Origin of the sequence: Lysobacter sp. (assembly GCF_035655815.1) — a bacterium.
Taxonomy (GTDB): domain Bacteria; phylum Pseudomonadota; class Gammaproteobacteria; order Xanthomonadales; family Xanthomonadaceae; genus Lysobacter_J.
The window spans coordinates 1-53339 of sequence record NZ_DASRTS010000026.1; the positions used below are offsets into that span (position 1 = coordinate 1).

Below are 53339 nucleotides of genomic sequence, written 5' to 3' on the forward strand. Positions count from 1 at the left end.
CTCGCATCCGCTGGAGTTCTCCGACTCGCTGATCGAGGCCTACCGCGATGTGCCCAAGCTCGCCAACTACCTGCACCTTCCGGTGCAGGCCGGCAGCGACCGCATCCTGAGCGCGATGAAGCGCGGCTACACCGCCATCGAGTTCAAGCAGAAGATCCGCAAGCTGCGTGCCGTGCGTCCCGACATTTCGGTCAGCTCCGACTTCATCGTGGGTTTCCCCGGCGAGACCGACGCGGACTTCGAGAAGACCATGAAGCTGATCGAGGACGTCGGCTTCGACCAGTCGTTCTCCTTCATCTACTCGCGCCGCCCCGGCACGCCGGCCGCGGACCTGGAGGACAACGTCTCCAGCGACGAGAAGCACGCGCGCCTGTCGCGCCTGCAGGCGTACATCAACGCGCATGCGCGCTCTATCTCCGACGCGATGGTCGGAAGCCGGCAGACCGTGCTGGTGGAAGGACCGTCGAAGAAGAACCCGAACGAACTCACCGGCAAGACCGAGAACATGCGCTCGGTGAACTTCCCCGGCCATCCGCGCCTGATCGGCCAGTTCGTTGATGTCGTGATCACCGAGGCGATGAGCAATTCGCTGCGCGGGCGGGTGGCGATGGAAGACGAACACAGCGCGGCGTGAGCTTCACGCTTGCAGTCAGTTACAACACGCCTCGGCTTTTCGCCGAGGCTACCGCCACGCAAGAACCGTGGGGACAAGAGGCAGCGCCTGCTTGATGCGGGCCAGACACCGGGGTGTCGGGTTGATCAGGTAACACTGGTGGCCCAGCTGGAGGACCGGCAAGTCCGCATGGTGGTCCGTGTAGACGACAGCCCAAGGTGGTGCGAAGCCGCGAGCGGCAAGCATCGGAACCTTGCCGGCCCCGAAACAATGCTGGTCTCGCACCAGGCCACCAAGGAACGGGCGCAGCGTCGATGCGACCAGTGGAATATCGCCCAGGCCCGCGCGATCGAGGAACGCTTGCGCTAGGGGCTCCAGTGAGCCGGTTGCGATGACGACCCGGTGCCCTTGAGCGAGGTGGCTCCTGACCTGGTCCAGCGCGGCCGGCAGGAATACCGGTTCGTGTCCTGGCGAAAGCGACTGGATGTGCTCCTCGACGAGCGCAGGCAAAGATTCGACGCCGCGCCCCAACGTGGCCACCCATACCGCGAAGCGAATCGGCCACTTGCGCGTACGTCTGGCCAGCAGGAGCGGAGCGACGGCTGGCAGCGCGGCTACCACCAGTCCGCAGCGCCACGGATCGCGTTTGAGCATCCACCTGAAAAAGCGATCAGCCGTATCCCAACGCGTCAACGTGAGATCGAAGTCAAAAACAACGACAGGCGCGGGTTCCGCCATTCGGGACATACCTGGAAGCCAATCGGTGATTCGGCTCGACCTGCTTCAGGTCGAGAGGCCTGCTACGGCAGTCAGCGTGTCTTTGACTGGTAGACCGCCTCGCCGTCCACGAACGTCGCTTGCACCGTGAGGTTGCGCAACCTGGCCGGATCGACGGCCAGCGGGTCTTCGGTCAGCACGACGAAGTCCGCACGCTTGCCGACCTCCAGGCTGCCCACCTCGGCTTCTGCGAAACCGGCATAGGCCGCGTCGAGCGTGAAGCCGCGCAGCGCCTCGAACGAGGTGAGCTTCTCCTGCGGGAACCATCCGCCCGCCGGCAGGCCCTGCGCGTCCGTGCGCGTCACCGCGGCGTACAGGCCGAAGCGCGGATCGACCGATTCGACAGGAAAGTCCGAACCCAACGCGAGACGCGCGCCGCTGTCGCGCAACTGGCGCCACGCGTAGGCACCGACGATGCGCTGCGGGCCGACGCGGTCCTCCGCCCATGGCATGTCGCTGGTGGCGTGCGTGGGCTGCATCGAGGCGATGACGTGCATCTGCGCCAGGCGCGGCAGATCCTTCGGCGCGAGCACCTGGGCATGCTCGATGCGCCAACGATGATCCTTGGCGGTGGCATCGCCGCCCAGCGCCTTCGCATAGGCCTCGAGCACTTCGTGGTTGCCGCGGTCGCCGATGGCATGCGTGGCGACCTGTACGTTGCAGCCCGTTGCCTTGGCGACGGCGGTGGCGATCTGCTCCGGCGACATCACCATCAGGCCGAGGTTGCCGTGGTCGTCGCTGTAGTCCTTCAGCATCGCCGCGCCGCGACTGCCCAGCGCACCGTCGGCGTACAGCTTCACGGTCCGCATCTGCAGGCGGCCCGAGGCGTGACGGTACAGGCCGTTGCGGCAGAGCGATTCGAGTGCGTCGCTGTTGCCGTCGGCCATGGCGGTGATGCGCAGCGGCATCTGGCCGCGATCGGCCAGGCGCTGGTAGCGCTTGAGTTCGGCAAGGCTCACGCCCGCGTCGTGCACACCGGTGAGCCCGTGCTCCACCGCCGACTGCATGCCTAGGACGAGCGCGCGCTCGGCCGTCGCTTCGTCGAGCGACGGACGCGACTCGTCGACCAGCCCCATTGCGGCGTCGACAAAGATGCCGGTGGGCTGCCTGCGCGCGTCGCGTTCGATGCGGCCGCCATCGGGTTGCCAGTCGCCGGACAGATCGCGCTTCACCGCGCGTAGCGCCGCCGTGTTCGCCCAGCCGGCGTGGCCATCGATGCGCTCCAGCCAGACCGGGCGATCCGGGAAAGCCGCGTCCAGATCGGCCGCACTCGGGAACACCTTCTCCGGCCAGTCGTTCTGGTCCCAGCCGCGCCCGATCAGCCACGCGCCGGCCGGCAGCTGTTTGGCGAATTCCTGCAGGCGCCGGACCACCTCGTCCTTGCTCTGCGCACCAACCAGGTCCGCGCTCAGCATGGTCATGCCCAGCCCTGCGACATGCGCATGCGCGTCGATGAGGCCGGGGATGATGGTGGCGTTGCCGGCATCAAGTCGCTGTGCCTGCGGGTAGCGCTTGCGCAGCGTCGCGGCGTCGCCCAGCGCGAGAATGCGGCCGTCCTCGTCGAAGGCCATCGCCTGCGCAGCAGGTTGCGCGGTGTCCATCGTGTGGATCTTCGCGGCCGTGAGCAGCGTGACCTTCGCCGCCAGTGCCGGCCCCGACATCGCCATCAGCGCCGTCGAAACGGCCAAGACGAGCTTGCGCATTCCCCATCCCCGCATGTCCGAAAGTGTCCGGACTGTGCGCAATCGCGCGGACCGTGGCAAGTGTTCGGTGCCCGGATCAATCCAGGCGCTTGCGGAAGCGCGAAATGGCCAGCGCCATCATCACCACGGTGAACGCCAGCAGTGCCAGTACGTCGGGCCACAGCTCGAACAGTCCCGCGCCGCGCAGCACGATGCCGCGGATCAGGCGCAGGAAATGCGTCAGCGGCATCACCTCGGCCAGCCACTGCACCACCCGCGGCATGCCCGCGAACGGGAACATGAAGCCTGACAGCAGGATCGACGGCAGGAACACGAAGAACGTCATCTGCATGGCCTGGAACTGCGACTGTGCCTTGGTGGAGATCAGCAACCCCAGCGTGAGGTTGGCGAAGATCAGCAGTACCGCGGCCAGATAGACGTCCAGCAGGCTGCCGCGGACCGGCACGTCGAACAGCCACACGCCCAGCACCAGGATCACGGTGGTCTGCACCAGCCCAATAGCGGCATATGGCAGCACCTTGCCGATCATCAGCTCCGAACTCGACAGCGGCGTGGCGATCAGCAGTTCCATGTTGCCGCGCTCGCGCTCGCGCACGATGGCCACGCCGGTGAACAGCACCATCGTCATGGTGAGGATCACGCCGATCAACCCGGGCACGATGTTCACGGCCGAGCGTCGCTCGGGGTTGTAGAAGCTGACCACGCTGATCTGGCCGCGCCCCACCTGTCCGGTGCCCTCGCGCACCGGCCGCAGGTTGTCCACGGGCGTGGTGTCGAGCGGAAGTTGCGCCAGCTGGATCGCGGCGCTCTGCACCACGGTGTCGCTGCCGTCCACCAGCACCTGCGCCGCTTCGCGGCCTTCGAAACGCCTGCGCTCGAAATCGTGCGGGATCACCACACCCACGCTGATCTCGCCACGCCGCAGGCGCTGCATGAGCTCCTGCGGTGTCGTCGCGCTCACGGTCGGCTCGATCACGCCGGTCGCCACCATGTCCATCACCAGCGCGCGCGAAGCCGCAGTGTTGGCCTGGTCGGCGATGCCCGTGGACAGCCCGCGCAGGTTGAGGTTGATCGCATAGCCGAACAGCACCAGCTGCATCACCGGGATGCCCACGATCATCGCCAGCGTGATGCGGTCGCGGCGCATCTGCCGCAGTTCCTTCTGCACGATCGCGAGCAGTCGCCGCAGGTTCATGCGGCACGCTCCGGTGCCGCCTCTGCACGCCCCCGGGTAGAGGAGACGAACACGTCCTCCAGGTTGGGATGGGTGGCGGTTACCTCCGCCTGCAGCCCGGCATCGGCCAGCGCCTTGCGCAGGTGTTCCGCGGCATCGCCATCACGCTCGTTGAGCACGCGCAGCGTGTTGCCAATCTGCGCAACGCTCAGCACGCCGGGCACGCCCACCAGCACCTGCTGCGCGCGGCGTGGCTGCGTGGCCATCACTTCGACGGTGCGCCCCTGCAGCGCGCTCGTCAGTTCGGCCGGCGTGCCGTCGGCCACCAGTGCGCCGCGATCGAGGATGGCGATGCGATGGCAACGCTCGGCCTCGTCCATGTAGTGCGTGGACACCAGCAGCGTCGTGCCGCCGTCCGCCAGATCAAAGAGCTTTTCCCAGAAATCGCGCCGCGATTCGGGATCCACCGCGCTGGTGGGCTCGTCGAGGAACAGCAGCTCCGGCTCGTGGATCACCGCGCCAGCCAACGCCAGGCGCTGCTTTTGGCCGCCGCTCATCGTGCCGGCCAGCTGCTTCTGGCGATCGGCGAAGTGGTACTGCTCGACCAACTGGTCGATGCGACGCGCCGCCTGCGCGCGCGGAATGTCCTGCACCGACGCGAGGAACTCCAGGTTCTCGCGCACGGTGAGGTCCTCGAACAACGAGAACTTCTGCGTCATGTAGCCGATGCGGCGGCGCAGTTCCTCCGCCTGTTCGGGGATGCGCAGGCCGAGCACCTCGACATCGCCCTCTGTTGGCGTGAGCAGGCCGCACAGCATGCGGATGGTGGTGGTCTTGCCCGAGCCGTTGGGCCCCAGGAAGCCGTACACGTGCGCGGACGGGACGCTCAGGTCGACGTGATCCACCGCCACCAGCGGACCGAAGCGCTTGGTCAGTCCGCGTGCGCGGATCGCCAGGCTGCTGTCGCCCTCGCCTGCCATGCGCTCAGCGCTCCACCGCATCGAATTCCACCCGCACCGGAAGCCCGGCCGGCAGCTGCGCGGCGTCGCGGCCCGTCAGAGTCACCTCGGCCAGATAGCTCAACCGCGCGGCGTCCTCGCCGATGAGTGCGTAGTACGGGGTGAAGCTGGGTTCGTTGCGGATCATCCGCACGCGCCCTGGCAACGGGTCGTCGCGACCGCTGACGAAGATGCGCGCCGTCTGGCCGACGCGCACGTTCGCGCGGATCGGCTCGGGTACGTAGATGCGCGCATGGGGCGCATCGCCAACCAGCAGCACCGCCAGCGGCGCGCCGACGGGCGCCTGGTCGCCAAGCCGGTACGGCAGACTGTCGACCACGCCTGCGCGCGGCGCCACGACGTCCAGTTTTTCCAGCGTGACTGCCTGCGACGCGGCCTGCGCCTGCGCGGCCGCCGCGGCTGCACGTCCCTGCGCAACCTGTTCGACGCGCGTGCCGCGCTCGAGTTCGAGCAGCGCCGCCTGCGCCGCGCGCACCTGCCCCTCCGCATTACCTGCCGCCGCCCGCGCACGGTCCACGTCCGAGGCGGCAACCAGCTGCTGTCGACCTAGCGGCTGCAGGCGCTGGTAATACGCACGCGCATCGCGTGCTTCTGCCTGGACGGCGGCCAGGTTCGCGCGGGCCTGCGCTATCTGCTCGGCGCGTGGTCCCGCCTCCAGCTCCGCCAGCGCTTCGCCGGCCTGTTGCGCCTGCGCCTGCAGTGCCGCCAGCTGCGACTGCGTGCGGGTGAGTTCGAGTTGCACGAGTCGCGTGCCCGCCGTCACGCGCTCGCCCTCGCGCACATCGATGCGGACGATCTTTTCCGCCGCCGGTGCCGGCAGCGAGATGCGGTCCCATTCCAGCGTGCCCAGCGCCTGCGCTTCGTCGCGACGGCAACCCGCCAGAGCGAACAGCGCGGCAATCGCCGCCAGTGTCAGGAATCGATGCAGCGTGTCGTTCTTCTTCATGGCTCAACCCATGCCCAGGCCGCGATCCAGCAGCGCCAGCGTGTGACGGCGCAGCGCGTCGAAATCCAGATCCTCCGCCTGCAGCAGGCGGCGCCAGATCGGCGCACCGGCGGCCGGGAACAGCGTCAGTCCGACCAGCGAGACCATCAGCAGGCGCGGATCCAGATCCTCGTTGAGTTGCCCGCGGGCCTGCGCCTGCGCGAAGCGCGCCGTCATCATCTGCGGCAGTTGTGGACCGATCCTTTCGAACAGTACCTCTCGCAAGGCGCCGCCCTCGCACAGCACCTCGCGCACCCACAGCGGCGGCAGCCACGGATGGGCCGCGACCAGCGCGCCGATGCCCTGCACGAAGCCGGCGACCAGTTCGCACACGTCGTCGCCGCTGCGCAGCAAGGGCTCACGTAGCTGGGCGAAAGCCGGCAGCACGCGCTCGGATATCACCGCTTCCTGCAGCTGCGCCTTGTCGCCGAAGTAGTAGTGCAGCAGCGCAGGCGTGACGCCGGCCTCCGTGGCAATGGCGCGCAGCGGGGTCGCAGCGATGCCTTGCCGGACGAAACAGGCGATCGCGGCGTCGAGCAGGCGTTCGCGCAGGTCCGGGCCATCTGCACCCGGACGGCCAGGCAAACGCTGGCGGCTCGGGGCAGAGGCAGATCGGGTGGATCTGGAGGGCTTCGGAGCAGGCATGCCGCATATTTAATTCATCATTTAATTAATGATCAACTCCGATCCGACGAACGGCGGCTTTCGCGCCTTGGAAGCCGGGACGCCGAGCTTCATGCGGGTGCCTTATCGTTGAGCGCCCACTCGCGCAGCCGGAGCACGCATGGCCCAAGGTCCCGCCACCCTGCTTCAGCGCAGTGCACTCGGACTCTGGTTTCTAGGCCTGGGCGCACTGGGCCTGGTGCGCTGGTGGATGCGCCATGCGCGCGACGCACAGGCAGATGCCGACGTGGTGATGCAACTGTGGCTGGGCGGCTCGATCGCGCTGCTGCTGCTCGGCGGATGGCTGCTGGTTCGCGCGCTCTACACACCGCGGCGCTAGCGTTGGCTTTGCGAAACAGCGTGGGCAGGCGCAAGCTGTCCGCTCCCCCGACACCACGAGCGGCGATCCGCCGCCACGGAATCCCGTTCCCGCCGATGTCCCGAACCACGTCCGAATTCGTCCTGGAGCCGGCCGAAACCGAGCGCCTGGCCAACCTCAACGGCCCGTTCGACGGCCATCTGCGAATGATCGAACTGCGCCTGGGCGTGGAGATCGCCAACCGCGGCAACATCTTCCGCATCGTCGGGCCGCAGGTCGCGGTCGGGAAGGCCGAGAAACTGCTGCGCGACCTCTGGCGCGATGCCGCCGAGGAAACGCTGACCGAGCCGGCCATCCACCTGCGCCTGACCGAGATCGATGCCGACAACGTCGCCAACGACGACGTCGAGCCGCAGGAAGTCCACATCCGCGTCAAGCGCGGCACCGTCCGCGGACGCGGCGCGAACCAGGCGAAGTACCTGCATGCGATCGCCACGCACGACATCAACTTCGGCATCGGCCCGGCGGGCACCGGCAAGACGTTCCTGGCCGTCGCCAGCGCGGTCGAGGCATTGAACGAGGCACGCGTGCAGCGACTGGTGCTAGTGCGCCCCGCGGTGGAAGCCGGCGAGAAGCTGGGCTTCCTGCCCGGCGACCTCACCCAGAAGGTCGACCCTTACCTGCGCCCGCTGTACGACGCGCTGTATGAAATGCTGGGCGTGGAGAAGGTGGTCAAGCTGCTGGAGAAGAACGTCATCGAGATCGCGCCGCTCGCATACATGCGCGGACGCACGCTTAACGATGCGTTTGTCATCCTCGACGAGGCGCAGAACACCACGATCGAGCAGATGAAGATGTTCCTGACCCGCATCGGCTATGGCAGCACGGCCGTGGTGACGGGCGACATGACCCAGATCGATCTGCCGCGCCACCAGAAGTCGGGCCTCAAGGACGCGCTGGAAGTACTGCGCAACGTCAACGGCATCAGCTTCACCTTCTTCGAATCGCGCGACGTGGTGCGCCATCCGCTGGTGGCACGCATCGTCAACGCCTACGATGCGCGCGATGCGCAGGACGCGGCCACCGGCCCGTCCGCCTGATCGCTGCGCCTCCTTCCGCCGACCACGAGCGACGATTCCATGACCCGCGGCCCCGTCCGACTCGACGTCGCCATCAACTACGCCGTTCCGCGCACCGGGATTCCCTCCGCGGTGAGCTTCCGCAAATGGGTCGCCGCCGCGCTCGAAGGCCGCATCCGCGAAGCCGACCTGGCGATCCGCGTGGTCGGAACGAAGGAAGGCCGCGCACTGAACCATCACTACCGGGGCAAGGATTACGCCACCAACGTCCTCAGCTTTCCGGCCGAGCTCCCGGACGGACTGCCCAAGGGCGTGAAGATGCCGCTGCTCGGCGACCTGGTGATCTGCGCGCCCGTGGTGGCGCGCGAAGCCAAGGAGCAGAAGAAGCCGCTCGCAGCGCACTACGCGCACCTGACGGTGCACGGAGTGCTTCATCTGCTGGGCTGGGACCACGAGGATGAGACCGAGGCGGTCTGCATGGAGCAGCTGGAGCGCGAGATCCTCGCCTCGCTGGGCATCGAAGACCCCTACCGCGACTGAACCGGCCCCGTCAGAGCGCCCATCGGGCATCCTCCGGGCATCCGCGCTAGACTTGGCCGACGCTCCCATCCCCCCGGGGCGCCTTCCAGAACGCAATGTCCGAGGACGACAGTAGTAGCTTCCATTCTGCCGAGCTCCAGGAAAAGCGCGGTAATGACCGGCGCCATTCCGAGAAGCCACGCTCCTGGCTGGAACGCATCAGTTCCGCACTCTCCGGCGAACCTTCCACCCGCGAGGATCTGGTCGAGCTGCTGCGCGACGCGCAGGCCGACGGCCTGATCGCCGCCGATACGCTGCGCATGATGGAAGGCGCCATCGCGGTCTCCGACCTGACCGTGGGCGACGTGATGATCCCGCGCTCGCAGATGGTCTCGCTGCCCGCGGAGGCCAAGTTCCTGGACCTGATGCGCCAGGTGGTCGAGTCCGGCCACTCGCGCTTCCCGGTGCACGGCGAACACAAGGACGAGGTGCTCGGCATCCTGCTGGCGAAGGACCTGCTGCGCGGCGTGGTCGCCGACAACGGCCCGGCCAGCATCCACGAGCTGCTGCGCCCGGCGGTGCTGATTCCCGAATCCAAGCGCCTGAACGTCCTGCTGCGCGAGTTCCGCCAGTCGCGCAACCACATGGCCATCGTCATCGATGAGCACGGCGGCGTCGCCGGCCTGGTCACCATCGAGGACGTGCTGGAGCAGATCGTCGGCGAGATCGACGACGAGCACGACGAAGCCGAAGATCCGACCGCGCTGATCGCGGCGCAGGCCGACGGACAGTTCGTGGTGGATGCGCTCACGCCGATCCACGATTTCAACGAACGATTCGGCGCCGATTTCGACGACGACGAATACGACACCATCGGCGGCCTGGTAACCGCGGCCATCGGCCATCTGCCGGAAGCGGGCGAAGAGCTCACCCTGGGCCGATTCGTGTTCCGGGTATCCGGTGCGGATGCGCGCCGCGTGCATGCCTTCCACGTCGGGGTGCTGGGTGACGCCTGAGGCGGGCGTGGCTGCGTCGCGCGACGGCAGCCAACAACGGGGACGACACATGGGGAACAGGGCGTCCGGCGCGTCGGCGTGGCATTCGCGCACCATCGTGCGCTGCCTGCTTGCCTTGCTGCTGGCCTTGCTCGCCCTGCCCGTCTTCGCCGCCACGCCACGCATCGGCGTGGTGACGATGCAGCCCGGCGAGATCTTCTGGGAGCGCTTCGGCCACAACGCCATCGTGGTGGTCGAGCCCGACACCGGCGAGGCCATCTCGTACAACTTCGGCTTCTTCGACCCGACCGAGCCCGACTTCGTATCGCGCTTCATCGCCGGCGAGATGCGCTATCGCCTGGCCGCCCTGCCCTTCGAGCAGGACCTGTCGGTGTACCGCGCTGAAGGCCGCGGCGTGAGCGTGCAGTGGCTGGACCTCACCGACGCGCAGGCGCGCGGGTTGGCCGATGCGCTGGCGGAGAACGCCAGGCCGGAAAACGCGTTCTACGGCTACCAGTATTTCGACGACAACTGCTCCACGCGTGTGCGCGACGCGCTGGACAGGGCGCTCGATGGCGGCCTGCGCCGCCAGATCGAAGGCCGCTCGCACGGCAGCACCGCGCGCAGCGAAGCGGTCAGGCTGGCATCCCCGGCATGGTGGATGTGGCTGGGCTTCGACCTGGGCCTGGGTCCCGCCTCCGACCGGCCGCTGCCGGTGTGGGGCGAGTCCTACGTGCCCATGCGCCTGGCTGCGGCGCTGCGCGAGGCGACCAACACCGAAGGCCGGCCGCTGGTGCGCGAAGAGCAGCAACTGCTGCCACATCGTCTGGCGCCGGAGCCGCAGGAAGCGCCGGTGCGCTGGTGGGTGTGGACGCTGGCCGGCGTGGCGATCGGCCTTGCGGCCGCCTGGGCGGGCCGGCGCCATCCGCGCGTGCTTGCACCGCTGGCGATGGCGTTCTGGACGCTCGCGGGCGTTCTCGGTGCGCTGATGCTGTTCCTGTGGTTCGGCACCGGGCACCGCTACGGCTGGGCCAACGCGAACCTGCTGCTGCTCAGCCCGCTGTGCTGGGTCCTGCTGCCCGGCGGGTGGCGCATCCTGCGCGGCCGGGACGCGGGTCGCGTGTTCCGCATCACGCTGAGCGTCGTCACCGCGGCCGCGGTACTGGCGCTGTTCGTCCATTGGCTGCCGGTCAATCCGCAGCGCAATGCGCACTGGATCGGACTGCTGCTGCCGATCCACCTGGGCCTGTGGGCGGCTTGGCGAGGGCGCCCCAGGTAACGGCCTCCGGACCACGCGACGACTGCGGGCAAAGCGCACTCATGCTTGCCCGCTCACGGCACGCGCGTCACGATGCGCGCCATGAAGGATCCCAGCCTGCCCCAGTGCGTCGTCAACTGCGTGGTGTACACGCGCGATGGCCAGCGCCGCGACGTCAGCCTCGACGAGATCAGCGACGTGCTTGCGGTCGACGACGGCAGCTTCGTCTGGGTGGGACTGTACGAGCCCGAACCTGCCATCCTCGACAAGCTGCAGGAAGAGTTCTCGCTGCATGACCTGGCGATCGAGGACGCGCGTAACGCGCACCAGCGTCCCAAGCTGGAGAGCTACGGCAATTCCATGTTCATCGTGGTGCACACCGCGCAGAGCGTGGACAGCCACATCCGCTTCGGCGAAACGCACATCTTCGTCGGTCCGCGCTATCTGGTGACGGTGCGCCACGGCGCCTCCACCAGCTACGCACCCGCACGCGCGCGGCTGGAGCGCGAGCCGGAAGACATGGCGCACGGCCCAGGTGCGGCGCTGTACATGGTCCTGGACCTGATCGTCGACAACTTCGCGCCGATCCTGCAGGAGTTCAACCAGGACCTCAACGAACTGGAGCAGGACATCTTCGCCGAGGAGTTCCGCAAGGAAACGGTGAAGCAGCTGTACGACCTCAAGCGTGAACTGACGCGGCTGCGCATGGCGGTGGCGCCGCTGCAGGACATCCTGGGCCAGCTGGCGCGTTCGCGCAGCGCGCTGGTCGACGAGGAAACGCAGCTGTACTTCCGCGACGTGCACGACCACGTCGTGCGCCTCAACGAAGGCACCGACACGCTGCGCGAGATGCTCACCGCGGCGATGAGCGTGAACCTGTCGCTGGTGACCATCCAGCAGGGCGAAGTGGTCAAGCGCCTGGCTGGCTGGGCGGCACTGCTGGCGGCACCGACGCTGATCGCCAGCTGGTACGGCATGAACTTCGAACACATGCCCGAGCTCGCCGGCCGCTACAGCTACGTCGCGGTCATCTCGATCACCGCGGTGGCCTGCTCGATCCTCTACGTGTTCCTGAAGCGGTCGAAGTGGCTATGACGTGCCGCGCCGCGGCGCCTGCGTGACGCGATCTTCACGCCCGTTTCCTTGACCTGATCGGCCGGTTGGGACGGCCGTCGCACCGGCTTAGACCAAAGTCGCAGCCCCCATGGCGCACCGCGCATTGACCCCGGGGGACCTCCGGCGCGACCCTTCGGCAGTCCACTCGGAGGGGCGTCATGAAATCCTTTTCCTGGCTTGGCTGGGCCGCGCTCGCGGTACTGGCCGCATTCTGCATCGGCACGATCGCGCTGCACCGCGGCGAAACCATCAGCGCGATGTGGCTGGTGGTGGCGGCCGTGTCCGTGTTCACCATCGCCTATCGCTTCTATGGCCTGTACATCGCCAGGAACGCGTTGATGATCGATCCGACCCGCGCGACCCCCGCGTGGCGACGCAACGACGGGCTGGACTACGTCCCGACCGCCAAGAGCATCGTGTTCGGCCACCACTTCGCCGCGATCGCCGGCGCCGGTCCGCTGGTCGGTCCCGTGCTGGCGGCCCAGATGGGTTACCTGCCGGGCACGCTGTGGATCCTGTTCGGCGTGGTCCTGGCCGGCGCGGTGCAGGACATGTTGGTGCTGTTCTTCTCCACGCGTCGCGACGGCCGCTCGCTGGGCGAGATGATCCGCGCCGAGATGGGCCCGTCGGCGGGCGTGATCTCGATGATCGGCATCCTGATGATCATGGTGATCCTGCTGGCGGTGCTTGCGCTGGTGGTGGTGAAGGCGCTCGCGGAAAGCCCGTGGGGCACCTTCACCGTCGCGATGACCATCCCGATCGCGATCCTGATGGGCCTGTACCTGCGCTACTTCCGGCCGGGCCGCATCCTCGAGGTCTCGATCATCGGCTTCGTCCTGCTGCTGCTCGCCATCTGGGGCGGCGGCGTGGTCGCCGCGCATCCGACCTGGGGCCCGGTGTTCCACCTGGAAGGCACCACGCTGGCCTGGCTGATGATCGCTTACGGCTTCGTCGCGTCGGTGCTGCCGGTGTGGTTCCTGCTCGCGCCGCGCGACTACCTGTCGACGTTCCTGAAGATCGGCACGGTGCTGATCCTGGCCATCGCCATCGTGTTCGCGATGCCTGACCTGCAGATGCCGGCGATGACGAAGTTCGTCGACGGCACCGGCCCGGTGTTCTCCGGCAAGCTGTTCCCGTTCCTGTTCATCACCATCGCCTGCGGCGCCGTGTCCGGCTTCCATGCGCTGATCAGCTCGGGCACCACGCCGAAGATGATCTCCAACGAGCGCGACGTGCCGATGGTCGGCTACGGCGGCATGCTGATGGAGGCCTTCGTCGCGATCATGGCGCTGATCGCCGCCTGCGTGCTGCAGCCGGGCGTGTACTTCGCGATGAACGCACCGGCGGCGCTGATCGGCACCACCGCCGAGTCCGCCGCGGCGGCCATCTCCAGCTGGGGCTTCGTGCTCACGCCTGACGTGCTGACCGCCACCGCGAAGGAAATCGGCGAAAGCACGATCCTCTCGCGCACCGGCGGCGCGCCGACGCTCGCGGTGGGCATGGCGCAGATCCTGCACGGCCTGATCCCGGGCGAAGGCATGATGGCGTTCTGGTACCACTACGCCATCCTGTTCGAAGCGCTGTTCATCCTGACGACGGTCGACGCCGGCACGCGCGTGGCGCGCTTCATGATCCAGGAACTGCTGGGTCTGGCGTACGAGCCGCTCAAGCACACCGAGAGCTGGGTCGGCAACGTCGCCTGCACGGCGATTGCGGTCGCACTGTGGGGCTACTTCCTCTATCAGGGCGTGGTCGACCCGCTGGGCGGCATCAACACGCTGTGGCCGCTGTTCGGCATCGCCAACCAGATGCTGGCCGGCATCGCGCTGGTGTTCTGCAGCGTGGTGATGGTGAAGATGAAGCGCGAGAGGTTCCTGTGGATTCCGCTGATCCCGACCGCGTGGCTGCTGATCTGCACGCTGACCGCGGGCTGGCAGAAGCTGTTCCATCCGGACCCGAAGATCGGCTTCATCGCCAACGCACGCAAGTTCGCCGACGCCGCCGCGCGTGGCGAGGTACTGGCACCGGCGAAGTCGATGGACGACATGTCGCGCGTGGTGTTCAACAACTACCTCGACGCCGGCCTGTGCGCGTTGTTCGTACTGGTGGTGCTGGCGACGGTGTTCTTCGGCATCCGTGCCGCGCTGGCCGCGCGCCGCACCAACATGCCCACTGCGAAGGAGTCCGACTATGTCGCGCTCGATGCCGTCGCCCGCTGACGCCGTCCGGCTGGCCCTGGACCTGCTCGCACGCTGGTGGCGTGCGAGTTGCCAGACCGCACGCCTCGCCATCGGCATTCCCGACTACGACGTGTACGCGGCGCACGTGCGCCGCGTCCATCCCGACCGCGAACCGATGACCCGCGACGAGTTCTTCCGCGAGCGGATGGATGCGCGATACGGGAAGGGGCGCAGCCGCTGCTGTTGATCGCAGGCGGGTAGCTGTGGACGGAGAGGCGCCCTCGTGGCGCCTTTCCTGTTTTGAAGCGGCGCCGTGTTGGACACCGGCTGCGGCTGGTTACTCCACGGAGATGTCATCCCCGCGAAGGCGGGGATCCAAGTTTCAGAGTTACTCGGCTTTCAGAAGTGAATCGCGCCGGAGACATGGATTCCCGCCTTCGCGGGAATGACAGCACGAGACGTGGCAAGCACTCGTTGCACCCGCAACAACCGGGCAGCCGATCACTGTCGGCAATCCATGCCTCAGGGTTCCGGCGACTTCGCGTGTCCAATCTGCCAGATCACGCCCGATACGAGCCCTGCAAGGCCGATGAACACCGCCATCGCTGCCGCGTCCGGAGTCTGTCCCGCCAGGTAATACACGCCCAGCGCCAAGGCGATACACACGGCCAACGGAACGTAGAAGCGCCAAAACCTCAGCACGTCGATCAGGTCGTACGGATCGAGCGAACTGAACATGGGCGGTCCAGGTTCTACGGGGAACAGTGCATCCTCGTCAGGTTCGAGGCTCCTCACGTTCATTGGGCGAGCGACCGCAACACCAACCCCAGCAAATACGCCAGACCCGTGCCTGTCGCATAACCCAGCGTTCCCAGCAGCGCGCCCACCGGCGCCAATGCGGGATGGAAGGCCGAAGCCACCACGGGGGCCGAAGCCGGGCCGCCGATGTTGCTCTGCGAGCCTATGGCGAAATAGAAGAACGGCACCTTCAGCAATCGGCCGACGATCCACAGCAGCAGAATGTGGATCGCCAGCCACACCAGTCCCAGCAGGTACAGCCAGGGCCGGTCGAACAGCGCCACGATGTCCATCTGCATGCCGATGCTGGCGATCAGGAAGTACAGCAGCAGCGTGCCGATGTTCGAGGCGCCCGCACCTTCCAGCGTCCGTGCGCGGGTGAAGCTGAGCCCCAGGCCGACGAAGGTGGAAATCAGCACCACCCACACGAACGGCTCGTGCAGGCTCACCGTGCGCGCCCAGCTCACGTTGGCGCCGAACCACGCCGACAACGGCGCCGCGAGAAAATGCGCAAGCCCCACCGTGCCGAACGCGAGGCCGATAATGACCATCAGGTCGGTCAGGCTGGCCACGCGGCTGTGCTGCGCCTTGAACGCCGCCAGGCGTTCCTGGAGCTCGTCGATGGCGCGCGTGTCGGCGCCGCTGCGGGCGTCGATCGCGGCCGAGCGTCCGGCCAGGAAGATCAGCACCGCCATCCACACGTAGCCCACGCCCACGTCGACCACGGCGAACTGGCCGAACGTCGTCGCGTCGACCTGGAAGATCTCCTTCATCGCTAGCATGTTGGCGCCGCCGCCGGTCCAGCTGCCCGCCAGCGCGGTCATGCCGGCCCAGGTGTCGCCGGCGACGGTTTCCGGATGCACCGCCTGGAACAGCAGGAACGCGAGGATGCCGCCCACCACCACGCTGATCGAGGCGGTGGCGTACATCGCCACCAGCTTCGGTCCCAGGCGCAGTACGGCCTTCAGGTCGATCGACAGCGTCAGCAGCACCAGCGCGGCCGGCAGCAGCACGCGGCTGGCGACCGGGTTGTAGAGCTTGCTGTTTTCGCCGTCGATGACCCCGAAGGTGTTGAACAGCCCCGGGATCAGGTAGCACAGCAGCAGCGCCGGCACGACCGCGTAGAACTTGCGGAAGGCCTGCAGCGAGGACGTCCAGAAGACGGCCCCCAGCGTGGCGGCGATGAGCCCCAGCACCACGATGTCGTTGGTGATCAGCGCGGTACCGGGTGCTTCAGGCATCGTCGGGTTCCGTAGTGCGGGTGCGTGGTGCGGTTACTGGCCGATGTACTGCTTCAGCCAGGCATTGACGGTGTCGTGCCACTGGATGCTGTTGGCCGGCTTGAGCACCCAGTGGTTCTCGTCGGGGAAGTACAGGAACTGCGAGGGGATGCCCTGGCGCTGCAGCGCCGTGAACGCGGCGATGCCCTGCTCCACCGGGATGCGGAAGTCCTGCTGCCCGTGCACGACCAGCATCGGCACGCGCCAGTTCTTGACGTGGTTGACCGGATTGAACTTCTCGTAGTTGGCGGCCTTGTCGATCACCGTGCCGCCCTGCTCCCACTCGGTGAACCACAGTTCCTCGGTGGCGAAACCCATCATGCGCTGGTCGAACACGCCGTCGTGGTTCACCAGGCACTTCCACGGTTGGTTCCAGTTGCCGGCGATCCAGTTGACCATGAAGCCGCCGTAGCTCGCGCCGAGTGCGCAGGCCTTGTCGCCGTCGAGGAAGCCGTACTGCTTCTGTGCGGCGGCCCAACCCTTCTGCAGGTCTTCCAGCGGGCGGTCGCCCCAGTGCTGGCTGATCGCGTCGGTGAAGGCCTGGCCGTAACCGGTGGAACCATGGAAATCGATCATCACCACCGCGTAGCCCTGGCCCGCGTACGTCTGCGGATTCCAGCGGTAGCTCCAGCCGTTGCCGAAGCTGCCCTGCGGGCCGCCGTGGATCAGGAACGCCACCGGATACTTCCTGCCTTCCTGGTAGTTCCACGGCTTGACGATGTAGCCGTGCACGGTGTCGCCGTTCCAGCCCTTGAAGTCGAACTGCTCGAAGTCGCCGAACGCGACGTCGGGCAGGCGTTCGCTGCTGCTGGGCGTGATCGCGCGCAGCGGTGCGCTGGCGTCGGCGCTGGTGGTGTAGAGCACGTCGCCGGTCTTGAGCGTATTGCGGGTCAGCGCGAGCGTCGGGCCGGCCAGGTCGATGGCGGACACGCTGCCCTCGCCCACCAGCTTCTTCACCTCGCCGCTGGCGATGTCGACGGCGAACAGCGGGTGCTCGCCCATGTCGGTCGCGGTGGTGTAGATGGTCTTGCCGTCGCCCGTCAGCGTGATGCCGTCGGCGGAGCGGTCCCACTTGGGCGCGATCTCGCGCACCTTGCCGCTGGCCACGTCCATCGCCACCAGGCCGAAGCGGTCGGCCTCGAAGCCCGGACGCTTCATCGCGCGGTAATACAGCGTGTTGCCGTCGGCGCTGAAGGTGGCGCCGGTGTCCCAGGCGGGGTTGGCGGCGGTGAGGTTCTTCGCCGCACCGCTGCCGTCCGCGTTGACCTGGTACAGGTCGAAATTGGTCGAGGTCGGTTCCTTCGCGTCGGCGATGCGTGCGCTGAAGACCAGCGACTTGCCGTCCGGCGCCCAGGTGTATTCGGTGCTGTCGCCGAACGGACGCGAGGGCACGTCGCCGTGCACGTCGCCGCTGACCAGCGTCGCGGTGGCCACGGGCTTGTCGCCCAGCGTCGCCACGAACAGGCGGTTCAGGCGTCCATCGTTCCACGCATCCCAGTGGCGGATGAACATGCGGTCGAACACCACGCCGGTGTTCTTCTGCTTGCCACGCTCGTCCAGCTTCTTCTGCGTGCAGGCCAGGTCGGATTTGCACTCGGCAAAGGCTTCCAGGTTCACCGCCACGCGCTTGCCGTCGGGCGAGAGCTTGTAGCCGCCGACGTCGGCCGGAAACGCCGTCAGCTGTTTCGGCGTGCCGCCTGCGGCCGGGATGGAGTACAGCTGCATCGAGCCGGACTTCGCACTGAGGAAGTACACGCTGCGGCCGTCGGCCGAGAAGCTGGGCGAATTGACGTTCCAGCCTTCCGGCGTCAGCCGCACCGGCGGTGCGGCGTCGCGTGCCATGAGGTCCTCGATCCACAACCCGGTGGCCGACTTGTTGGCGGCCAGATCCACCACGCGCTTGGCGAACACCACGCGACGGCCGTCCGGCGAGAGCGTCGGCGAGGACACGCGGTCGAGCGTGGCCAGGTCGCGCACGTCGAAGCCGCGCGCGGCGAAGGCGGAAGTCGAGCCGCAGGCGAGCATCAGCGCGAGCGGGAGGATGGCGTGGCGTGGCGTCATGGAGTTCTCGATTGCAGAAGAAGAAACGCGATGGCGGAAGGTGTCACGTCATTCCCGCGAACGCGGGAGTCCAGTGCCTTGGTCCGTTGTCCGGGAAAGTCGCTGGATCCCCGCTTTCGCGGGGATGACGACAGGCGTCGGCGAGGTCATCAACCGCCGGACTTCGCAGCGGCATCCGCGCCGCCGTTACGCACGCTGGTGCGGTACAGCAGCCAGCCGACGAAGGCCAGGATCGCCAGGCCCACCCACGGACCCAGATGCACGCCCAGCGACAGCACGTCGGCGCGCTCGCTCACCACGATGGGGATGGCGATGAGGATGCCGGTGAGCGCCTCGCCGGTGATCAGGCCCGCCGCGAACAGTGTGCCCGGACGGTGGACGCGATCGCGCTCGGCCTCGTCGCTGTCGACGCGCAGGCCGTGGCGACGCTCCACGATGTAGGCCAGCAGGCCGCCCAGGAAGATCGGCACCATCAGTTCCAGCGGCAGGTAGATGCCGATGGCCGCGGCCAGCACCGGCACGCGGAAGTGCGCGTTGCGCGACTTCAGCCACTCGTCCAGCGCGATGGTCAGCGCACCGATGACGGCGCCGATGCCGATCATGCCCCACGGCAGCTTGCCGCCGAACAGGCCCTTGGCGACGGACGCCATCAGCGTGGCCTGCGGCGCGGCCAGCGAGTTGGGATGCTCCGCGGTCGGTGCGCCGATGCCGTATGCCTGCGCCAGCAGGTTAAGCACCGGAGCCATGATCAGCGCGCATGAGAACGCGCCGATGCCGAGCATCAGCTGCTGTTTCCACGGCGTGGCGCCGACCAGGTAGCCGGCCTTGAGGTCCTGCAGGTTGTCGCCGCCGACGGCCGCGGCGCAGCACACGACCGCACCGATCATGATCGCCGCGACCGCGCCCAGCGGCGCGCCGCCGGCGCCCACCGGAGTGAGTCCGTTCGCGCCCATCAGCAGCATCAGCACCAGCGAGGCGAACAGGATCGTGGCGATGGTGATGCCCGAGACCGGATTGTTGGACGAACCCACCAGGCCGGCGAGGTAGGCCGACACCGACACGAACAGGAACCCGGCGACGATCATCAGGATCGTCATCGTCAGGCTGATGCCCCAGGTGCCGACGATGGCGTGGTACAGCATCCACAGCGGGATGACGAAGGCGATCAGCGCGATCAGCATCCACTTCATCGGCAGGTCGCGTTCGGTTTCGGCGACGGCCAGTCCGCCGCCCTTGCGCGCCGCGGCCAGGCCGCTCTTGATGCCCGAGGCCAGCGAATTGCGCAGCGAGAACAGCGTCCAGACGCCGCCGATCAGCATCGCGCCCACGCCGAGGTAGCGGATCTTCGCCGACCAGATCGCACCACCCACGTCGGCGGCCGAGGCGCCGGCGATCTGCGCGGCCAGCACCGGGTCGGAGTCGAGGAAGAACGCGTGGTAGATCGGAATCGCGAACTGCCACGACAGGATCGAACCGGACACCACCACGATGCCGATGTTCAGGCCGACGATGTAGCCCACGCCCAGCAGCGCCGGCGACAGGTTGGTGCCCATGTAGCCCAGATACTTGCCGATCCAGCCGGAAGCGACGGCATTGTCCGGGATCAGGCGCAGGCCGCTTTCGGCCGCCAGCTTGACCACTGCGCCCAGCGAGGCGGCGACGCCGAGGATCTTCAGGCCCGGGCCGGGGTTCTCGCCGGCCTTGAGCACTTCGGCTGCGGCCTTGCCCTCGGGGAACGGCAGCGGCTCCTCGACGATCATCGAGCGGCGCAGCGGCACCGAGAACAGCACGCCCAGCAGGCCGCCCAGGCCGGCGATGCCCAGCACCCACCAGTACTTGAAGTCCGGCCAGTAGCCCATGATCACCAGCGCGGGGATCGTGAAGATCACGCCCGCGGCGATCGAGGACCCGGCCGAGGCGCCGGTCTGGACGATGTTGTTTTCCAGGATGCTGCCGCCGCCCAGCAGCCGCAGCACGCCCATCGAAACGACGGCGGCCGGGATGGCGGTGGCGATGGTGAGGCCCGCGAACAGGCCGAGGTAGGCATTGGCGGCGGAGAGAACGACCGCCAGCACGACGGCCAGCAGGACGGCACGGAGGGTCAATTGCGGCGTCGCGGGTGAGGCCATCGGCGGCTCCAGGAGGATTGGGTCGGTCGAGCGGTCCCGGATCATCGCATCCGTGGGCGGGTGTGTAAAAACCCCGTCAAAACCGGCCAGAACGCGCAAGCGTTGCGGCGGTGCAGCGATACGTCGGGGTATCGAAACCCGGCCGCACGCGGCGCCGGCTGCACGCGGGGCGGTCGGCGCCGAGGATGACGTCGGGCTGTGCACCGCCCTCGCGAACGTTGCGATGCAGCCACGGCCACCGTTTCCACCGCGCGCCCGGCCTGCGCGGACGACGTGGTGGGCGGGCTTGCGGAACGACGCCGGCCACCGCCAGCGCGATGGCATTCGTGGCCAGTCCCGCACGCCAGGCGGCAAGCCCGGCGACGGCTGGAATGCAGGCCCACAGGGCGCCCGGGCACTCCAGTGCTGTCGCGCAGGCCCCGCCGGCAGTAAAGACCGGGCCTCCAAACTCGCCAGCCTCACGCGCCAGGCAAAAAGAGTGGGCCATCAGGCTTTTTGCCTGACACGCCACGCGAAAAGACTGGAACGCCAGGCTCGCATGCCTGGCGCGCCAGGCAAAAAGACTCGTGCGCCAGGCTTTTTGCCTCGCGCGCCACGCAGAAAGACTGGGACGCCAGGCTCGCGGACTCACGCGCCAGGCAAAAACACTCGTGGGCCAGGCTTTTTGCCTCATGCGCCAGGCAAAAACACTCGCGCTCCAGGCTTTTTTGCCGCACGCGCAGGCAAAGCCCTCGAACGGCGGCAGGCCGGATCGGACGCGGCACGCGCGGGATTCGACGTGCCGGCGTGCACCCGGCGCGGAAGTCCGGCAAATCTCCGCCTGCGCATGCGCCTGATCCGCCGATCCCGGGACGGGGCCGGCAGATGGTCGCGCGTCCTGCAGCGTCGCCTGCACTTCGCCGTCGGTTCGCGCCGCGGATCGTGCGGCACTCCGGTTGCGTCCCTCGCCGCGCGTGCGGGCCGGGCTCCTATACTCGCGCGTCCCTCCGCGGAGCCCGACGTGGCCACTGCACACCCGTCCATCGCGCGCGATCCGCGCGATGAACTCTTCGGACACCCCAAGGGCGTCTACGTCTGCTTCTTCACGGAGATGTGGGAGCGCTTTTCCTTCTACGGAATGAAGGCGCTCCTGCTGCTTTACCTCCTGCAGCACCACCGTTTCGGCGACCGCTCCGGGCTGGACGTGCTGGGCGCGTACGGCGGCCTGGTGTATTGCCTGCCGGTGGTCGGCGGGCTGCTTGCCGACCGCTTCCTCGGCATGCGCAAGGCGGTGGTGTTCGGTGGCCTGCTGCTGGTCGCGGGGCATCTGGGCATGGCGGTGGAAGGCCACGCCGCCTCCGTGCAGGGCGGCACGGTGGTGCGCGATGAGAGTGCGCTACGCGTGTTCTACCTGTCGCTGGCGCTGATCATCCTGGGCGTGGGATTCCTGAAGCCGAACATCTCGACCATCGTCGGCCGCCTGTACCCCGACAACGATCCCCGCCGCGACTCGGGCTTCTCGCTCTTCTACGCCGGCATCAACCTGGGCGCCCTGTTCGCCTCGCTGGTATGCGGCTACCTCGGCGAGACGCTGGGCTGGCGCTGGGGCTTCGGCGCCGCCGGAATCGGCATGCTGCTGGGTCTGGCGCAGTTCCTGTGGGGACAGAAGTACCTGCACGGGCATGCAGAACCACCGGATCCCGCCCGCCTGCGCGAACGCGTGTTCGGCTTGCCGCGAGAATGGGCGATCTACGTCGGTGCGCTGCTGGCGCTGGCACCCATCGCCTCGCTGATGTGGGCAGTGGCCAACGGCCGCTTCGCGCTGGGCGGCGAAATCTCGCTCGCGCTGCTGCTGATGATCCTGGTGATGCTGGCAGTGCTGGGATGGTTCGCGTGGTTCGTCACCGCGCGCTGCACGCGCGTGCAACGCCAGCAGATGATCGCGCTGATGGCGCTGATCTTCATGGCGCTGGTGTTCTTCACGTTGTACGAGCAGACCTATGGCTCGTGGGTGACCTTCACCGACCGCATGCTGACGAAGGACGTGTTCCCTTCGCTGGTGATCCGCGAAGGCACGCCGTGGCCGTGGTCGACGGTCTCGCTGCTGCTGGCGCCGCTGGCGTTCGTCGCAGCGGCGCGCCTGTCCGATCGCCGTCCCGACTCGCCCATGCCGAAGGTGCTGTTCGCCGGCGCGGTGCTGGTGATGCTGGTGTTCCTGCTGCGCGATTGCGTCGTGCTGCCGCAGACCGCCGGCTCGCTGACATACCTGGGCGCGTTGTTCCTGGTATTGCTGGCGCCGCTGTTCGCGCGGCTGTGGGACGCGCTGGACCGGCGCGGGATGGATCCATCGAAGCCGGTGAAATCGTCGCTGGGCCTGCTCTTCGCCGGCCTGAGCTTCGTGCCGCTGGCCTGGGCCGCCGAACAGGCCGGTGTAACCGGCACGATGGCAAGCGTGTGGTGGCTGGTGCTTGCGTACCTCGTGCTGGAAATCGGCGAGATGTGCCTGGCGCCCGTAGGTCTTGCCGCAGTGACGCAGCTCAGCGTGAAGCACGTCGTCAGCCTGATGATGGGAACCTGGTTCCTCGCCACCGCCTTCTCGGAAACGCTGGCGGCATTGTTCGGCAAGCTCGCCGCGCTGGAGGTGCCCGAAGGGGCCGCCCTCGATTTCGCCGCGGCTGGCGGCACCTACGCCCACCTGTTCTGGCTGATGACGTGGATCGGCGTAGGTTGGGCCGTACTCGCCTTCGCGATGGCTCCGATGCTGCGGCGGATGATGCATGGGGTGAAGTGAGGCACTCACCTTTCATGCAGCAAAGAAAAACGGCGCCGTTGCGGGCGCCGTTTTCTTCTGCTCGAACGTGGCTATTACTTCGCCGTCTTGTCGCCGCCGCCACCGCTCTTCGCCACCGATCCGCCCAGGCTGCGCGACAGGAACGCGAGCAGGCGCGAATAAAATTCCTGGCGTCGCTCCGGCTTGTAGAAGCCGTGGCCCTCGGTGTCGTAGTACAGCGTTTCGACCGGGACGCCCGCTTCGCGCAGCGCGTGCTCCATCATCCGCGTGTGCTGGATCGGCGCGCGCTCGTCCTCGCCACCGGCGGCCAGGAACACCGGCACCTTGATGCGGTTGGCCATTCGCGTGGGCGATACCGCGTCGAGCTTGTCCTTCGGCCCCAGCCACTCGCGCAGGTAGGTCTCGCCCGAACCGCGCTCCTGGATGTCGCCGGTGGTGTGCATCATCGGCAGGTCGTACACGCCCACGTAGCCGGCGGCGCACTTGTACAGGTCCGGTTCCTTGGCTGCCCCCATCAATGCCGCGTAGCCGCCGTAGCTGGCGCCGTAGATGCAGATGCGTGCCGGATCGGCGGCGCCCTGCTGCACCGCCCAGCGCGTCGCATCGGTGACGTCGTCCTGCATCGTGCCGCCCCACTCGCGCTTGCCGGCGGCGACGAACGCCTCGCCGTAGCCGCCCGACCCGCGATAGTTGACCTGCAGCACCGCATAACCCGCATCGGCGAGCATCTGCACCTCGGGATCGAAAGCCCACTGGTCGCGAACGCCATAGGGTCCGCCGTGCGGCATGACCACCATCGGCAACTTGCGGCCGTCCGAGCCCTTCGGCGTGGTCAGATAACCGTGCAATGGCAACCCGTCGCGCGCGGTCAGCTTGATCGGCTTCGTTGGCGACAGTTGCTCCGGATCGAACCAGTCGCGGCGGCTCAGCACGTGCTGCGCCTTTTTCGACTGTGTATCGAACAGATAGAAGTCGCCGGGGTTGCGGTCGCTCCACACCTCGACCAGTGCTTCACGGCCATCGGCGGTCTGCGACGTGATGCGTACGGGACCGCCGAATGCGGCCTCCAGGCTGCGGTAGGTGCGGGCCTCCAGCGAGGTCGCATCGAAGAACGCCGTACGCGGAATCCCGGCCTCGAAGAACGCGCCGACCGGGATCGAAGTGCCGTTGCGATAGATGATCCGCGCGGGATCGGCCGCCTCGTCGCGCAGCACCTGGGTGCGCGTGCCACTGGCGACGTCGAACGCAACAATCGCGTCGGGCCCGCGGTCCTGTCCGACCTGGAGATACGCGATCCTGTCGTCGGCCGAGAAGCCGATCGGCAACTCGCTGCGACGGGTGACGCTCTCGTCGTTGATCAACTGCCACTCGACGCCGTCGCCCGTGCGGTAGTAGAGCTTCTGGCGCAGATCGGTACCTGACCCGAAGGCGAAGCGCACCACGCCCTGGTTGTCGGTCGCGAAGCCGGCGTTGCGTAGCGGTGCGCGTGCCACGGTGGCGCGCCGGCCGTTGTACACGTCCATCCGCTCGGCGCGGGTGAACGGGTCGGCACTGAATGCACCCACCGCGATCACCACGTTCTTGTCGTCAGCCGGCAGGGTGTCGACCAGATCGGCCCAGATCCGCTCGGCCTTCTTGGTCTTGATGTTGCTGCCCAGCCCTTCGGTCACACGCTGGCCGACCAGCATCTCGCGCTTGCTGCCATTGGCGTTGGTGCCGTAGAGCTCGCCGAGCAGCCGCGGCTGGTCCAGCGCGCCGACCTTCTCGGCCAGCGTCGCCAGCACGCGCTCCGGGTTGACCCACCAGAAGTCCCAGACCAGCGTGTTGGGACCGCCGGTGAGGTTGGCCGTGATCGTGTTATCGGACCTGCGCATGACCAGCAGGTTGGCGCGGTTGTCGATGCGAACGGTGGCGGCCAGGTAATCGCCGTTGGGCGAGATCTTCAGGTCGTCGAAACGATCGACCTTTACATAGGCGCTGACGTCGACATCGCCGGCAACGGCCGGCGCGGCAACGAGCGCCAGGGCCAGCAGCGTGGCCCGAGCGGTGAACTTCATCCCTGTTTTCCCCTGGTGATGCGACGGTGGTCGAGCGGCGTCGCCGGTCGACCAGGCGCAGCTTATCCGAAGCTGCGCCGCGTATCAGGGCTGGTTCGGCTGCAGCGTGCGGCGCAGCGCGTTGCGCCAAGCGGGGAGTTCGACGCAGTATTCGGCTCGCAGGCGGGTTGTATCGAGCACCGAATACGTCGGACGCGCGGCGCGCGTGGGGTATTCGTGCGTGGCGATCGGCGTAACGCGCGGTGCACGTGCAATGAGGCCAGCCGCGAGACCTTCTTCGAAGATCGCTTCGGCAAAGCCATGCCAGGTCGTTTCGCCGTCCGCCACCAGATGGCGGACGCCAGACTCCACGATGCCCTGCGTGATGATCGACGCGGTCACGTCCGCGATCAGCCAGGCAGGAGTCGGACAACCGCGCTGGTCGGCGACCACGCGCAGCTCGTCGCGCTCGGTGCCGACCCGCAGCATGGTGCGAAGGAAGTTGTGCCCGTGCAGCCCGTACACCCAGGCCGTGCGCAGGATCAGATGCCGCGCGCCGCTGGCGGCGATGGCCTCTTCGCCCACGAGCTTGCTGCGGCCGTAAACGCCCAGCGGATCGGTCGGATCGGTTTCGCGATAGGGGCGCGTTCCCCGACCGTCAAATACGTAGTCCGTGGAGTAATGCACCAGCGGAATGCGGAGCGCTGCACAGGTGTCGGCGAGTCGCCCCGGAGCCTCGGCGTTGGCGCGAAACGCTGCCTCGACGTCGTCTTCCGCACGATCCACCGCGGTGTAGGCCGCGGCATTGATCACGATGTCGGGCTGCACGCGCTGGACCAGCTGCGCGATGGTGTCGAGCTCCGTCAGGTCCAGGCGCTCGCAGACGGAGCCGTCATCCAGCAACCCGCTGCGCGTCGTAGCGATGACTTCACCCACCGGCTCCAGGCTGCGCAGCAGCGCATGTCCGACCTGCCCGTTGGCACCGACGACCAGCAGCCTCATGGAACGTAGACCGGCAGCCGCTCTTCCGGGACCTCGTCGAGGAACGGCGCCCGCGCGTCCTTGTCCGACAGCGCAACATCGCTGATCGGCCAGTCGATCGCCAGCTGTGCATCGTTCCAGCGGATGCCGGCGTCGGCCGCGGCGTCATAGGTGGCGGTGCACAGGTAACTGAATATCGAACGTTCGCTCAGGGTCACGAACCCGTGGGCGAAGCCTTCCGGGATCCAGAGTTGGCGCTTGTTTTCCGAGCTCAGGATCGCTGCAGTCCACCGACCGAATGTCGGCGAACCACGGCGGATGTCCACCGCCACGTCCCAGACTTCACCATCGAGGACGGAGACGAGCTTGCCTTGGGGCTTGGGCCACTGGTAGTGCAGACCCCGAAGCACGCGATGTTTCGAGAGGGAGACGTTGCCCTGCCTGAACACCGGGACGGAGCCGAGTGCGGACAGCCGATCGTCGTTGAACGCTTCAAAGAAGAAACCACGATCGTCAGCGAAGACACGAGGCTCGAGGATGAGACATCCGGGCAGGCCCGTCTCGATCACTTTCACGGCAGGCGCCCCCGCTCGACAAGACCCCGCAGGTACTCTCCGTAGCCGTTCTTGGCGAGCGGACGGGCGAGTCCCAGCAGGTGTGCGCTGTCGATCCATCCCTGGCCCCATGCGATTTCTTCGGGGCAGCAAACGCGCAAGCCTTGCCGTGTTTCAATCGTCGCGATGTAGTTCGACGCCTCCAGCAGCGATTGATGCGTACCCGTGTCCAGCCAGGCATAGCCGCGGCCGAGTTGCTCGAGGTGCAGCGAGCCTTCGTCGAGGTATCGACGATTGAGGTCGGTGATTTCCAGTTCGCCACGCTCGGACGGCTTGAGTTCGGCGGCGAAATCGCTGGCACGACCGTCGTAGAAGTACAGGCCGGTCACCGCGTAATTGGAGCGCGGCACGGCCGGCTTCTCTTCCAGGCCGATCACTCTGCCCTTGTCGTCGAATTCCGCAACGCCATAGCGCTCCGGATCGCGTACCCAGTAACCGAACACGGTTGCCCCATGATCGCGCGAGGCCGCGCGCTTGAGCATCGCTGTGAGACCCGGCCCGTGGAAGATGTTGTCGCCCAGCACCAGGCAGCTGGGTTGGCCGCCGACGAAGTCGCGACCGATCAGGTAGGCCTGCGCGAGCCCATCGGGGCTGGGCTGCACCGCGTACTCGATCTGCATGCCCCACTTCGAGCCATCGCCCAACAGGGCACGGAACAATGCCTGCTCGTGAGGCGTGTTGATGATCAGCACTTCACGAATGCCCGCCAGCATCAGCACGCTGAGCGGGTAGTAGATCATCGGCTTGTCGTAGACCGGCAGCAGTTGCTTGCTGACGCCCTGCGTGATCGGGTACAGGCGGGTGCCGGATCCGCCGGCGAGGATGATGCCCTTGCGGTTCATGGTCGTCCTTGGCGAAGAGGTCAAGCGGCCTGGCCGATGCGCTCGAGGCGATAGCTGCCATCCAGCACGCGTTGTACCCACGGCTGGTTGGCCAGATACCAGTCGATCGTCTGCGCGATGCCTTCCTCGAAGGTCAGCGATGGCGACCAGCCGAGTTCGCTCTGCAGTTTCGAGGCGTCGATTGCATAGCGACGGTCGTGACCCGGGCGATCCGCAACGAAGGTGATCAGCGATTCGCGCGCACGACCATCCGCCAGCGGACGACGCTCGTCGAGCAGGCGGCAGATGGTCCTGACCACGACGATGTTCTCGCGCTCGGCGTCTCCGCCGACGTTGTACGTTTCACCGACGCGTCCTGCTTCGAGCACGCGACGGATCGCGGCACAGTGGTCGCCCACGTACAGCCAGTCGCGGACGTTGCGCCCGTCGCCATAGACCGGCAGAGACTCTCCAGCCAGTGCCTTGGCAATGATCAGCGGGATCAGCTTCTCGGGGAACTGGTACGGCCCGTAGTTGTTCGAACAGTTGGTCGTGAGGACCGGAAAGCCGTAGGTATGGTGGAAGGCGCGAACCAGATGGTCGGAAGCCGCCTTCGACGCCGAGTACGGCGAATTGGGAGCATAGGGCGTCTGTTCGGTGAACTTGCCGGTTTCTCCGAGCGTGCCGTACACCTCGTCCGTGGACACGTGCAGGAACCGGAATGCTTCCCGGCCGGCCGCATCGAGCGATTTCCAGTAGTCGCGGGTCCTTTCCAGCAGGTTCAGCGTGCCTACGACGTTCGTGTGGACGAAGGCCGCGGGGCCGTCGATCGAGCGGTCCACGTGACTTTCCGCGGCGAAGTTGATCACCGCATCGGGCCGATGTTCACGCAGCAAGGTCTCGACGAGGGCGGCATCACCGATGTCACCCTTGACGAAGACGTGGTTCGCGTCGCCCTGGAGGGGTTGCAGTGTGTCCAGATTGCCCGCGTAGGTCAGCGCGTCGAGATTGACGACCTTGATTCCGCGGCGGACCGCATCGAGCACGAAATTGCCGCCAATGAAACCGGCTCCGCCGGTGACTAGCCAGGTGGGCACTAGAAAACTCCAGGTGTATTAAGGCAGCGCAAGGCCGCTCAGAACGGAATATCGTCGTCCGCGAAATCGTCGGCGAAGCTGCTCGACTTGGCAGGCGGGGCCTCGCGTCGCGCAGCCGACTCCTGGCGCATCGGCGGACGCGAAGGACGCTCGGCGCGATCACCGCCGCCGCGGTACTCGCCGCGACCACCGCCTTCACCGCCCGGACGGCCGCCGAGCATCTGCATTTCGTCGGCGATGATGTCGGTGGAGTAGCGCTCCACGCCGTCCTGGCCGGTGTACTTGTCGTAGCGGATCGACCCCTCGACGTACACCTGGCTGCCCTTGCGCAGGTACTCGCCGGCGATCTCGCCGAGCTTGCCGAAGAAGGTCACCCGGTGCCACTCGGTGCGCTCCTGCTGGTTGCCGTCGCGGTCCTTGCGCACGCTGGTGGTGGCAAGCCGGGCCTTGGTCACGGCCATGCCGCCCTGGGTGTACTTGGTTTCGGGATCGTCGCCAAGATTGCCGACCAGGATCACCTTGTTGATGCCGCGTGCCATGGGTTGTGCCTGCCCCTCTCTTAGGAATGCAATGTGTGTGGAATGCGCCAGCCACGGCGGCGCTGGAAAAACGCGTGGGACGCCGAATCATAGCAGCCGGCTTGCGCCGGACGGCGCCGGCCAAGGGTTGCTGCCCAAGTCGCCCCGCTCAGGCGGCGATGCCGCTCTCGATGCTCTGGCCCAGGCGCCGGTTCAAGGCCAGCAGCATGTCCGCCTTGACCTGGGCGCGGGGCGCCGTGGCGGCGTAGGCATCGCAGGCGTAGCTGAACAGGTCGGCGAGCAAGGCGCCGAACTCCGCTGGATCGCCGCGCAGTTCGGGGCGCAGGCTCATGTGCAGGCTCCGGTCGACGGCCCATAGGCGGAGGATTTCGAACGCCGCCGGGTCGGCATGCGCAGCCTGCGGAATCTCGAGTTCCTCGATCGGCGTCACCGCGGCTCCCTCCGACCGCGCGACCCAAGAGATGTCGCCTTGCGTGCCGATGACAATGCCGGCACCGCTACAGCTTCTGCTGCCGTCGGCCGGACCGCGCCAAGTTCCTTCAGCAGATCGTCCAGTGCGGCGGCCACCCGTTCGCATCCGGCATGAGGGCCGGCGATGACGGCGAGGTGCGCGTCGAGTGCACGCGCCACGGCACGGAGCACGGCGGCGCGGTGGATGCCGTCCAGCGCTCGTAGCCTGGACTCGATGAGGTGGACATGCCGGCGTCCCGGCCATGCCGGGATGGCGATGGGAGGTGTCGATCCTTCTGCACCGGCCTTGCGCGTGCGCATGCAACTTTCCGTCGTTCGCTGGATGGATCGCCAGCCTGTTGACGCACCGGTGGGGTGTACATCGGAACTGTCCGAAACGCTTCGCGCAGTGGCCGGCTTGCGGCCGCCCGTATAATCCAGAGCCCCTCCGACGGCGTGTTCCCATGCAATCCAGTCCGACGACCCTGGCCGTACCCGACCTGGCCGCCATCCAGGACCTGGCGCGGCGGGACATGGCGGCGGTCGACGCGCTGATCCGCCGTCGTCTCGCATCGGACGTGGTGCTGATCAACCAGGTGGCCGAATACATCGTCGGGGCCGGCGGCAAGCGGCTGCGGCCGATGCTGCTGCTGTTGGCCACCGGCGCCCTCGGTGGTCGCAACGGCGCGGGGATCGGCGAAGACGCGCACCAGCTCGCGGCCGTGGTGGAGTTCATCCACACCGCGACCTTGCTGCACGACGACGTGGTGGACGAATCGGACCTGCGCCGCGGCCGCAAGACCGCCAACGCGGTGTGGGGCAACGCCGCCAGCGTGCTGGTCGGCGATTTCCTGTATTCACGCAGCTTCCAGCTGATGGTCGAACTGGAGCGCATGCAGGTCATGCAGATCCTGGCCGACACCACCAACCGCATCGCCGAAGGCGAGGTGCTGCAGTTGCTGCACGTGCGCAACCCGGATACGGACGAGGCCGCATACCTGCGCGTGATCGAGCGCAAGACCGCGGTCCTGTTCGCCGCCGCGACGCAGTTGGGCGCGCTGCTGGCCGATGCGGACGAGCGCACCTGCGACGCGCTGCACGATTACGGCCTGAACCTCGGCTATGCATTCCAGATCGCCGACGACGTGCTCGACTACGCATCGGACGCGGCGACTCTGGGGAAGAACCTGGGCGACGACCTGGCCGAGGGCAAGGCCACGCTGCCGCTGATCCACGCGATCTCGCACAGTGACGAAACCACCCGTTCACGGCTGCGCAGCGCCGTGGAAACCGGCGATACCACTGCCCTGCCCGACGTACTGGCCGCGATCCACGCCAGCGGCGGGCTCGATTACAGCCGCCGTCGCGCGCAGGAATACGCGCAGGTCGCCGAACAGGCACTCGATGGTTTGGAAGAGAACGACTACACGCTGGCGCTGCGCGGCCTGGCGCGATACGCAGTCAGCCGCGACCACTGATGCCTGCCAGGCGCCGATAGGCCCGGCCAGCGCCACTCACTTCGCGGCGAATCGCTCGCGGAAGAAGTCCGACATCATCTCGTAGGCGCGTTTGGCCGCACGTTCGTTGTAGACGCAACCCGGCGGGTTGTTGGCGTCTGCCTCGGCGAAGCAATGCACGGCACCACTGAAGTTGACGAACTGCCAGTCTGCTCCGGCGGCATCCATTTCCTTTTCGAATGCGGCGATGTCCTCGTCGCTGATGCCCCGGTCGTCGGCACCGTTGAGCACCAGCACCGGCGTACGCGCCGCGTCGTCCTTCGCAGGCAGCGGCGTCGCGAGGCCGCCATGGAAGCTGACCACACCGGCCAGTTCGCTGCCGCCGCGGACCAGTTCCAGCGCCGTGGTGCCGCCGAAGCAGAACCCGAAAGCGCCAATCTTCGAGCCCTCCAGGGGTGCCTTGCCGGCCTGCTCCTTCAACACCGCGACGGCCTTCTCGATACGCGCGCGCAGCAGCGGCCGGTTGCCGCGCAGCGGCTCGGCGACCTTGCCCGCTTCCTCGTCGTTCCTCGGGCGGATCTTGCTGCCGTAGACATCGGCGATCAGCACGACGTAGTCGTCGCCGGCAATGCGCTTGGCCTTCTCGATGGCGGAGGGATTGATGCCCTGCCAGTTGGGAACCATCACCAGGCCCGGGCGCTTGATGGCGTTGGTGTCGTCGTAGACCAGCACGCCGGTGAAGCGGTCGTTGCCGATGGTCCAGTCGACCGGCTTGTCCACCATCGCGGCGGTGGCCGGCAGCGCGCACACGGACAGCATTGCGGAAAGCAGCAGGCGTTTCATCACGGTTCTCCCCCAGGCATCGTGACCAGCGTTGGCCGCGCAGCCTACGCCGGGCCTGTCGGCAGGGCGTGAACTACGCGATCCCGAGGCCCGGTATCGTACTGATCATCTCCGGGTCGAAGCCCGCCAGTTCCGCGAAATGCCGGCCACGGGCAACGTAGTCGCGATACGTGCCGAAGCTGGGTGCCCCCGGCGACAGGAGCACGACCCCCTCGCCCCCAAGTGCTTCACGTGCCTGCCGCATCGCATCCGCAAGGTCGGTGGCTTGTGCGAGATGGAAGGAACCCTGTGCAGCGACCGGCGCCAGCAATGCATGGATGCGCGGCCCGTTCTGCCCCATGGTGATCACCGCGGCGGGCGCATGCACACGCATGGCTTCGGCGAAGTCTTCCCATGGCAGGCCGCGGTCGTGCCCACCGACCAGCAGTGCGACGCGACGGCCCGCGAAGCAGTCGAGCGCGGCCAGGCTGGCGTGTGGGGTCGTGCTGATGGAGTCGTTGACGTAGGTGATGCTGTCACGCGCGCCCAGCGTCTGCAGGCGGTGCGGCAGCGGCCGGAACGATGCCGCATGCGGTGCCAGCGAAGCTGCATCCAGCCCCAGCGCCTCGATCGCGGTGAGCACCGCGCACAGGTTGCCGCGGTTGTGCCGACCCGGAAGCGGCAACGGCCGCGTGTCCATCACGAACGTGTCGCCGCGATGCAGATCGTCGCCGCGCAGGTGCCATCCCGCGGCGTCGCCGAACCAGCGCACCTCGCTCTCGCCCTTGGCAATCAGCTCCGCGCCTACCGATGCGAGGCGACCGTCGGCCGCGTTGAGCACCGCGATGCGCGGCCGCGCCTGCGTCAGCAGCCGCAGCTTGTCTTCTATGTACTGCTCGTGCGAACCGTGCCAGTCCAGATGTTCGGGAAAGAGGTTGAGCGCGACCGCGACCTGCGGCCGCACACCGCTCGCCGCAACGTCGCCGGTCTGGTAGCTCGACAGCTCGATCGCCCAGAACTCCGGTGCAGGCGACGGTTCCAGCACTTCCAGCAAGGGCAATCCGATATTGCCGGCCAGGCCAGTTACATGTCCGCCGGCGCGCAGCAGGTGCGCAAGCAGGGCCGTGGTCGTGCTCTTGCCCTTGGTGCCTGTCACACAGATCGCGTTCGGCACCACGCCGACGGTGTCCGCGTGTTCGCCGAACCACAGTGCCGTGCCGCCGACGAAACGCGTGCCACGCGCGGCGGCGACCTGCGCTTCGGGCTTGTACGGGCTGATGCCCGGCGACTTCACCACTACGTCGAACGCGGCGAGCCGTTCGCCAGTCGCCTCGAGTTCGACGGCAAGCAGCGGGTCGCCGAACGATGAGGCTTCGCGAGCCTCATCGGTGGAACAGAACAGCGTCAGCGGCAGCGCGGGCAGCCGCGACCTGATCGCACCGTAGGCGGCCCGGCCTTCGCGGCCCCAGCCCCACAGCGCAACCTTGTGTCCCTCAAGCTGCGAAATGCGCACGCAGGCGTTCCCACAGTGCGGCCGGGATGCGATGTTCGTCGTCGATCTGCAGCAGAGGCTCGATGCGCAGTTCGTCTGCGATCAGCTGCGGGCGGATCTCGCGCGCGAAGCGTTCGACCAGCGCGTCCTCGCGCCATTCGGGGCGATCGGCCAGCGCGGCCATCGCGGCACGCGATTCGCGCCCTTCGCCGACGCATTCGAACGGTTTGTGGTCCTGGAATTCCAGCAGCGCATCGAAGCCGGCTGTCTGCGCCGGATCGTCGAGCAGGTTGCGGCCGAAGATGCCCATCAGGCGCGGCTTGGGCATGAACGGCGCCAGCGCCAGGAACACGAAGTGGCACTTCGGGCACACGCCGCACCAGCGGCTGGCCGGACGTTCGCCGAGGATGTGGAAATTGCGGTTGCAGCTGGAGAAATGCGCGTCGTAGCGATCGGTGCGGGCGAACTGCCGCGCCACCGCCAGTTCGCTCAACGGACGCAACAGCGAGTAGTAGTGCAGGTCGGCGGCGACCTCGCGCTGCACGTACTCGCCGAACGCCTGCTCGCAGGCCCAGCCCTTGGACCACTGGTGGTTGACCTCGCCCGCGCCCGGGATGATCGAGCCATAGCTCGCCGAGCGCTCGTTGGAGAACACGACCTGGTCCACGCCCAGCAGTACGGCGGCGAACACCATGATCGCCGAGTTCAGCACGGTGACGGGGATATGCCCGTTCCACGCGCCTTCGCGGTTGTAGTCGAACAGTTGCGGCGCGAGTGCGCGGCCGAGATTGAGCGTTGGCAGACCCGTGCGCTCGGCGCAGGCGCGGATCAGCTGCGAACCGCCGATCCAGGTGACGGTCTGGTCGATGCCCAGCGCGCGCAGCGCCTCGATGCTGACCAGCGAATCCTTGCCGCCACCGATGGCCACCAGCGCATGGTGGCGCAGGCCCAGCGACGGCGCCGCGTCGCGCTGCGCCTGCCCGACCGGGAACCTGATCCGGCCGTGCAGGTTCAGCCCGTTGCGATAGGCGAACTCGCCCAGTCCGTTGACGTAGAGCAGCTCCATCAGCGCCGCGGTCTCCGCATCGATCGCGTACGAGTCGATGCGGATATCTTCCGGAACGGCGGCCTTGTAATAGCTGACGCCCGCGATCAGGTGCAGCAGTTGCAGCGCGCGTTGCGCCGCCTGCCCGCGTTCGCCATCCAGCACGAACGGCGCGCCGGGCACGGTGATGGTCTCCACCAGTTCCGGGCCGTCGTCGAAGGCGTATGCCAGCTCCGCCACGCCCGTGGCCGCATCGAAACCGCACCGTACGAAACGGAAGGTCCGGATCTGGTCGCGTTTGAATTTCCAGTCGCTCATTTCATGTTTCGCATGAGGCGGGCCGGAGCCCGCCGTGATGGATTGTCCGCTTGGACGCCCAAAGCCGTTTACAGCACGTCCTCGACCGGTAGCGCGCGCAGGTTGTACGTATTGGCCATCGCCATGCCGTAGGCGCCCGCATCAGCCACCAGCACCACATCGCCTTCGGTCGTGTCCGCCGGCAGCGTGCGTCCGCGGCCGATGACGTCACTGCTTTCGCAGATCGGACCGACCACGTCGAAGGTCGCGGTCTCGCCGTCGCCCAGGCGCGTCAGGTTGAAGATGCCGTGGTAGGCCTCGTACATGGCCGGGCGCATCAGCGCGTTCATGCCTGCGTCGCAGCCGATGCGGCGCATGCTGTCCTTCTCGACGGTCTGTGTCACCGACAGCAGCAGTGCACCGCTTTCCGCGACCAGGTAGCGACCAGGCTCGATCACCAGGCCATAACGCGGATAGGCGGACTTGATCTCCTCCAGCCCCGAGCGCCACAGCGTGAGGTCGAACTCGGGCGCCTCGGGCGTGTACGGGATCGGCAGGCCGCCACCGATGTCGATGGTCTCGATGGTGCCGATGTTGTCGGCCAATCCGGCCAATTGCGCGTACACGCCGCGCCAGTGACGCGGATCCTCGATGCCGCTGCCCAGGTGCGCGTGGAGGCCGCTGATGCGGATATCGAGCTTGCGCGCCTCTTCCACGAACGCGTCGAATCGCGTCATCGGCAGGCCGAACTTCGCCGCGACGCCACCGGTACGCACCTTCTCGTGATGGCCATCGCCGCGGCCCAGGTCGATGCGCAGCCATAGCGTGCGGCCGCGGAAGACTTCCGGCCAGCGCTGCAGCGCCTCGATGTTGTCCAGCGTGACGATGACCCCGCGCGCGAACGCCGCCTCGTACTCGCGTCGCGGGGCGAAGCTGGGCGTGAACAGCACGCGTCCCGGCGCGAGGTCCGGCACCGTGGCGAACACGTGCTCGAACTCGCCCTGCGACACGCACTCCAGGCCGAAGCCCTCGCCCGCCAGCGTCCGCAGGATTTCCGGATGCGAATTGGCCTTGATCGCGTAGAAGCAACGGTCCACGGCCGTCGTGCCGCTGAGCGAACGCGCGCGCTCGCGTACCGTTGCCAGGTCGTAGACGTAACGCGGCGTGCCCTGTGCAGCCAGCGCGAGCAGGTCGTTTCGACGTGCGCGCCACCATGCCGGCGCACGCTGCGGTGCGCCGTGCGCGATCTCGCGCCAGCTCGGGCCGAACACAGTCGCATCGCGCACCGGCATGGCGCGCGAGCGGATCAGCTCCGCGTGCAGGTGCGGCAGCAGGCCGTCGGCGTCCGCCTCGTCGATCACGAAGGTCAGGTTGAGGTCGTTGGACGATTGCGAGATCAGGTGCACGCGTTCGCGGCCGAACGTCGCCCAGATGTCGCTGAGGCGATGCAGCAGCGAACGCATGCCGCGACCGACCAGCGTGATCGCCGCGCACGGGGCGATGACCTTCACCCGGCACACTTCGGCCAGGTCGGCGCTCAGCGCCTCCAGCACGTTGGTGGTGACCAGGTTCTCGCTGGGGTCCAGCGACACGGTGACGTTGGTTTCCGACGAGCCGATCAGGTCGATCGACAGGCCGTGGCGCTTGAAGCGCTCGAACACGTCGGCCAGGAAGCCCACCTGCTGCCACATACCGATGCTTTCCATCGACACCAGCACGATGCCGTTGCGACGGCTGATGGCCTTCACACCCGGCACGGTCGCAGCCGTGGCGTCGATGCTGGTGCCCGGCAGGTCGGAGCGCTCGGTGTCGAGGATCGCCATCGGCACGCCGGCGTCGCGGCATGGCGCGATCGAACGCGGATGCAGCACCTTCGCACCGGTGGTGGCGATTTCCTGCGCTTCGGCGTAATGCAGGCGGGTGAGCAGGCGCGCCTCGGGCACGTCGCGCGGATTGGCGCTGAACATGCCGGGCACGTCCGTCCAGATCTCTACGCGTTGCGCCTTCAGCAATGCGCCGAAGTACGCAGCCGACGTATCCGAACCACCGCGGCCCAGGATCGCCGTCCCGCCGTCGCCATGGCGCGCGATGAAACCCTGCGTGATCAGCATCGGCGCGGGCTGCGCGGAAAAGCGTTCGACGAACGTGTCGCCGTCCAGCCTGCAGTTCACCGAGAGCCGCTGCGACCACGCACTGGCGTTGGGCAGCGAGACCGCATCCAGCCAGTCGCGCGCGTCGCACCAGCCGAAGTCGTGCCCCTGGCTGCGCAGGTAGGCCGCGCCCAGCGTCGACGACAGCAGTTCGCCCTGGGCCAGCACTTCGGCCTGCCAGTCGAGCGGACGCGACGATGCGCGCGCATCGCACGCCAGCGCCTGCAGCGCGGCCAGGCGTTCGACCAGCACCTGGTCGGCATCGAGGCCGAGTTCGCCGCAGAACGAACGGTGCCGTTCGACCAGCGCGGCGATGCGCGCGTCGACGTCGTCGCCGTTCGCGATCGCCTGCAGTTCGTTGGTGACGCCTGACAGCGCCGATACCACCACGAGTACACGCACGCCGTCGTCGGCCATGCGTTTTCCGGCGAGGCGTCCGATGGTGTCCCAACGGTTGCGGCGAGACACGGATGTGCCGCCGAACTTGAGTACTACCCAGCGATTCGCTTGCGCCACCGCAACTGTCCTCTCGTGATGATCTTCGGTGATGGTGTGATGAGGGATGGATCGGTCGTTACGACTGCAACCGTATGGGCAAGGAGCCCGCACGGAACCTTAGAATGGCCCGCTTGCGCCTCGCGACGCCGGAATGCGTCCACAAAGAGCGCAATTCTAGTCGAATAATCCCCTCGGACCCCCGCCGAATGACGCCTCGCCGCTACCTGCAACTGGATGTGTTCGCCGACCGGCCCGGAGCCGGCAACCCGCTGGCCGTGGTGCTCGATGCGCAGGGGCTGGACGACGCCCGCATGCAGGCCATCGCCCGTTGGACGCGCCTGCCGGAAACGACCTTCGTGTTTCCGCCGGAAAACGCGGGCGCCAGCTACCGGATCCGCATGTTCAGCCCGCGCCGGGAGGTACCCTTCGCCGGTCATCCCAGCGTCGGCACGGCGCATGTGGTGCTGGAGGCCGGCCTGGCGGAGCCGCGCGACGGCGTGCTGCTGCAGGAAGGACTTGCAGGCACCCTGCCGCTGGCGATCCATGGCGAAGGCGCCACCCGGACGATCGCGGTGCGCACGCCACGCGCGCGGGTGGTCGAGGTGGCCGAAACCGGCGACGCGAGGCTGGCAGACGCGCTGCGGACGCTGGAACCCGGGGCCCTGCCGCCGGCGCTGATGGACGGTGGACGCCGCTGGTGGCTGGCCGAGGTGGCGAGCGAAGCCGCCCTGCGTGAAGCGGAACCGGACTGGGACGCCTTCGCGCACCTGGCCGAAGCGACCGAAACCATGGGGCTGTGCGCGTTCGCGCGCGCCGATGCCGGGCAGGATTACGACCTGGTGGTCCGCGCCTTTGTCGGCGCCCCGGCCCGCTTCGAAGACGCCGCATCGGGCGCCGCCAACGCCACGCTGGCGGCGTGGCTGCACCACAACCACGCCCTGCCCGGCCGCGACGGCCGCTACACGGTCAGCCAGGGTCGCGAAGTCGGCTTCGACGCGCGCCTGCAGCTGCGCGTGGATGCCGACGGCGAGGTCTGGTCGGGCGGCCGCGTGTGCAACGTGGTGCGCGGCACGATCGACTGGCCCTGAATCGACGGGCCGCAGCGGAATCGTTACTCCGGCCGGACGTCCACGCGGACGCGGATGCGGTCGCCCGGGTGGTAGTTGGTGCGCGTGGTGTAGGTGCGGCCGGCGTATTCGTACGTCACGTCATACGCGTTGACGGCGCGGTCGCCGGGGTAGCGGTCGCTGGAGTAATAGCCGTCTCCCTCGTACACCGGATCGCAGACGCGCACCGAGCCCACGCGCTCGCGTCGGCTCTGCTCGTAGATCTGGCGGCCCGCCATGCCGCCGACCATCGAGCCGACGGCGGATGTCGCGTAGCGCGCACTGCCTCCGCCGATCTGGCTGCCGACCGCGGCGCCGACGATGCCGCCCACGATCGTCGCCATGGTCCGGCCACCTTCCGTGCCGCCGCTGCTGCGGCCGTATTCGCCGGAGCCGTAATAGCCATCGTCACGACGGTAGTAGCCGTCGTCGCCGACGTAGGTCGGGCGCTCGTAGCAACGCTGGCCGCCGCCGGTCGAATACGAATCGAATACCGGGTCCACGCGGACGACGCGCGCGTAGTCGCTGCTGCTGGTGGCGCCGTAGCGCGGATACGACTGCGCGGAGGCAGTGCCCGCGGATACGGCCAGTGCCACCGCAACGGGAACGGCGAGCAGACGATTCATGGAAGTACTCCCGCGCCGGAGTGGCGTGCCGGCATCGTCCGTCCGGCGCTGGCAATGGCTGCTGAATCCTGCCGTTCATCAACCGCCTGCGCGGACGACATTCACCCCCGCGACAGCCAGCCGGCCGCGCGCGTTGCGATGTCGGACGCATCCCGGCCCAGCAGGGGGCCGACGTGGCTACCCGGCACGCGCCAGGACTCGAGTCCCCACGCCTCCGCCATGCGGGTCGCAACATCCGCAGGCACGTCTTCGTCGTCGGCCGACACGATGCAGAGCGTCCGGCAGGTCGGCGAGGACAGCGCCACGCCGGCGTGGGCTCCACGTAGGACGCGGCCGGACTCGTCCCGCCAGTGCCGGAACGCGAACAGCGCCGTCGCATCGTCGGAATCCGGCAAGGAACGGCGCGTGGACGGCAGCCGCGCATTACGCCGCCATGGAACGACGTCGTCCCAGCTTCGTGCTGGCAGGTCGACGGACCACGGCGCGGGCGGCAGGGGATTCACCAGCACGAGGGCGTCGGCCTCGTCGGCGCATGCCAGCGCGAGCAGACCGCCGAGGCTGGCACCGATGAGCGCACGAGGGCGCGGCATCGCCGTGACGGCCGACCGTACCTGCCCCGCGTAATGCCCGAACGTGGTGGCGGCCAGACCTTCTTGCACGGGCTCCAGGTCCGGTGCGAACACGTCGATGCCGTGCGCCCGGAACACCCCGCGCCACACGTTCCACTCCCAGCCGCCGCCACCGGCGCCGTGCACCAGCACGGCCGACGCGATGCTCATGGACGGCAAGCCGCTCAGCCCTGAAGCGTTGCCGCCAACGTCACGGGAACGGACAGCGCGCGCGAGATCACGCAGCCGGCCTTGGCCGTCTCGGCAAACTGCTTGAACTGCGCCTCGTCCGTGCCGGGCACCTTGGCGCTGACGATCAGGTGCACGCCGGTGATGGTCGGGCCCGGGTCCATGCCCGGTTCCATCGTCACCTCCGCCCGCGTCTGGATCCGCTCGGGCGTGACGCCTGCCTTGCCCATCACGGCCGACAGGGCCATCGAAAAGCAGCCCGCGTGCGCGGCGGCGAGCAGTTCTTCCGGGTTGGTGCCCTTCTCGTCGCCGAAGCGGGTCTTGAAGGAGTAGTTCTGGTCGGCGAACAGTCCGCTCTGCGGGGTACTCATGCTGCCCTTGCCGGCCTGCAGGTCGCCCTGCCAGACCGCTTCGGCGAAACGCTTGAAGGCCATGTCGCCACTCCGTCGATGTGAAGGGCGGCCAGACTAGCGCGGCCGGTGTTAGGTGGGCATGTGGATTCGTGCCTTTGCCCTGCGGCGGACCGTTCGTCTTCACGACGAAAAACTCGCGGGAATGCCGGCTTTCACGCGCCGCGGCTTGACCACCCTCCCCCCTTGCGCGAGGCTTGCGCTCCCGGCGCCAGCCGGTACCCGCCATGACCGCCCGCCGAGCGCCCAACGCTCCGGCGCCGAAGCGCGGACAGCCATGACGGCCTCTTCGACCCTCTCCCGGGAGAAACGGCCTCATGTCGTACAGCACAGCCCAGATCCGCAACGTGGCCCTGGCAGGCCACCCCGGCGCCGGCAAAACCACGTTGTTCGAAGCCCTGCTGCAGGCCGGCGGCGCAATCCAGACGGCAGGCACCATCGAACGCGGCAACACCGTGTCCGACTTCGATCCGATGGAGAAGCAGCGCGGCCATTCGCTCGATGCCGCCATCGCGTCCATCGACCACGCCGGCATCCACGTCAACCTGATCGACACACCCGGCTATCCCGATTTCCGCGGGCCGGCGCTCTCCGCGCTGGGTGCGGTGGAGACCGTGGTGGTCGTGGTCGATGCCGATAGCGGCGTGGAATATGGCACGCGCCGGATGATGGAGTACGCGCGCGGCCGCAACTTGTGCCGCGCCATCGTGATCAACAAGATCGACCACGCCGGCGCATCGCCCGACGGCGTGCTGGCCGACCTGCGCGAGGCATTCGGCCCCGAGTGCCTGCCGCTCAACCTGCCGGCCGATGGCGGTGCACGTGTCGTCGACTGCCTGGCCTCGCCCGATGGCGACAGCGACCTGGGCCCGGTCGCCGACTGGCACCAGAAGATCATCGACCAGATCGTCGAGATCAACGAGACCGTGATGGAGCATTACCTCGACGTGGGCGAGGATGGACTGTCCGGCGAGGAGCTCCACGACGCGTTCGAGCAGTGCCTGCGCGAAGGCCACCTGGTGCCAGTGCTGTTCTGCTCCGCACGCAGCGGCGTCGGGATAAAGGAACTGCTCGACGTGGCCGAGCGCTGGTTCCCCAATCCGGCCGAGGCCAATGCGCCGCCGTTCGAGAAGGGGCCGGAGAAGCAGCGCATCGAAGCCGTGCCCGATGCGAAAGCGCACGTGGTGGCGGACGTCTTCAAGATCGTCAACGACCCCTTTGTCGGCAAGCTCGGCATCTTCCGCGTGTACCAAGGGACGGTGAAGAAGGACACGCAGCTGTTCATCGACGACGGCAAGAAGCCGTTCAAGGTGGGCCACCTGTTCAAGCTCAAGGGCAAGGAGCACATCGAGGTGGAGCAGGCGATTCCCGGCGACATCGCCGCGGTAGCCAAGGTCGAGGAATTGCACTTCGACGCGGTGCTGCATGACAGCCATGACGAGGACCAGATCCACCTGGCGCCACTGGACTTCCCCAAGCCGATGTTCGGCCTGGCGGTGGAAGCCGCCAGCAAGGGCCAGGAGCAGAAGCTGGCCACGGCGCTGCACAAGCTGGCCGAGGAAGACCCGTGCTTCGTCGTCGAACACGAGGTGGAAACCAACGAGACCGTGATCCGCGGCCTGTCCGACCTGCATCTGCGCCTCAACCTGGAACGCCTGAAGGAACGCTACGGCGTGGAAGTGACCTCGCGTCCGCCGCGCATCGCCTATCGCGAGACGGTGAGCGGCAAGGCCGAAGGCCATCATCGCCACAAGAAGCAGACCGGCGGCGCGGGCCAGTTCGGCGAGGTGTTCCTGCGCATCGAACCGTTGCCGCGCGGCGGCGGGTTCGAGTTCGTCGACGAGGTGAAGGGCGGCACCATTCCCGGGCAGTTCATGCCGGCGGTGGAGAAAGGCGTGCGCCAGGTCCTGCGCAGCGGCGCGGTGGCGGGCTACCCAATCCAGGACGTGCGCGTGGTCGTGTACGACGGCAAGCACCACCCGGTGGACAGCAAGGAGGTCGCGTTCGTCGCGGCCGGCAAGAAGGCGTTCCTAGATGCCATCAGCCGGGCGCGGCCACAGGTGCTGGAGCCCATCGTCGAGCTGGAAGTAAGTGCGCCCGAACAGCACATGGGCGATGTGAGCGGCGGCCTGGCCTCCAAGCGCGCGCGCATCAGCGGCACCGACAGCGTGCGCGGCAGCGAGATCGTCGTGCGGGCGCAGGTACCGCTGTCCGAGCTGGAAGGCTACGCGGCCGAGCTGAAATCGGTGACCGCAGGGCGCGGTCGGTACTCGCTGGACTTCAGCCACTACGAGCCGGTTCCCTCCAACGTGCAGCAGAAGCTGGTCGAGGCCTACAAGCCCAGGCCCGAAGAGGACTGAGCAAAAGGCGCCGGCGCGGAATTGCGCCGGCTTCACGCGGGCCTGCGCAAGCTGCTCCCAGGCAAAAGGGAGCGGCCCATGCGATCGCGCTTACGGAGTTTCATCATCGCGCTGGTGTTGGCGCCGATCTGTGCTTCCGCCATCGCGCAGCAGGGCCCCAACGCCAGCCGTTCCATCCCCGCCTTCAACCGGCCGGGCGGGTTTCCCGATCCAGCCCTGCGCGTGGAATACCTGTACGCCGAACAGGCGCCGCCGATGATGGTGCGGGTGGGACCCAATGCGTTCGAGCCGATGTACCGCCGCGTCGGCGACAGCTACGTGCCGGCGCGCGCCGCCGGCTACCGCATCGCGATGGAGAGCTGCCCTTCGAGGACCGTTCCGGGCGACCCGCGCACCCGCATGATCGACCTGGCCACCGCCGAGTGGGCGTACTTCGGCATGCCGGTGCTGGACCTGGCGTCGGAACCGGCCACCATCGTGCCGCGCATGCCGCAACCTTCCGGGGTGGTCGACATCATCTCGCCGGCGAGCAACGCCTCCATCGGCAGCCGCGTACTGCGCCAGGCGCCGCGCCTCGGCCTGACGGAGGACGACGAGGCCGTGAGCGCGACCATCGCCGGCTACTGGGCGGCGACCGGCAGCGAAGAAGCGATGCGTGTGCAGAGCATCGTCAACTACGGCTGGCAGGGAGCGGGTTGGGCGATGCCGTGGTCGGCCGCCTTCATTTCGTGGCTGGCGTGCGAGGCCGGGCTGTCGACGTCGCAGTTCCGGCGCAGCGGCGGGCACATCGACTACGTACGAGCCGCCGTGCGCGCCCGGGACGGTCAGGATCCGGGGCATCTGTTCGTCGCCTACGACCTGCACGAAGCGACGCCTGCCGCCGGCGACCTGCTGTGCACCGCGCGCGCCGACAGCACCTTCGCCTCCATCGCCGACGTGCGCACCGGCAACAGCGATTCAACCGCGCTGCATTGCGACCTGGTGGTCAAGATCGATGCCGACAAGCGACGGCTGTACGCCATCGGCGGCAACGTCAACCACGCGGTCACGCTGTCGGTGATCGCGACCGATGCGAAAGGCCGGCCGCTGACCGACCGGGACATCATCGGTGCGCATCGCTGGTTCGCGGTACTCAAACCGCGTACGGTCGGCAACGTCGCGCACGACCTGGACGGCACGCCAACCGTGCAGGCGCTCTATCGCGATTACGCGCGTTATGCCAGCGCGAAGCGGGCCCCTGCGCCGTTGCCGCTGCAGCCGCGTGGTCGGCCAGCTTCCAGCCCGAAGAAGCCGGCGGCGGACGCGAAATCGCCCTGAGGCAGAACACAACATCGTGCCGGGCGTGCTGCCGCGTCGGCACAGGACGCGTAGCCTGTAGCGCCCTGCCCGCACTTCCGCCATGCACCTGTTCGACACGCAGACGCTGCTCACCTACCTCGCCGCGGCCGTCGTCCTGGTGATCCTGCCAGGTCCGGGCACGGCCTGGATCGTCGCGCAGAGCATGACCGGCGGCACGCGGCGGGGCATCCAGGCCGGACTGGGGCTGGAAACCGCCACGCTGCTGCATGCGATCGCCGCCGGCCTGGGCCTTTCGGCGCTGCTGGCGACCTCTGCCATGGCCTTCGAGGTGGTCAAGTACCTGGGCGCGGCCTATCTGATCTGGCTGGGCATCAAGGCCTGGCGCAACGGCGGCGGCGATGCAGAAACCGCGCCCGCGGCCGCCACCGTATCGGCACGGCAGGTGTACCTGCGCTCGGTCGTGACCGGCGTGCTCAATCCGAAGGTGGCGCTGTTCTTCCTCGCGTTCCTGCCGCAGTTCGTGCATCCGGAGCGCGGCTGGGTGTGGCTGCAGTTCCTGCTGCTGGGTGCACTGCTCGCGCTGGTCGGCCTGTGCAACGACCTGCTGCTGAGCTTCACGGCCGGGCGTTTCGGTCGGCGCGTGGCGGCACATGGCAGCCGCTGGACGCAGCGCGTCACCGGCACCCTCTTCATTGGGCTGGGCGTGCGGCTCGCCCTGGAACAGCGCGCCTGAGCGACCGCCGGTCGGCTCGTCACCCGCCGCCAACATTCCGGCGCTAGCATCAGTCCCTCGTGCGCCGTCCCGGCACGCAGTCGCGACGGCGGTGCACTTCTGTTCCTGTTCATGCGGCGCGGGTATCGTCCCGGCATACCCGTGGAGCCCCGGATGTACCCGCGCCGCTTTCAAAAATTCCTCGTCGCTGCCGCCCTCGTTTTCGCACTGGCGGCCTGTTCCACCCTCAACGGTCTGGGCGCCCTGCTCGGCGATGAAGTCCGCTTTACGCCGATGCAGTTGCAGAACTCGCTGGACCGCAACTTCCCCAAGCACTACGACAAGCTCGGTGGCCTGGTGTCGCTGACGCTGATGAACCCGCGGCTGACGATCCCGCAGGGCTCCGACCGTCTGCGCGTGGACTTCGACGTGGGCCTGGGCGCGCTGGGCAGCGACAGCAGCCGCCCCTCCGGCCATTTCGCCCTGACCAGCGCATTGCGCTTCGACCCCGGCACGCGCGGGCTGCATCTGGCCGAGCCGCGACTGGAGGAAGTCAACGTGCCGGGGCTGGGCGGTGCAATGAACGCCAGCTCGCGGGCGCTGCTCAACTCCTGGCTGGACGAGTACTCGCGCGAGGAGCCGATCTACCGCTTCGACAACAGCCTGCTCGACAAGCTGGGCTCGCGCCGCATCGGCGCAACCGGCATCGAGCAGGGCACCGTCGTCGTGCATCTGGACCAGTGACGATGAACGCACCCCGCATCCTCGCAGCCCTGGCGCTGTGCGCCTTCCTCGCCGCCTGTGGTGATCGGGATGCACCGGGCCGGACGGCATCGGGCGACGGCGACACCGAGGCGCTGCCCTCGCCGGAAGGTTCGCGCGGGAGCGTCACCGGCATGCCGGACAAGCCCGGCCCGGGTCAGGTCGGCCCGCCGCAACCGGCCGTGGCCCCGTTGCTGGACGAACAGGGCAATCCGATCCTCGTTCCGCCCGAAGAGGCGCAGCCCGGCGATCCTTCGGTGGGGGAAGCCGCCCCGTCGCCGGATGCGGCAACTCCGGCAGAACCGGGTCCGCAGGACGCAGTCGCCGTCCTGCGCGACTACTACGCGGCGATCAACCGTCGCGACTTCGCCCGTGCCCATGCCATGTGGGGCGACGACGGGCGTGCCAGCGGGCAGACGCCGCAGCAGTTTGCGGACGGGTTCGCCGACACCACCGGCGTGTCGGTGGAGATCCTGGCGCCCGGCGAAGTCGATGCCGGCGCGGGCCAGCGCCACATCGAGGTGCCGGTGGCGCTGACCGCTACGCATGCCGACGGCCGCCAGCAGCGTTTCGTCGGCGCGTACACGCTCAGCCGCACCGTCGTGGACGGCGCCACCGCCGAGCAACGCGCCTGGCACATCGCTTCGGCGGACCTGCGCGAAGTCGCACCGTGAGCCGCCGCGTCCTCTGCGTTCGATGACGCCACGACATCCGCCGCGCATCGTCCTGGACACCAACGTGTGCCTGGACCTGCTGGCGTTTGGCGATCCCGTGCTGGATCCGCTGCGTGCCGCGCTGCAATCCGGCGCCGTCGTCGCGATCGGCGATGCGCCGTGCCGCGCCGAATGGCAGCGCGTGCTGACGTATCCGGTGCTGCGCCTGGACGAGATCGCACGTGTCGCGCGCCTTGCCGACTACGACGACCTGATGACGATGGTCGAGGACGCACCTGCGCCGGCATGCGCCCTGCCCCGCTGCGCCGATCCGGACGACCAGAAGTTCCTGCAACTGGCCGCCGCCAGTGGCGCGCAGTGGCTGCTCACGCGCGACGACGCGCTGCTGCGGCTGGCCCGCCGTACGCGGCGCGACGGCCTGTTCGACATCCTGACGCCTGTGGAGTGGTCGCGGGCGTGGTCGCCGCGCGTGACGTGAGGCTGTCGTATCGACACGCGCCGCGTGCGAGCGGCGCGCGCCCTGGCGGTGGTTACAGCTCGAACCGGTAACTCAGCTTCACCATCAGCTGTTCGTCGTTGCGCAGTTCCAGGCTGTCGCGCAGCGCGCGATCGGCCCCCTCGGCAAACGGCTCCTGTTCGAAGCCGCCGCGGCCGTACACCACGTACAGATACGACAGCGGCGCCAGCTCGTAACGGTAGCGGACCTGGAAGCCGAGGTTGCGGACGCTGAAATCCTCGACCGCCTCGTCCGTCGCGATGGCGTCGCCATTCGCCGCCACACGATACGCCTGCTGCAGCTCGGCATCCAGTCCGATCGCCTGCAGCTTGACGCGCAGTTCCTGCTTGTTGGTGATGGTCCAGTCCATGCCCGCGTCGAGCTGCAGCATGTCCTCGCGGAACTCGCCGATCAGGTTGTCCTGCTGCCACACCAGCCAGCTGGGGATGCGCTCGACGTAACCGCCCAGGTAGACGCTGAAGGCGTCGCTGATGAAGTACGTCGGCTGGACGCGCAGGTTGTAGCCGATCTTGTCGTTGCCGGCCAGGCCGCCGCTGAAGATCTCCGACTCCATCTCCCAGGCCCAGTCGCCCTTGCGCGGGCGCTCGAACTCGAAATAGGTGTTGAAGTTGGACGGCTTGTTGACCACGCCATTGCCGCGGGTCAGCAGGTCGTCCACGCCCGAGCCGTTGATGTTGATCTGCGCGTACTCGTAACTTCCGTTGCGCAGGTCGCTTTCTCGGCTGATGCGCAACTGGCGGTTGAGGCGGTCGCCGTGGTCGTTGTCTGTGCCGCTGATGCGCACGCGCCAGTCCTTCGACGCATAGCGCGATTCCTTCGGCAGGTCGGTGAAACGGCGCATCACCTGCCAGTTGAGGTAGTTGGTGCTGGCGCGCTGCAGATAGCCGAAGTCGTTGATCTCCAACTCGTTGCCGAAGTGCATCGCCAGCCACTGCTGGCGCCAGCCGTGGTCCATCTCGTAGTTGACCCACATAGTCGCGCCGGTGTCGTCGACGGTGCGGCCGTACTGGTCGATCTGGCTGCCGATCAGGCGCGTTTCCACGCTGACGCGCTGGGTCGGGCGCCAGTTGTGGTCCACGCCCAGCACGGTCGCCGTGCGATCGAGGAACGGCCGGTCGACGCGCGTGAGCATGGCGCCGAGGTTCTGCTTGCTCATGTCGCGCACTACGCGCAGCGCGCCGAACGTACGACCGACTTCGTCCGCCTCGTCGGCGGCGAACACGCCGTACTTGGTCGCACCGATGCTGCCGTTGAGTTTCACCGCCGCGGTGATGTCGCCCGCGCCGTTGCCGTCGTCCGCGGGACCGCCGACGCGACGCGTGTAGAGCAACTGGCTGTAGTCCGACGGCGTGGTGAACTCGAAGATGCCCTGGTTTTCGGTGAAGAACGGGCGCTTGTCGCTGATGAAGATCTCGGTGGCGTCGAAGTTGACGACCAGGTCGTCGCTCTCGACCTGACCGAAGTCCGGATTGATCGTGGCCGACAGCTGGAACTGGCCATTCGGCTTCCAGAAGATGTCGGCGCCGCCGTCGAAGTCGCTGCTACCCTCGACGTTGTCGTACAGGCCGGACACGTACGGCGTAATGGCCAACAGCGACTGGTCGTACTGCGGCATCTCCACCGGCGCGAAATCCGACAGGAAACGCGGCCGCGTGAAGCTCGCGCCCGGCCACGCCGAACGCTCGCCGGTCGAACCGATCACGCGATCCAGGTAGATCCGCACCGTGCGCTTGCCGTCGGCGCCTTCGCGCATCGGCGCGATGTACCAGGGGATCAGCATCTCGACCGACCAGCCGGCCTCGTCCTCGCTGACGGCGTGGCGCCAGTTGCCGTCCCAGTCGTCGTTGAACTGGTTCTCGTTGGTGATGACGGCATCGGCGATGCCGTCGGTCGAGGAGACGGTGAAGTTGTAGCCGGTGCGGCCGTCGCCGTCGTAGTCGATCATCAGGTTGACGCGGTCGACCTGTTCCTCGAAGTCACGCTGCACGCGTTGCCGGGTGCGCGGCACCTGCGGCGGCTGCGGATTGCGGAACGCGATCGCCAGCCCTTCCGGCGTGGCCAGGATCCAGGCCTCGGTCGGCAGCGAACCCGGCTCCAGCGACAGCGGTTGCACCTTGCGGAAGTCGGTGACGTGACGCGCGCCCTGCCATTCGGCCGGGTCGATGCGGCCGTCGATCTCCACGGCGTACGCGGGAGCGGACAGGGCGGCCAGGATGGCCAGGGTGAGCGAGACACGCATGCGGGCGAACGGAACTCGGCAGGCCATGGTGGCCAGCGCGGAGCGCCGTGAATGCGCATGAGCGCGTCTTCCGGCGATCCGTGCTGGGCGAAGACAATCTGCTCGGCACGCGGGCGCCGGGCGAAGCGCAGCCTAGTCGCGGCAGCGCGTCGCACCGAATGGCATAGGTCATGGCAACCATTGCGCACCCGCCCGCATCGCAGGCAGGTGGCGGATGCTACACGCTCACTGCATGTGCCAGCCGTGGCTGACGACGAAACTCTGCCCGGTCAGCGCGGCGGTCGGGAATTCCGCGAGGAAGCGCACCGTCCGGGCCACGTCCTCGACGGTCGTGAAGATGCCGTCCACCGTATTGCCCAGCATCACGCGGCTGACCACTTCTTCCTCGCTGATGCCCAGTTCCTTCGCCTGCTCCGGGATCTGCTTGTCCACCAGCGGTGTCCGGACGAAGCCGGGGCACACCACATGGCTGCGCACGCCGCGCTTCGCCCCTTCCTTGGCGAGCGTGCGCGACAGGCCCAGCAGGCCGTGCTTGGCGGTGACGTAGGCCGATTTCAGCGGCGAGGCCAGGTGCGAGTGCACCGAGCCCATGTAGATCACGGTGCCCCCGCGGGGCTTGCCGTCGCTACCGGCGGCGTACATGTGCGGCAGCACGGCCCTGGTCGTCAGGAACGCGCCGTCCAGATGGATCGCCAGCATCTTCTTCCAGTCGGCGAAGGCGAACTGCTCGATGGGATTGACGATCTGTATGCCGGCGTTGGAGACCAGGATGTCCACGCCGCCATAGCGCTCCACCGCCTGCCGCACGCCTGCTTCCACCGCGGCTTCGTCGGTGACGTCCATCGCGACGCCCAGCGCCCGCCCGCCGGCGGATTCGATCTCGGCGGCGACGGCCTGCGCGCCCTGGACGTTCAGATCGGCGATGACGACATTCGCGCCAGCGCGGGCGAGCTCCAGTGCGATCTCCTTGCCGATGCCGCTGGCAGCGCCGGTGACGATTGCGACCTTGCCTTCGATGGCGCTCATGGGGACTCCTGCGATACGTGTGGACGAGTGCGCCTTGGAGCGCATGGCGCAGTGTGGCGATCAGGCGGCAGCCCTGCCATTGCCCGATGGTACGGGCGCCAATTCCGCTCCCTTGGCGAGCGTGATGCGGCCAGGGCTGGATTCCCGCCTTCGCGGGAATGACAGTTGTCCATGCCTTCGGGCTGGGTCCGAGGGCTGCTACGCCATGCTCGTCGTTCCCGCGCAGGCGGGAATCCGGCTCACAGACCCGATTCCGCTCTCCGGCGTGCGTGATGAAGCCTGCGTTGGATCCCGCCTTCGCGGGAATGACTGCTGTCGATGCCTGCCCGGCTGGCTCCAGCGGCCGACTACGCCCTGCTCGTCATTCCCGCGCAGGCGGGAATCCAGCTTACAGACTCAACTCCGTTTTCCGTCGAGCGTGATGAAGCAGGGTTGGGTCCCCGCCTTCGCGGGATGACATCTGTGGGCGACGGCGGTGTAGCGATGCGTTACCGCTTGGCTGCCTTTCTGGCGCCGGCCTTCTTGGGGCCAGCCTTCCTGGCGCTCGTCTTCTTCGTGCCCGTCTTCTTCGAGCCACCAGCCTTCTTCGCCGACCCGCCCTTCTTCCCCGCGCCCTGCTTCGACTTGGCCGCCTTGCTGGCCTTCTTCGCCTTGGAGGGATTCTTCGGCTGCAGCATGGTGCCGGTGCAGTTGCGCGAGCCGCAGCGGCACTCCCAGATCTTCTTCAGCTCCGGCGTGTGCTTCTCTTCCAGGGTGATGCCGTAGTTGTAGAACAGCTCCTCACCCGGCTTGATGTCGCGGATCGCCTCGATGAAGACGCGGTCGCGGGTGCGGTCGTCGCCCTCGTCTTCCTCCAGCAGCGCCTCGCAGTTGGGCGAGCAACTGTGGTTGATCCAGCGCGCGGTGTTGCCTTCGTAGTTCGCGTCGATGACGTATTCGTCGTTGAGCGTGAACAGGAAGGTGTGGCCGGATTCCACGTCACCGGAGTCGTCGGCATCGACTTCCTCGTGCGTGCGGCGGCGGCCCTTGTATTCGATGACGCGTTCGCCCTTGGCGATCGGGGCAACAGCAAAAACGCCGTTGCCATGGATGGCGGAACGACGGGCGACGATCTTGCGCGGCATGCAGGAGTCCAGATGGAAGGAAAGCGGACATTCTGTACGGATCGCCCGGTCACCGCCATCGCGTGTCCGTCACGGAACACGAGGCGCACGCAGGTGCCACACCAGCTCTGCTCGCCGAATGCGCCGTTTCAGGCGGCCTCGCGAAGGCCCCACCTAACGGGAACCAACGGGGCACAGGCCCACCCTTGGCCCCGCCGCCCGGAAACAGTACAATTCCGGTACGGATTACCTGATCACCCCGTATGCTCCGCGTCACCAAGCTCACCGATTACGCCACGGTCGTCATGACCGTGCTGGCCCAGGACACCGCCGTGCTCAGTGCGTCGGAACTGGCCGAACGTGCCGGCCTGGAAGCCACGACCGTCGCCAAGGTCCTCAAGCCCCTGGCCCAGGCCGGCCTGGTCGAGGGCTTCCGCGGCGCCAACGGTGGCTACCGGCTGGCGCGTCCGGCCGACGGCATCGGCCTGCTGGAGATCGTCGAGGCGATGGAAGGCCCGCTCGGGATGACCGAGTGCAGCGTCCACACCGGCAACTGCGGTCTCGAGCAGTCGTGCGGGGTGCGCGCCAACTGGCGACGCATCAACGATGTGGTGATCGAAGCCCTGCGCGAGGTGACGCTGGCGCAGATGCTGACACCCCCACCTCCATCCGGATCACCGGCCAGGCGCATCGACCTGCGACTGGCCCAGGCATAACGAGTAGGCAGCCCCCATGGCCACCGAAATTCTTGAAAACCGCGAGATCCACGAGCAGCTCGGACGCAAGTACGAGGCCGGCTTCGTCACGGACATCGAATCCGACAGCCTGCCGCCCGGCCTGAGCGAGGACATCATCCGCGCCCTGTCGGCCAAGAAGAGCGAGCCGGAATGGATGACGGAATGGCGCCTGGCCGCGTACCGGCACTTCCTGACCATGCCGATGCCGCACTGGGCCAAGCTCAACATCGCCCCGATCGACCTGCAGGCGCTGAGTTACTACTCCGCGCCCAAGGCCAAGTACGCCTCGCTCGACGAAGTCCCGCAGGAACTGCTGGACACCTACGAGAAGCTAGGCGTGCCGCTGCACGAGCGCGCCAAGCTGGCCGGCGTGGCGGTGGACGCGGTATTCGACTCGGTGTCCGTGGGCACCACGTTCCGCAAGGAACTGGCCGAGAAGGGCATCATCTTCTGCTCGATGTCCGAGGCGATCCGCGAACATCCCGAACTCGTGAAGAAGTACCTGGGCACCGTGGTGCCCACCGGCGACAACTACTTCGCCGCGCTGAACTCGGCGGTCTTCTCCGACGGCAGCTTTGTGTTCATCCCGAAGGGCGTTCGTTGCCCGATGGAACTGAGCACGTACTTCCGCATCAACGCCGGGCACACCGGCCAGTTCGAACGCACGCTGATCATCTGCGAGGAACAGGCGTACGTGTCCTACCTCGAGGGCTGCACCGCGCCGATGCGCGACGAGAACCAGCTGCACGCCGCCGTGGTCGAGATCTTCGCGCACGAGGACGCCGAGGTGAAATACTCGACCGTCCAGAACTGGTATCCGGGCGACGCCGAAGGCAAGGGCGGCATCTTCAACTTCGTCACCAAGCGCGCGCTCTGCTCGGGCGACCGCTCGAAGGTCAGTTGGACGCAGGTCGAGACCGGCAGCGCGATCACGTGGAAATATCCGAGCTGCATTTTGAAGGGCGAAAGCAGCGTCGGCGAATTCTATTCGGTCGCGCTGACCAACAACCGCCAGCAGGCCGACACCGGCACCAAGATGGTGCACATCGGCGCGAACACGCGCTCGACCATTGTGTCGAAGGGCATCAGCGCGGGCCGCTCGGACAACACCTATCGCGGGCTGGTGCGCGTGCTCCCGAACGCGGAGAACGTGCGCAACTTCACGCAGTGCGACAGCCTGCTGCTCGGCAGCGACTGCGGCGCGCACACCGTGCCGTACATCGAGGTCAAGAAC

General features: G+C 67.6%; 47 protein-coding genes and 1 pseudogene. 20 read left to right on the forward strand and 28 right to left on the reverse strand.

Features of this window, described 5'->3' with window-relative positions; genetic code table 11:
- Nucleotides 1-634 (forward strand): TRAM domain-containing protein (locus tag VFE83_RS06230; protein ID WP_324904168.1); only part of this gene is annotated, 634 nt, incomplete at its 5' end.
- 48 nt (nt 635-682) lie between these two features.
- On the opposite strand, the gene VFE83_RS06235 is transcribed toward VFE83_RS06230, so the two are convergent.
- The 6 genes from VFE83_RS06235 to VFE83_RS06260 all read right to left on the reverse strand — a co-directional run bounded on the left by VFE83_RS06235 (nt 683) and on the right by VFE83_RS06260 (nt 6856).
- Entirely contained in the window at nt 683-1351 is a 669-nt protein-coding gene (locus VFE83_RS06235; protein WP_324904170.1) for an HAD family hydrolase, read from the reverse strand.
- A 71-nt stretch (nt 1352-1422) separates the two neighbouring features.
- Nucleotides 1423-3093, reverse strand: coding sequence for an amidohydrolase (locus VFE83_RS06240; protein ID WP_324904172.1), 1671 nt, complete (start codon nt 3091-3093; stop codon nt 1423-1425).
- Between the two features lie 76 nt (nt 3094-3169).
- Complete coding sequence (locus VFE83_RS06245; RefSeq protein WP_324904174.1) at nt 3170-4288, reverse strand: ABC transporter permease; 1119 nt, start codon at nt 4286-4288, stop codon at nt 3170-3172.
- Nucleotides 4285-5217 carry an ABC transporter ATP-binding protein gene (locus VFE83_RS06250; protein ID WP_324904257.1) on the reverse strand — a complete coding sequence of 311 codons (933 nt, stop codon included), beginning with the start codon at nt 5215-5217 and terminating at the stop codon, nt 4285-4287. Before VFE83_RS06250 ends, VFE83_RS06245 begins: the two co-directional genes overlap by 4 nt.
- A gap of 34 nt (nt 5218-5251) precedes the next feature.
- A complete protein-coding gene (locus VFE83_RS06255) occupies nt 5252-6232 on the reverse strand; it encodes an HlyD family secretion protein (RefSeq protein ID WP_324904176.1) in 981 nt (326 codons plus the stop codon).
- A 3-nt stretch (nt 6233-6235) separates the two neighbouring features.
- A complete protein-coding gene (locus VFE83_RS06260; RefSeq protein ID WP_324904178.1) occupies nt 6236-6856 on the reverse strand; it encodes a TetR/AcrR family transcriptional regulator in 621 nt (206 codons plus the stop codon).
- A 199-nt stretch (nt 6857-7055) separates the two neighbouring features.
- On the opposite strand from VFE83_RS06260, the gene VFE83_RS06265 reads away from it, so the two are divergent.
- The 8 genes from VFE83_RS06265 (at nt 7056) to VFE83_RS06300 (ending at nt 14647) form a co-directional block, all read left to right on the forward strand.
- Complete coding sequence (locus VFE83_RS06265) at nt 7056-7274, forward strand: hypothetical protein (RefSeq protein ID WP_324904180.1); 219 nt, start codon at nt 7056-7058, stop codon at nt 7272-7274.
- Nucleotides 7275-7369: 95 nt separating this feature from the next.
- Nucleotides 7370-8353: a PhoH family protein gene (locus VFE83_RS06270; protein ID WP_324904182.1), complete on the forward strand. Its 984-nt coding sequence runs from the start codon at nt 7370-7372 to the stop codon at nt 8351-8353.
- Nucleotides 8354-8392: 39 nt separating this feature from the next.
- A complete protein-coding gene (gene ybeY / locus VFE83_RS06275) occupies nt 8393-8872 on the forward strand; it encodes an rRNA maturation RNase YbeY (RefSeq protein WP_324904184.1) in 480 nt (159 codons plus the stop codon).
- A gap of 95 nt (nt 8873-8967) precedes the next feature.
- Nucleotides 8968-9867 (forward strand): HlyC/CorC family transporter, encoded by a 900-nt coding sequence (locus VFE83_RS06280; protein ID WP_324904186.1) that lies wholly within the window; start codon nt 8968-8970, stop codon nt 9865-9867.
- Nucleotides 9868-9916: 49 nt separating this feature from the next.
- Nucleotides 9917-11125, forward strand: a complete 1209-nt coding sequence (locus VFE83_RS06285; RefSeq protein WP_324904188.1) for a DUF4105 domain-containing protein — start codon at nt 9917-9919, stop codon at nt 11123-11125.
- A 72-nt stretch (nt 11126-11197) separates the two neighbouring features.
- The gene (gene corA, locus VFE83_RS06290) at nt 11198-12199 is read left to right on the forward strand and encodes a magnesium/cobalt transporter CorA (protein ID WP_414674696.1); all 1002 of its coding nucleotides are present in this window, start codon (nt 11198-11200) and stop codon (nt 12197-12199) included.
- A 179-nt stretch (nt 12200-12378) separates the two neighbouring features.
- A complete protein-coding gene (locus tag VFE83_RS06295; protein ID WP_324904192.1) occupies nt 12379-14439 on the forward strand; it encodes a carbon starvation CstA family protein in 2061 nt (686 codons plus the stop codon).
- On the forward strand, nt 14423-14647 hold the full coding sequence (locus tag VFE83_RS06300; RefSeq protein ID WP_414674697.1) for a YbdD/YjiX family protein: 225 nt from the start codon (nt 14423-14425) through the stop codon (nt 14645-14647). The genes VFE83_RS06295 and VFE83_RS06300 overlap by 17 nt, the downstream gene beginning before the upstream one ends.
- A 275-nt stretch (nt 14648-14922) precedes the next feature.
- Here the strand turns inward: VFE83_RS06300 and VFE83_RS06305 are convergent, their stop codons facing one another.
- The 4 genes from VFE83_RS06305 to VFE83_RS06320 form a co-directional block, all read right to left on the reverse strand.
- The gene (locus VFE83_RS06305) at nt 14923-15138 is read right to left on the reverse strand and encodes a hypothetical protein (RefSeq protein WP_324904196.1); all 216 of its coding nucleotides are present in this window, start codon (nt 15136-15138) and stop codon (nt 14923-14925) included.
- Between the two features lie 59 nt (nt 15139-15197).
- Complete coding sequence (locus VFE83_RS06310) at nt 15198-16439, reverse strand: DUF819 domain-containing protein (protein WP_324904198.1); 1242 nt, start codon at nt 16437-16439, stop codon at nt 15198-15200.
- Between the two features lie 33 nt (nt 16440-16472).
- A complete protein-coding gene (locus tag VFE83_RS06315) occupies nt 16473-18539 on the reverse strand; it encodes a S9 family peptidase (RefSeq protein ID WP_324904200.1) in 2067 nt (688 codons plus the stop codon).
- 149 nt (nt 18540-18688) lie between these two features.
- Complete coding sequence (locus tag VFE83_RS06320; RefSeq protein WP_324904202.1) at nt 18689-20668, reverse strand: OPT family oligopeptide transporter; 1980 nt, start codon at nt 20666-20668, stop codon at nt 18689-18691.
- Between the two features lie 1000 nt (nt 20669-21668).
- On the opposite strand from VFE83_RS06320, the gene VFE83_RS06325 reads away from it, so the two are divergent.
- Complete coding sequence (locus VFE83_RS06325; RefSeq protein WP_324904203.1) at nt 21669-23438, forward strand: oligopeptide:H+ symporter; 1770 nt, start codon at nt 21669-21671, stop codon at nt 23436-23438.
- A 74-nt stretch (nt 23439-23512) separates the two neighbouring features.
- On the opposite strand, the gene VFE83_RS06330 is transcribed toward VFE83_RS06325, so the two are convergent.
- From VFE83_RS06330 to VFE83_RS06365, 8 genes are all read right to left on the reverse strand, one after another.
- Nucleotides 23513-25495, reverse strand: coding sequence for a S9 family peptidase (locus VFE83_RS06330; protein WP_324904205.1), 1983 nt, complete (start codon nt 25493-25495; stop codon nt 23513-23515).
- Nucleotides 25496-25579: 84 nt separating this feature from the next.
- On the reverse strand, nt 25580-26476 hold the full coding sequence (rfbD, locus tag VFE83_RS06335) for a dTDP-4-dehydrorhamnose reductase (protein ID WP_324904207.1): 897 nt from the start codon (nt 26474-26476) through the stop codon (nt 25580-25582).
- Entirely contained in the window at nt 26473-27030 is a 558-nt protein-coding gene (rfbC, locus tag VFE83_RS06340; RefSeq protein ID WP_324904209.1) for a dTDP-4-dehydrorhamnose 3,5-epimerase, read from the reverse strand. Before rfbC ends, rfbD begins: the two co-directional genes overlap by 4 nt.
- The gene (gene rfbA, locus VFE83_RS06345; protein WP_324904211.1) at nt 27027-27911 is read right to left on the reverse strand and encodes a glucose-1-phosphate thymidylyltransferase RfbA; all 885 of its coding nucleotides are present in this window, start codon (nt 27909-27911) and stop codon (nt 27027-27029) included. The genes rfbC and rfbA overlap by 4 nt, the downstream gene beginning before the upstream one ends.
- 20 nt (nt 27912-27931) lie before the next feature.
- Nucleotides 27932-28987: a dTDP-glucose 4,6-dehydratase gene (rfbB, locus tag VFE83_RS06350; RefSeq protein ID WP_324904213.1), complete on the reverse strand. Its 1056-nt coding sequence runs from the start codon at nt 28985-28987 to the stop codon at nt 27932-27934.
- A 38-nt stretch (nt 28988-29025) separates the two neighbouring features.
- Nucleotides 29026-29526, reverse strand: a complete 501-nt coding sequence (gene ssb, locus VFE83_RS06355; protein WP_324904215.1) for a single-stranded DNA-binding protein — start codon at nt 29524-29526, stop codon at nt 29026-29028.
- Between the two features lie 148 nt (nt 29527-29674).
- Nucleotides 29675-29956, reverse strand: coding sequence for a DUF5076 domain-containing protein (locus tag VFE83_RS06360; RefSeq protein WP_324904217.1), 282 nt, complete (start codon nt 29954-29956; stop codon nt 29675-29677).
- The gene (locus VFE83_RS06365; RefSeq protein ID WP_324904219.1) at nt 29953-30297 is read right to left on the reverse strand and encodes a hypothetical protein; all 345 of its coding nucleotides are present in this window, start codon (nt 30295-30297) and stop codon (nt 29953-29955) included. The genes VFE83_RS06360 and VFE83_RS06365 overlap by 4 nt, the downstream gene beginning before the upstream one ends.
- Before the next feature lie 143 nt (nt 30298-30440).
- Here VFE83_RS06365 and VFE83_RS06370 point away from each other — a divergent pair, with 143 nt between their 5' ends.
- On the forward strand, nt 30441-31454 hold the full coding sequence (locus tag VFE83_RS06370; protein WP_324904221.1) for a polyprenyl synthetase family protein: 1014 nt from the start codon (nt 30441-30443) through the stop codon (nt 31452-31454).
- 36 nt (nt 31455-31490) lie between these two features.
- Here VFE83_RS06370 and VFE83_RS06375 read toward each other — a convergent pair whose 3' ends face one another.
- The 4 genes from VFE83_RS06375 to VFE83_RS06390 all read right to left on the reverse strand — a co-directional run bounded on the left by VFE83_RS06375 (nt 31491) and on the right by VFE83_RS06390 (nt 37755).
- Nucleotides 31491-32276, reverse strand: a complete 786-nt coding sequence (locus tag VFE83_RS06375) for a dienelactone hydrolase family protein (protein WP_324904223.1) — start codon at nt 32274-32276, stop codon at nt 31491-31493.
- Between the two features lie 73 nt (nt 32277-32349).
- Nucleotides 32350-33768, reverse strand: a complete 1419-nt coding sequence (gene murD, locus VFE83_RS06380) for a UDP-N-acetylmuramoyl-L-alanine--D-glutamate ligase (RefSeq protein ID WP_324904224.1) — start codon at nt 33766-33768, stop codon at nt 32350-32352.
- Nucleotides 33749-35110: a UDP-N-acetyl-alpha-D-muramoyl-L-alanyl-L-glutamate epimerase gene (gene murL / locus VFE83_RS06385; protein WP_324904226.1), complete on the reverse strand. Its 1362-nt coding sequence runs from the start codon at nt 35108-35110 to the stop codon at nt 33749-33751. The genes murD and murL overlap by 20 nt, the downstream gene beginning before the upstream one ends.
- A gap of 68 nt (nt 35111-35178) precedes the next feature.
- Nucleotides 35179-37755 carry a bifunctional aspartate kinase/diaminopimelate decarboxylase gene (locus VFE83_RS06390; protein WP_324904228.1) on the reverse strand — a complete coding sequence of 859 codons (2577 nt, stop codon included), beginning with the start codon at nt 37753-37755 and terminating at the stop codon, nt 35179-35181.
- Between the two features lie 188 nt (nt 37756-37943).
- Here VFE83_RS06390 and VFE83_RS06395 point away from each other — a divergent pair, with 188 nt between their 5' ends.
- A complete protein-coding gene (locus VFE83_RS06395) occupies nt 37944-38825 on the forward strand; it encodes a PhzF family phenazine biosynthesis protein (RefSeq protein WP_324904230.1) in 882 nt (293 codons plus the stop codon).
- Between the two features lie 23 nt (nt 38826-38848).
- Here the strand turns inward: VFE83_RS06395 and VFE83_RS06400 are convergent, their stop codons facing one another.
- The 3 genes from VFE83_RS06400 to VFE83_RS06410 form a co-directional block, all read right to left on the reverse strand.
- Entirely contained in the window at nt 38849-39469 is a 621-nt protein-coding gene (locus tag VFE83_RS06400) for a glycine zipper 2TM domain-containing protein (RefSeq protein WP_324904232.1), read from the reverse strand.
- 101 nt (nt 39470-39570) lie between these two features.
- A complete protein-coding gene (locus VFE83_RS06405) occupies nt 39571-40248 on the reverse strand; it encodes an alpha/beta hydrolase (RefSeq protein WP_324904234.1) in 678 nt (225 codons plus the stop codon).
- A 14-nt stretch (nt 40249-40262) separates the two neighbouring features.
- A complete protein-coding gene (locus VFE83_RS06410; protein ID WP_324904236.1) occupies nt 40263-40700 on the reverse strand; it encodes an OsmC family protein in 438 nt (145 codons plus the stop codon).
- A 293-nt stretch (nt 40701-40993) separates the two neighbouring features.
- On the opposite strand from VFE83_RS06410, the gene fusA reads away from it, so the two are divergent.
- From fusA to VFE83_RS06440, 6 genes are all read left to right on the forward strand, one after another.
- Nucleotides 40994-43036 carry an elongation factor G gene (gene fusA / locus VFE83_RS06415; protein WP_324904238.1) on the forward strand — a complete coding sequence of 681 codons (2043 nt, stop codon included), beginning with the start codon at nt 40994-40996 and terminating at the stop codon, nt 43034-43036.
- A gap of 78 nt (nt 43037-43114) precedes the next feature.
- The gene (locus VFE83_RS06420) at nt 43115-44353 is read left to right on the forward strand and encodes a DUF2272 domain-containing protein (RefSeq protein WP_324904240.1); all 1239 of its coding nucleotides are present in this window, start codon (nt 43115-43117) and stop codon (nt 44351-44353) included.
- 82 nt (nt 44354-44435) lie between these two features.
- The gene (locus tag VFE83_RS06425; RefSeq protein ID WP_324904242.1) at nt 44436-45068 is read left to right on the forward strand and encodes a LysE family translocator; all 633 of its coding nucleotides are present in this window, start codon (nt 44436-44438) and stop codon (nt 45066-45068) included.
- A 153-nt stretch (nt 45069-45221) separates the two neighbouring features.
- The gene (locus VFE83_RS06430; RefSeq protein WP_324904244.1) at nt 45222-45791 is read left to right on the forward strand and encodes a hypothetical protein; all 570 of its coding nucleotides are present in this window, start codon (nt 45222-45224) and stop codon (nt 45789-45791) included.
- A gap of 2 nt (nt 45792-45793) precedes the next feature.
- Entirely contained in the window at nt 45794-46483 is a 690-nt protein-coding gene (locus tag VFE83_RS06435; protein ID WP_324904246.1) for a hypothetical protein, read from the forward strand.
- Nucleotides 46484-46505: 22 nt separating this feature from the next.
- Nucleotides 46506-46961, forward strand: coding sequence for a PIN domain-containing protein (locus tag VFE83_RS06440; protein ID WP_324904248.1), 456 nt, complete (start codon nt 46506-46508; stop codon nt 46959-46961).
- A 52-nt stretch (nt 46962-47013) separates the two neighbouring features.
- On the opposite strand, the gene VFE83_RS06445 is transcribed toward VFE83_RS06440, so the two are convergent.
- The 3 genes and pseudogenes from VFE83_RS06445 to VFE83_RS06455 all read right to left on the reverse strand — a co-directional run.
- Nucleotides 47014-49239, reverse strand: a complete 2226-nt coding sequence (locus VFE83_RS06445) for a DUF5916 domain-containing protein (protein WP_324904250.1) — start codon at nt 49237-49239, stop codon at nt 47014-47016.
- A gap of 225 nt (nt 49240-49464) precedes the next feature.
- Nucleotides 49465-50265 (reverse strand): 3-hydroxybutyrate dehydrogenase, encoded by an 801-nt coding sequence (locus VFE83_RS06450; RefSeq protein ID WP_324904252.1) that lies wholly within the window; start codon nt 50263-50265, stop codon nt 49465-49467.
- A gap of 662 nt (nt 50266-50927) precedes the next feature.
- Nucleotides 50928-51389: pseudogene (locus VFE83_RS06455) on the reverse strand (SET domain-containing protein); the annotation flags it as partial.
- Nucleotides 51390-51631: 242 nt separating this feature from the next.
- Here VFE83_RS06455 and VFE83_RS06460 point away from each other — a divergent pair.
- On the forward strand, nt 51632-52084 hold the full coding sequence (locus VFE83_RS06460) for an SUF system Fe-S cluster assembly regulator (RefSeq protein WP_324904254.1): 453 nt from the start codon (nt 51632-51634) through the stop codon (nt 52082-52084).
- 16 nt (nt 52085-52100) lie between these two features.
- Nucleotides 52101-53339 (forward strand): Fe-S cluster assembly protein SufB (gene sufB / locus VFE83_RS06465; protein ID WP_324904256.1); only part of this gene is annotated, 1239 nt, incomplete at its 3' end.

What these genes read in the sequence shown, in the direction of transcription:
- VFE83_RS06400 (WP_324904232.1), bottom strand. Translation starts at nt 39,469, where the DNA reads ATGAATCGTCTGCTCGCCGTTCCCGTTGCGGTGGCACTGGCCGTATCC.
- VFE83_RS06240 (WP_324904172.1), bottom strand. Translation starts at nt 3,093, where the DNA reads ATGCGCAAGCTCGTCTTGGCCGTTTCGACGGCGCTGATGGCGATGTCG.
- VFE83_RS06320 (WP_324904202.1), bottom strand. Translation starts at nt 20,668, where the DNA reads ATGGCCTCACCCGCGACGCCGCAATTGACCCTCCGTGCCGTCCTGCTG.
- ybeY (WP_324904184.1), top strand. Translation starts at nt 8,393, where the DNA reads ATGACCCGCGGCCCCGTCCGACTCGACGTCGCCATCAACTACGCCGTT.
- murL (WP_324904226.1), bottom strand. Translation starts at nt 35,110, where the DNA reads ATGAGCGACTGGAAATTCAAACGCGACCAGATCCGGACCTTCCGTTTC.
- VFE83_RS06425 (WP_324904242.1), top strand. Translation starts at nt 44,436, where the DNA reads ATGCACCTGTTCGACACGCAGACGCTGCTCACCTACCTCGCCGCGGCC.
- VFE83_RS06305 (WP_324904196.1), bottom strand. Translation starts at nt 15,138, where the DNA reads ATGTTCAGTTCGCTCGATCCGTACGACCTGATCGACGTGCTGAGGTTT.
- VFE83_RS06235 (WP_324904170.1), bottom strand. Translation starts at nt 1,351, where the DNA reads ATGGCGGAACCCGCGCCTGTCGTTGTTTTTGACTTCGATCTCACGTTG.
- VFE83_RS06370 (WP_324904221.1), top strand. Translation starts at nt 30,441, where the DNA reads ATGCAATCCAGTCCGACGACCCTGGCCGTACCCGACCTGGCCGCCATC.
- VFE83_RS06245 (WP_324904174.1), bottom strand. Translation starts at nt 4,288, where the DNA reads ATGAACCTGCGGCGACTGCTCGCGATCGTGCAGAAGGAACTGCGGCAG.
- VFE83_RS06420 (WP_324904240.1), top strand. Translation starts at nt 43,115, where the DNA reads ATGCGATCGCGCTTACGGAGTTTCATCATCGCGCTGGTGTTGGCGCCG.
- VFE83_RS06460 (WP_324904254.1), top strand. Translation starts at nt 51,632, where the DNA reads ATGCTCCGCGTCACCAAGCTCACCGATTACGCCACGGTCGTCATGACC.
- VFE83_RS06285 (WP_324904188.1), top strand. Translation starts at nt 9,917, where the DNA reads ATGGGGAACAGGGCGTCCGGCGCGTCGGCGTGGCATTCGCGCACCATC.
- VFE83_RS06280 (WP_324904186.1), top strand. Translation starts at nt 8,968, where the DNA reads ATGTCCGAGGACGACAGTAGTAGCTTCCATTCTGCCGAGCTCCAGGAA.
- VFE83_RS06330 (WP_324904205.1), bottom strand. Translation starts at nt 25,495, where the DNA reads ATGAAGTTCACCGCTCGGGCCACGCTGCTGGCCCTGGCGCTCGTTGCC.
- fusA (WP_324904238.1), top strand. Translation starts at nt 40,994, where the DNA reads ATGTCGTACAGCACAGCCCAGATCCGCAACGTGGCCCTGGCAGGCCAC.
- VFE83_RS06375 (WP_324904223.1), bottom strand. Translation starts at nt 32,276, where the DNA reads ATGAAACGCCTGCTGCTTTCCGCAATGCTGTCCGTGTGCGCGCTGCCG.
- VFE83_RS06365 (WP_324904219.1), bottom strand. Translation starts at nt 30,297, where the DNA reads ATGCGCACGCGCAAGGCCGGTGCAGAAGGATCGACACCTCCCATCGCC.
- corA (WP_414674696.1), top strand. Translation starts at nt 11,198, where the DNA reads ATGCGCGCCATGAAGGATCCCAGCCTGCCCCAGTGCGTCGTCAACTGC.
- rfbD (WP_324904207.1), bottom strand. Translation starts at nt 26,476, where the DNA reads ATGAGGCTGCTGGTCGTCGGTGCCAACGGGCAGGTCGGACATGCGCTG.
- VFE83_RS06445 (WP_324904250.1), bottom strand. Translation starts at nt 49,239, where the DNA reads ATGCGTGTCTCGCTCACCCTGGCCATCCTGGCCGCCCTGTCCGCTCCC.
- ssb (WP_324904215.1), bottom strand. Translation starts at nt 29,526, where the DNA reads ATGGCACGCGGCATCAACAAGGTGATCCTGGTCGGCAATCTTGGCGAC.
- rfbA (WP_324904211.1), bottom strand. Translation starts at nt 27,911, where the DNA reads ATGAACCGCAAGGGCATCATCCTCGCCGGCGGATCCGGCACCCGCCTG.
- VFE83_RS06270 (WP_324904182.1), top strand. Translation starts at nt 7,370, where the DNA reads ATGTCCCGAACCACGTCCGAATTCGTCCTGGAGCCGGCCGAAACCGAG.
- VFE83_RS06450 (WP_324904252.1), bottom strand. Translation starts at nt 50,265, where the DNA reads ATGAGCGCCATCGAAGGCAAGGTCGCAATCGTCACCGGCGCTGCCAGC.
- VFE83_RS06435 (WP_324904246.1), top strand. Translation starts at nt 45,794, where the DNA reads ATGAACGCACCCCGCATCCTCGCAGCCCTGGCGCTGTGCGCCTTCCTC.
- VFE83_RS06255 (WP_324904176.1), bottom strand. Translation starts at nt 6,232, where the DNA reads ATGAAGAAGAACGACACGCTGCATCGATTCCTGACACTGGCGGCGATT.
- VFE83_RS06430 (WP_324904244.1), top strand. Translation starts at nt 45,222, where the DNA reads ATGTACCCGCGCCGCTTTCAAAAATTCCTCGTCGCTGCCGCCCTCGTT.
- VFE83_RS06410 (WP_324904236.1), bottom strand. Translation starts at nt 40,700, where the DNA reads ATGGCCTTCAAGCGTTTCGCCGAAGCGGTCTGGCAGGGCGACCTGCAG.
- VFE83_RS06395 (WP_324904230.1), top strand. Translation starts at nt 37,944, where the DNA reads ATGACGCCTCGCCGCTACCTGCAACTGGATGTGTTCGCCGACCGGCCC.
- VFE83_RS06440 (WP_324904248.1), top strand. Translation starts at nt 46,506, where the DNA reads ATGACGCCACGACATCCGCCGCGCATCGTCCTGGACACCAACGTGTGC.
- VFE83_RS06300 (WP_414674697.1), top strand. Translation starts at nt 14,423, where the DNA reads ATGCCGTCGCCCGCTGACGCCGTCCGGCTGGCCCTGGACCTGCTCGCA.
- VFE83_RS06310 (WP_324904198.1), bottom strand. Translation starts at nt 16,439, where the DNA reads ATGCCTGAAGCACCCGGTACCGCGCTGATCACCAACGACATCGTGGTG.
- VFE83_RS06265 (WP_324904180.1), top strand. Translation starts at nt 7,056, where the DNA reads ATGGCCCAAGGTCCCGCCACCCTGCTTCAGCGCAGTGCACTCGGACTC.
- VFE83_RS06295 (WP_324904192.1), top strand. Translation starts at nt 12,379, where the DNA reads ATGAAATCCTTTTCCTGGCTTGGCTGGGCCGCGCTCGCGGTACTGGCC.
- VFE83_RS06405 (WP_324904234.1), bottom strand. Translation starts at nt 40,248, where the DNA reads ATGAGCATCGCGTCGGCCGTGCTGGTGCACGGCGCCGGTGGCGGCGGC.
- VFE83_RS06315 (WP_324904200.1), bottom strand. Translation starts at nt 18,539, where the DNA reads ATGACGCCACGCCACGCCATCCTCCCGCTCGCGCTGATGCTCGCCTGC.